Source organism: Deinococcus marmoris (assembly GCF_001949125.1).
In the GTDB taxonomy this organism is placed as follows: domain Bacteria; phylum Deinococcota; class Deinococci; order Deinococcales; family Deinococcaceae; genus Deinococcus; species Deinococcus marmoris_A.
In genome coordinates this window covers 1-55,504 of the sequence record NZ_MSTI01000164.1, presented here as the reverse complement: position 1 = coordinate 55,504, position 55,504 = coordinate 1, and the positions used below count along the sequence as shown (strand labels likewise).

At 65.9% G+C, this 55,504-nt stretch carries 58 protein-coding genes (1 of these 58 cut by a window edge); 23 read left to right on the top strand and 35 right to left on the bottom strand.

Annotated features, from left to right (window positions below; all coding sequences use genetic code 11):
* Positions 1-463: the 5' portion of a DUF418 domain-containing protein gene (locus tag BOO71_RS23980; protein WP_075836773.1), read on the bottom strand. The gene continues 719 nt to the left of window position 1, outside the view; 463 of the gene's 1,182 nt are visible here — the first part of the coding sequence; its start codon is at positions 461-463; its stop codon lies off the left edge, out of view.
* A 267-nt stretch (positions 464-730) separates the two neighbouring features.
* Here BOO71_RS23980 and BOO71_RS23975 point away from each other — a divergent pair, with 267 nt between their 5' ends.
* Complete coding sequence (locus BOO71_RS23975) at positions 731-1,759, top strand: glycosyltransferase family 2 protein (RefSeq protein WP_075836772.1); 1,029 nt, start codon at positions 731-733, stop codon at positions 1,757-1,759.
* A gap of 36 nt (positions 1,760-1,795) precedes the next feature.
* Here the strand turns inward: BOO71_RS23975 and BOO71_RS23970 are convergent, their stop codons facing one another.
* The 12 genes from BOO71_RS23970 to BOO71_RS23915 all read right to left on the bottom strand — a co-directional run bounded on the left by BOO71_RS23970 (position 1,796) and on the right by BOO71_RS23915 (position 14,955).
* Positions 1,796-2,860, bottom strand: coding sequence for a DmpA family aminopeptidase (locus tag BOO71_RS23970; RefSeq protein WP_075836771.1), 1,065 nt, complete (start codon positions 2,858-2,860; stop codon positions 1,796-1,798).
* Between the two features lie 56 nt (positions 2,861-2,916).
* Positions 2,917-4,074: a M28 family peptidase gene (locus tag BOO71_RS23965; protein ID WP_075836770.1), complete on the bottom strand. Its 1,158-nt coding sequence runs from the start codon at positions 4,072-4,074 to the stop codon at positions 2,917-2,919.
* A gap of 263 nt (positions 4,075-4,337) precedes the next feature.
* Positions 4,338-4,652 (bottom strand): hypothetical protein, encoded by a 315-nt coding sequence (locus tag BOO71_RS23960; RefSeq protein ID WP_075836769.1) that lies wholly within the window; start codon positions 4,650-4,652, stop codon positions 4,338-4,340.
* 90 nt (positions 4,653-4,742) lie between these two features.
* Entirely contained in the window at positions 4,743-5,888 is a 1,146-nt protein-coding gene (locus tag BOO71_RS23955; RefSeq protein ID WP_075836768.1) for a cytochrome P450, read from the bottom strand.
* Positions 5,889-6,016: 128 nt separating this feature from the next.
* A complete protein-coding gene (locus BOO71_RS23950; protein WP_075836767.1) occupies positions 6,017-7,249 on the bottom strand; it encodes a hypothetical protein in 1,233 nt (410 codons plus the stop codon).
* A 314-nt stretch (positions 7,250-7,563) separates the two neighbouring features.
* On the bottom strand, positions 7,564-9,000 hold the full coding sequence (locus tag BOO71_RS23945) for a phytoene desaturase family protein (protein WP_075836766.1): 1,437 nt from the start codon (positions 8,998-9,000) through the stop codon (positions 7,564-7,566).
* A 67-nt stretch (positions 9,001-9,067) separates the two neighbouring features.
* Positions 9,068-9,784, bottom strand: coding sequence for a hypothetical protein (locus BOO71_RS23940; protein WP_083653792.1), 717 nt, complete (start codon positions 9,782-9,784; stop codon positions 9,068-9,070).
* A gap of 56 nt (positions 9,785-9,840) precedes the next feature.
* Positions 9,841-10,953, bottom strand: a complete 1,113-nt coding sequence (locus BOO71_RS23935) for a glycosyltransferase (RefSeq protein ID WP_075836765.1) — start codon at positions 10,951-10,953, stop codon at positions 9,841-9,843.
* Positions 10,950-11,606, bottom strand: a complete 657-nt coding sequence (locus tag BOO71_RS23930) for a lysophospholipid acyltransferase family protein (protein ID WP_075836764.1) — start codon at positions 11,604-11,606, stop codon at positions 10,950-10,952. Before BOO71_RS23930 ends, BOO71_RS23935 begins: the two co-directional genes overlap by 4 nt.
* A complete protein-coding gene (locus BOO71_RS23925) occupies positions 11,599-12,540 on the bottom strand; it encodes a carotenoid biosynthesis protein (protein ID WP_075836763.1) in 942 nt (313 codons plus the stop codon). The genes BOO71_RS23930 and BOO71_RS23925 overlap by 8 nt, the downstream gene beginning before the upstream one ends.
* Positions 12,541-12,712: 172 nt before the next feature.
* Entirely contained in the window at positions 12,713-14,248 is a 1,536-nt protein-coding gene (locus tag BOO71_RS23920) for a phytoene desaturase family protein (RefSeq protein ID WP_075836762.1), read from the bottom strand.
* A gap of 71 nt (positions 14,249-14,319) precedes the next feature.
* Positions 14,320-14,955: a hypothetical protein gene (locus BOO71_RS23915; protein ID WP_075836761.1), complete on the bottom strand. Its 636-nt coding sequence runs from the start codon at positions 14,953-14,955 to the stop codon at positions 14,320-14,322.
* A gap of 127 nt (positions 14,956-15,082) precedes the next feature.
* Here BOO71_RS23915 and BOO71_RS23910 point away from each other — a divergent pair, with 127 nt between their 5' ends.
* Together BOO71_RS23910 and BOO71_RS23905 are read left to right on the top strand one after the other, a co-directional pair.
* Complete coding sequence (locus BOO71_RS23910; RefSeq protein ID WP_175607525.1) at positions 15,083-15,544, top strand: GNAT family N-acetyltransferase; 462 nt, start codon at positions 15,083-15,085, stop codon at positions 15,542-15,544.
* 24 nt (positions 15,545-15,568) lie between these two features.
* A complete protein-coding gene (locus BOO71_RS23905) occupies positions 15,569-15,796 on the top strand; it encodes a hypothetical protein (protein ID WP_075836759.1) in 228 nt (75 codons plus the stop codon).
* A 1-nt stretch (position 15,797) separates the two neighbouring features.
* Here the strand turns inward: BOO71_RS23905 and BOO71_RS23900 are convergent, their stop codons facing one another.
* Both BOO71_RS23900 and BOO71_RS23895 read right to left on the bottom strand, forming a co-directional pair.
* Positions 15,798-16,385, bottom strand: coding sequence for a GNAT family N-acetyltransferase (locus BOO71_RS23900; RefSeq protein WP_368482895.1), 588 nt, complete (start codon positions 16,383-16,385; stop codon positions 15,798-15,800).
* Positions 16,386-16,387: 2 nt separating this feature from the next.
* Positions 16,388-16,876, bottom strand: a complete 489-nt coding sequence (locus tag BOO71_RS23895) for a ketosteroid isomerase-related protein (RefSeq protein ID WP_083653790.1) — start codon at positions 16,874-16,876, stop codon at positions 16,388-16,390.
* A 247-nt stretch (positions 16,877-17,123) separates the two neighbouring features.
* On the opposite strand from BOO71_RS23895, the gene BOO71_RS23890 reads away from it, so the two are divergent.
* From BOO71_RS23890 to BOO71_RS23875, 4 genes are all read left to right on the top strand, one after another.
* On the top strand, positions 17,124-18,527 hold the full coding sequence (locus BOO71_RS23890; RefSeq protein WP_075836757.1) for a hypothetical protein: 1,404 nt from the start codon (positions 17,124-17,126) through the stop codon (positions 18,525-18,527).
* A 188-nt stretch (positions 18,528-18,715) separates the two neighbouring features.
* Positions 18,716-19,795: an A/G-specific adenine glycosylase gene (gene mutY / locus BOO71_RS23885; protein ID WP_139323169.1), complete on the top strand. Its 1,080-nt coding sequence runs from the start codon at positions 18,716-18,718 to the stop codon at positions 19,793-19,795.
* 43 nt (positions 19,796-19,838) lie between these two features.
* The gene (locus tag BOO71_RS23880) at positions 19,839-20,669 is read left to right on the top strand and encodes an isoprenyl transferase (protein ID WP_075836756.1); all 831 of its coding nucleotides are present in this window, start codon (positions 19,839-19,841) and stop codon (positions 20,667-20,669) included.
* A 63-nt stretch (positions 20,670-20,732) separates the two neighbouring features.
* A complete protein-coding gene (locus BOO71_RS23875) occupies positions 20,733-21,281 on the top strand; it encodes a hypothetical protein (protein ID WP_075836755.1) in 549 nt (182 codons plus the stop codon).
* Positions 21,282-21,294: 13 nt separating this feature from the next.
* Here BOO71_RS23875 and phoU read toward each other — a convergent pair whose 3' ends face one another.
* The 3 genes from phoU to BOO71_RS23860 form a co-directional block, all read right to left on the bottom strand.
* Positions 21,295-21,939, bottom strand: coding sequence for a phosphate signaling complex protein PhoU (gene phoU, locus BOO71_RS23870; protein WP_075836754.1), 645 nt, complete (start codon positions 21,937-21,939; stop codon positions 21,295-21,297).
* A gap of 121 nt (positions 21,940-22,060) precedes the next feature.
* Entirely contained in the window at positions 22,061-23,014 is a 954-nt protein-coding gene (locus tag BOO71_RS23865) for a sensor histidine kinase (protein WP_075836753.1), read from the bottom strand.
* Complete coding sequence (locus BOO71_RS23860; RefSeq protein ID WP_075836752.1) at positions 23,011-23,700, bottom strand: winged helix-turn-helix domain-containing protein; 690 nt, start codon at positions 23,698-23,700, stop codon at positions 23,011-23,013. Before BOO71_RS23860 ends, BOO71_RS23865 begins: the two co-directional genes overlap by 4 nt.
* Before the next feature lie 220 nt (positions 23,701-23,920).
* Here BOO71_RS23860 and metK point away from each other — a divergent pair, with 220 nt between their 5' ends.
* The 3 genes from metK to BOO71_RS27395 all read left to right on the top strand — a co-directional run bounded on the left by metK (position 23,921) and on the right by BOO71_RS27395 (position 26,349).
* Complete coding sequence (gene metK, locus BOO71_RS23855; protein WP_075836751.1) at positions 23,921-25,144, top strand: methionine adenosyltransferase; 1,224 nt, start codon at positions 23,921-23,923, stop codon at positions 25,142-25,144.
* A 232-nt stretch (positions 25,145-25,376) separates the two neighbouring features.
* Entirely contained in the window at positions 25,377-25,847 is a 471-nt protein-coding gene (locus BOO71_RS23850; protein ID WP_139323168.1) for an Ig-like domain-containing protein, read from the top strand.
* Between the two features lie 67 nt (positions 25,848-25,914).
* On the top strand, positions 25,915-26,349 hold the full coding sequence (locus tag BOO71_RS27395; RefSeq protein WP_075836749.1) for a DUF7452 domain-containing protein: 435 nt from the start codon (positions 25,915-25,917) through the stop codon (positions 26,347-26,349).
* Positions 26,350-26,426: 77 nt separating this feature from the next.
* Here BOO71_RS27395 and BOO71_RS23840 read toward each other — a convergent pair whose 3' ends face one another.
* From BOO71_RS23840 to BOO71_RS23830, 3 genes are all read right to left on the bottom strand, one after another.
* Positions 26,427-27,365: a pseudouridine-5'-phosphate glycosidase gene (locus tag BOO71_RS23840; protein ID WP_075836748.1), complete on the bottom strand. Its 939-nt coding sequence runs from the start codon at positions 27,363-27,365 to the stop codon at positions 26,427-26,429.
* Positions 27,366-27,407: 42 nt separating this feature from the next.
* Entirely contained in the window at positions 27,408-28,904 is a 1,497-nt protein-coding gene (locus tag BOO71_RS23835; protein WP_075836747.1) for a peroxidase family protein, read from the bottom strand.
* A 107-nt stretch (positions 28,905-29,011) separates the two neighbouring features.
* The gene (locus BOO71_RS23830) at positions 29,012-29,956 is read right to left on the bottom strand and encodes a carbohydrate kinase family protein (protein ID WP_083653786.1); all 945 of its coding nucleotides are present in this window, start codon (positions 29,954-29,956) and stop codon (positions 29,012-29,014) included.
* 103 nt (positions 29,957-30,059) lie between these two features.
* Between BOO71_RS23830 and minD the strand changes: the two genes are divergently transcribed.
* The 4 genes from minD (at position 30,060) to BOO71_RS23810 (ending at position 33,820) form a co-directional block, all read left to right on the top strand.
* Complete coding sequence (gene minD, locus BOO71_RS23825; protein WP_075836745.1) at positions 30,060-30,860, top strand: septum site-determining protein MinD; 801 nt, start codon at positions 30,060-30,062, stop codon at positions 30,858-30,860.
* A gap of 1 nt (position 30,861) precedes the next feature.
* Positions 30,862-31,113 carry a cell division topological specificity factor MinE gene (gene minE, locus BOO71_RS23820; protein WP_075836744.1) on the top strand — a complete coding sequence of 84 codons (252 nt, stop codon included), beginning with the start codon at positions 30,862-30,864 and terminating at the stop codon, positions 31,111-31,113.
* A 291-nt stretch (positions 31,114-31,404) separates the two neighbouring features.
* Positions 31,405-32,484: an FtsW/RodA/SpoVE family cell cycle protein gene (locus tag BOO71_RS23815; RefSeq protein ID WP_075836743.1), complete on the top strand. Its 1,080-nt coding sequence runs from the start codon at positions 31,405-31,407 to the stop codon at positions 32,482-32,484.
* Positions 32,485-32,581: 97 nt separating this feature from the next.
* Positions 32,582-33,820: an MFS transporter gene (locus BOO71_RS23810; protein WP_075836742.1), complete on the top strand. Its 1,239-nt coding sequence runs from the start codon at positions 32,582-32,584 to the stop codon at positions 33,818-33,820.
* A 92-nt stretch (positions 33,821-33,912) separates the two neighbouring features.
* Here the strand turns inward: BOO71_RS23810 and tal are convergent, their stop codons facing one another.
* The 3 genes from tal to BOO71_RS23795 form a co-directional block, all read right to left on the bottom strand.
* Positions 33,913-34,878: a transaldolase gene (gene tal, locus BOO71_RS23805; RefSeq protein ID WP_075836741.1), complete on the bottom strand. Its 966-nt coding sequence runs from the start codon at positions 34,876-34,878 to the stop codon at positions 33,913-33,915.
* A gap of 28 nt (positions 34,879-34,906) precedes the next feature.
* A complete protein-coding gene (locus BOO71_RS23800; RefSeq protein WP_075836740.1) occupies positions 34,907-35,461 on the bottom strand; it encodes a DAK2 domain-containing protein in 555 nt (184 codons plus the stop codon).
* 151 nt (positions 35,462-35,612) lie between these two features.
* Positions 35,613-37,391, bottom strand: a complete 1,779-nt coding sequence (locus BOO71_RS23795; RefSeq protein WP_075836739.1) for an SLC13 family permease — start codon at positions 37,389-37,391, stop codon at positions 35,613-35,615.
* A 475-nt stretch (positions 37,392-37,866) separates the two neighbouring features.
* Here BOO71_RS23795 and BOO71_RS23790 point away from each other — a divergent pair, with 475 nt between their 5' ends.
* Positions 37,867-38,604, top strand: a complete 738-nt coding sequence (locus BOO71_RS23790) for a YebC/PmpR family DNA-binding transcriptional regulator (RefSeq protein WP_075836738.1) — start codon at positions 37,867-37,869, stop codon at positions 38,602-38,604.
* Positions 38,605-38,755: 151 nt separating this feature from the next.
* Positions 38,756-39,256 (top strand): trypco2 family protein, encoded by a 501-nt coding sequence (locus BOO71_RS23785; protein WP_075836737.1) that lies wholly within the window; start codon positions 38,756-38,758, stop codon positions 39,254-39,256.
* Between the two features lie 4 nt (positions 39,257-39,260).
* Here BOO71_RS23785 and BOO71_RS23780 read toward each other — a convergent pair whose 3' ends face one another.
* Positions 39,261-40,760 carry an amidohydrolase gene (locus BOO71_RS23780; protein ID WP_075836736.1) on the bottom strand — a complete coding sequence of 500 codons (1,500 nt, stop codon included), beginning with the start codon at positions 40,758-40,760 and terminating at the stop codon, positions 39,261-39,263.
* 281 nt (positions 40,761-41,041) lie between these two features.
* Between BOO71_RS23780 and BOO71_RS23775 the strand changes: the two genes are divergently transcribed.
* Positions 41,042-42,076, top strand: coding sequence for a response regulator (locus tag BOO71_RS23775; RefSeq protein ID WP_075836735.1), 1,035 nt, complete (start codon positions 41,042-41,044; stop codon positions 42,074-42,076).
* Between the two features lie 381 nt (positions 42,077-42,457).
* Positions 42,458-43,813, top strand: a complete 1,356-nt coding sequence (locus BOO71_RS23770) for an HD-GYP domain-containing protein (RefSeq protein ID WP_368482894.1) — start codon at positions 42,458-42,460, stop codon at positions 43,811-43,813.
* A gap of 53 nt (positions 43,814-43,866) precedes the next feature.
* On the opposite strand, the gene BOO71_RS23765 is transcribed toward BOO71_RS23770, so the two are convergent.
* The 4 genes from BOO71_RS23765 to BOO71_RS23750 are packed head-to-tail and all read right to left on the bottom strand — an operon-like array spanning position 43,867 to position 47,531.
* On the bottom strand, positions 43,867-44,781 hold the full coding sequence (locus tag BOO71_RS23765; RefSeq protein WP_075836734.1) for a carbohydrate kinase family protein: 915 nt from the start codon (positions 44,779-44,781) through the stop codon (positions 43,867-43,869).
* 48 nt (positions 44,782-44,829) lie between these two features.
* Complete coding sequence (locus tag BOO71_RS23760; protein ID WP_075836733.1) at positions 44,830-45,507, bottom strand: arginase; 678 nt, start codon at positions 45,505-45,507, stop codon at positions 44,830-44,832.
* Between the two features lie 57 nt (positions 45,508-45,564).
* Positions 45,565-46,533, bottom strand: coding sequence for a GNAT family N-acetyltransferase (locus tag BOO71_RS23755; RefSeq protein WP_075836732.1), 969 nt, complete (start codon positions 46,531-46,533; stop codon positions 45,565-45,567).
* Entirely contained in the window at positions 46,530-47,531 is a 1,002-nt protein-coding gene (locus BOO71_RS23750) for a GNAT family N-acetyltransferase (protein ID WP_075836780.1), read from the bottom strand. The genes BOO71_RS23755 and BOO71_RS23750 overlap by 4 nt, the downstream gene beginning before the upstream one ends.
* Positions 47,532-47,593: 62 nt before the next feature.
* Here BOO71_RS23750 and BOO71_RS23745 point away from each other — a divergent pair, with 62 nt between their 5' ends.
* The 4 genes from BOO71_RS23745 (at position 47,594) to gcvP (ending at position 53,004) form a co-directional block, all read left to right on the top strand.
* A complete protein-coding gene (locus BOO71_RS23745) occupies positions 47,594-48,262 on the top strand; it encodes a PIG-L deacetylase family protein (RefSeq protein ID WP_175607524.1) in 669 nt (222 codons plus the stop codon).
* 131 nt (positions 48,263-48,393) lie between these two features.
* Complete coding sequence (gene gcvT / locus BOO71_RS23740) at positions 48,394-49,479, top strand: glycine cleavage system aminomethyltransferase GcvT (protein ID WP_075836730.1); 1,086 nt, start codon at positions 48,394-48,396, stop codon at positions 49,477-49,479.
* A gap of 58 nt (positions 49,480-49,537) precedes the next feature.
* Complete coding sequence (gene gcvH, locus BOO71_RS23735; RefSeq protein ID WP_075836729.1) at positions 49,538-49,900, top strand: glycine cleavage system protein GcvH; 363 nt, start codon at positions 49,538-49,540, stop codon at positions 49,898-49,900.
* A 236-nt stretch (positions 49,901-50,136) separates the two neighbouring features.
* A complete protein-coding gene (gene gcvP, locus BOO71_RS23730) occupies positions 50,137-53,004 on the top strand; it encodes an aminomethyl-transferring glycine dehydrogenase (protein WP_075836728.1) in 2,868 nt (955 codons plus the stop codon).
* Positions 53,005-53,007: 3 nt separating this feature from the next.
* Here gcvP and BOO71_RS27390 read toward each other — a convergent pair whose 3' ends face one another.
* The 4 genes from BOO71_RS27390 to BOO71_RS23715 all read right to left on the bottom strand — a co-directional run bounded on the left by BOO71_RS27390 (position 53,008) and on the right by BOO71_RS23715 (position 54,502).
* Positions 53,008-53,541 carry a hypothetical protein gene (locus tag BOO71_RS27390; protein ID WP_139323167.1) on the bottom strand — a complete coding sequence of 178 codons (534 nt, stop codon included), beginning with the start codon at positions 53,539-53,541 and terminating at the stop codon, positions 53,008-53,010.
* 153 nt (positions 53,542-53,694) lie between these two features.
* Positions 53,695-54,108, bottom strand: a complete 414-nt coding sequence (locus tag BOO71_RS23725; protein WP_175607523.1) for a DUF6036 family nucleotidyltransferase — start codon at positions 54,106-54,108, stop codon at positions 53,695-53,697.
* Complete coding sequence (locus BOO71_RS23720; protein ID WP_075836726.1) at positions 54,092-54,295, bottom strand: hypothetical protein; 204 nt, start codon at positions 54,293-54,295, stop codon at positions 54,092-54,094. The genes BOO71_RS23725 and BOO71_RS23720 overlap by 17 nt, the downstream gene beginning before the upstream one ends.
* 12 nt (positions 54,296-54,307) lie before the next feature.
* Complete coding sequence (locus tag BOO71_RS23715) at positions 54,308-54,502, bottom strand: hypothetical protein (protein WP_075836725.1); 195 nt, start codon at positions 54,500-54,502, stop codon at positions 54,308-54,310.
* Between the two features lie 66 nt (positions 54,503-54,568).
* On the opposite strand from BOO71_RS23715, the gene BOO71_RS23710 reads away from it, so the two are divergent.
* Complete coding sequence (locus BOO71_RS23710) at positions 54,569-54,757, top strand: DUF433 domain-containing protein (protein ID WP_075836724.1); 189 nt, start codon at positions 54,569-54,571, stop codon at positions 54,755-54,757.
* 3 nt (positions 54,758-54,760) lie between these two features.
* Here the strand turns inward: BOO71_RS23710 and vapC are convergent, their stop codons facing one another.
* Together vapC and BOO71_RS23700 are read right to left on the bottom strand one after the other, a co-directional pair.
* Positions 54,761-55,171: a type II toxin-antitoxin system tRNA(fMet)-specific endonuclease VapC gene (gene vapC / locus BOO71_RS23705; protein WP_075836723.1), complete on the bottom strand. Its 411-nt coding sequence runs from the start codon at positions 55,169-55,171 to the stop codon at positions 54,761-54,763.
* A gap of 3 nt (positions 55,172-55,174) precedes the next feature.
* On the bottom strand, positions 55,175-55,426 hold the full coding sequence (locus BOO71_RS23700) for an antitoxin (protein ID WP_075836722.1): 252 nt from the start codon (positions 55,424-55,426) through the stop codon (positions 55,175-55,177).
* Between the last annotated feature and the right edge of the window lie 78 nt (positions 55,427-55,504).

Here is a 55,504-nt window from a genome sequence, read left to right as displayed (position 1 = left end):
GCAACCCGCGCACCGTCAGCCGGGCCGTCGCCAGCAACGCAAAGGCCAGCACCGCGTACAGCGAGATGATGTCGCCGTGCCACACCAGCACGAAATGCAGCGTGCCTACCGCCAGCAGCACCAGATGACGGCGCAGGAACACGCCCAGCCCCTGCTTTTGCAGCAGCCCCGCCGCACCCCAGCCGAACAGCATGGCAAAGATGCTGATAAACCGCCCATTGGCGAACACGTCGGTCAGCACCTGCACGGCGCGGTCAGGCCCAGTCTGGGTCCACTCCCGAAAGCCCGCGAAATCCTGGGCGTTGACCAGCAGGATACCCAGCAGCGCCAGCCCCCGCAGCACGTCCGGCAGCGGGGCGCGCGTTTTAACGGGGCCGCGTTCGATCTGGCCGAGTTCATTCTGGCCGCGTTCATTTTGAATGGGTGGCGCGGCGTCCGGCGGCAGCGGCAGCGGGGCGGTCATGGCAGGCAGGCTAGCGCGCCGGGTGGCGGGGACCATGATGGACCAGACATTCACGGGGCAGCGGGCAACCGGAAAAAGTGCCGCACATGGCCCCCGTCCGCACCCGAACATGAAAGATCGGGAAGTGCCATTGCTCCCGCCCCTGGCAGAGATATGCTCAACTTGAAATTGAATATTCAGGGTCCATGCCCCTCATGTGGGGTGCCCCGCGTGGGTTTTACCGACTTTTAGCATCGAATCGTCCCCTCCCATTTTTCAGAGGTCTTCATGCCCGACAGTTCACCGCCGACTCCGTCCCAGCCGCTGATCAGCGTCGTCATCCCGACGTTCAAGCGCCCTGATCTGCTGCTGGAACGGGGGCTGGCGAGCGCGCTGGCGCAGCACTATCCCCATCTGGAAGTGCTGGTGGTCATGGACGGCCCGGACCCCCTGACGGCGGCGGCGCTGGCCGGGGTGGACGACGCCCGCCTGCGCCCGCTGACGCTGCCCAGCAACCAGGGGCCGTCTGCGGCGCGCAATTACGGCGTGCAGCACGCGCGCGGCGAGTGGGTGGCCTTTCTGGACGACGACGACATCTGGCGGCCCGAGAAGTTGGCCCGGCAGATGGAACTGGCGCAGCGCTCGGCCCACCCGCTGCCCGTGGTCCTGAGCGGCTACATCACGCGCACGCCCTACGGGGACACGCTCTGCCCGCCGCGCCAGAAGACGGAGAACGAGACCCTGGGCGATTACATGCTGGTGCGCGGCTCGGTGACGGGCAAGCTGTGTACGCTGGTCTGCACGCTGCTGATGGTGCCCCAATCCCTGGCACTGAAGCTGCCCTTCCGCACCGAACTGCGAAACAGCGAGGACGTGGACTGGATGCTGCGCGCCGAGGAAATCGAGGGCGTGGGTTTCGAGCAACTGTCACCGCAGGATGCCGACGCCCTGGCTATCTACCACGTCGGCGAGGACCGGCCCACTGGCAGCGGGGACTCGATCTGGCACCCCATGCTGAACTGGGCGCAGGAACACCGCGAGGCCGGGCGGCTCTCGGACCGGGCCTTTGCCGGATTCCTGCTGGCGCAACTGGTGCCGCGCGCCGTTCAGCGCGGCGACTACCACGGCCTGCCGATCCTGGGCCGGGCGCTGCTCTCGACCCGCCCCGGCCCCGGCGAACTGGCCACCTTCGCCAAGCACTGGGCGCTGCCCGCAACGCTGCGGCGCAGGCTACGGGTCTGGCTGAACACCCGCCGCGCGCCCGTGCGCCTGGGAAGCGATGATCAGAAATCCTCCACGCAGTCTGGACAGAAATAATTCCAGCGGAAGACGCTGGAGCAAAGGCTTTCGCTCCTAGCCCCTGTCTCCCAGCCGCCCGTATTTCCGCATGGCTTCCAGCGTGCGCGTGTGCGGCAGCGCGTGGACCGTGCGCCCACGTAGCCCGGTCATCGTCTCGGCAGCGAACAGGGCATTGATGATGGCTTCCTCGGTGGCCTCCACGGTTGCCTTGAACAGGGGATCGAGGCTGGCGTTGGGCAGTGCGCGCCAGTGTTCCAGCCCCCCATGAACCTCGGGCGTGGCGGTGGAAAAGGCCAGGAAGATGTCGCCGGAACCATTGTGCGCCACGCTGCCGGTGCGGGCCAGCCCCAGAGCGGCGCGCCGGGCCAGCCGCCGGAGCTGATGCGGCAACAGCGGCGCGTCGGTGGCGACGATGATGATGATCGAACCGTCGCGCCCGCCCGTGTCCTCGCGTTCGGGAAGCAGATCGGGGATTTCCCGGCCCACGGGCACGCCCAGGAGGGTCAGGTCCTCACGCGCGCCGAAGTTGGCCTGCACCAGCACGCCCACCGTGCAGGGCAACTCCCCGTCCAGCACCCGCGAGGCTGTGCCGATCCCGCCCTTGAAACCGGAAACGATCATGCCGGTGCCGCCGCCCACGTTGCCCTGCGTCACTGCGCCGCCCGCCGCTGTATCCAGCGCCGTGAAGGCGTGCTGCTGCGTGACATGAAAGCCGTTAATGTCGTTCAGAAAGCCGTCGTAAGTCTCGGCCACCACGGGCAGACTCCACGCCTCGGCCCAGCCCCGCGCCTGGCCCCAGGCCACCACCGCGTCGCGCACCACGCCCACCGAATGGGTGTTGGTGAGCATCACCGGACCCGTCAGCCCGCCGGATTCGTCGATCCAGGCGGTGCCGGTCATCTCGCCGTTGCCGTTCAGCGAGAACCACGCGGCGGGAACCGTGTGCGCGCCGCTTTTGCCGCAGGGAAAGACGGCAGTGACTCCAGTCCGCACTGCCCCCTCTCCCTCACCCGAGATCAGCGTGACGTGGCCGACTTCCAGCCCCGGCAGGTCGGTGATGGCGTTCAGGGGGCCAGTTTTGCCAGGAAAGGGCAGGCCGAGATCGCGGGGATTGGGCATGGGGGAAGTGTAGAGGAACACCTCTGGCTTCAGAGAGGCGTGCGTGGAGGGTTTCGCTACTTCAGCGGAGCCATCTTCAGCACCTCGTTTGCGATTTTGAAGGCCGCCTCCGCCGTCTGCTCTACCAGGGCCGGGTCCAGCAGCGTGTCGCCGGGCTGGTGGTAATTGGCGTCCAGGCCCCGGTGGAAGAACAATGTCGGCACGCCCGCCTGCCGGAACGGCACCTGATCGCTGCTGCCAGGGGTGCCCACACTGGCCTCCACGCCCGCGCGCCGTGCCGCTTCCACCAGCGGGGCCTCACCGCTGACGCTCAGGGGCATGACATTCACCCCCACCATGTCCAGATTGAGCATGGCCTTCAGACCCGTCACGACTTCCGGGTTGTCCTTCACGAAGGCGCGCGAACCCAATAGGCCGTCTTCCTCACCATCGAAGAGCATGAAAAAACTGTGGGCCGACAGCGGCGTGTTGGCGGCCCGCCGCGCCACATCCAGCACCGCCAGACTGCCCGAGAGGTTGTCGTTGGCCCCCGGCGCACCCACCACCGAGTCCAGATGCGCGCCGAACAGCACGTCCGGCCTATCCACGCCCGCTTTGAAGGCGATCAGGTTGACGGCTTCCACATTGCCCTGGCGGATGCGGACGCGCAGGGTCACGGGCTGGCCGTCTTTCAGGGCCTCGCCCACTGCGGGAGACACGCCCAGCACGGGCACGACCACCCGTTCGCCCAGCGTTCCCCGGAAATCCCCGGCGCTGTTGTTGACGATCACCACACCCACCGCGCCCGCTGCCAGAGCTGCACGGGCCTTGTCGATAAAAGGAACCTGCCCACGGGACACCACCGCCACCCGTCCGCGCACATCCACGCGGGCAAAGTCGGCGGCGGTGCCCACGCCCGGCACGCGAACGGCAGGGGCCGTGACCTCGCCCCCGGCGGAGTCCTGCAAGGCGTTGCCCCTCAGAACCCCCTCGCCCACCCGCACATCGGAACCCAGATCGTCGAAGCGCGGGTAGCTGAAGGTTTCGCGGCGCGTCTGGTAGCCCAGCGCCTGAAACTGCGCTTCCAGATAGCGGCGGGCCTGCTCGTTGGCGGCGCTGCCCGTCACGCGGGGGCCAAACTTGAGGACGGCCTGGGCGTGATCCTGGATGCTCGCGCCCAGGCTGAGGCTGGACAGGGGCAATGCCATCAGCGCGGGCCACAGCAGGAGTTTCATGGGCGGAGTAGACCACGACTGGGGCGGCGTTACGGTGGCCTCTGCCGCCTTTTTCGGAGGCTGGGAACGGGCACGAAAAACCCCGCCGACTGGCGCGGGGCGGATTCATGGCTACGGCTGGCGATTTATACGGACTCCGATTGAATCGTTTGCAGAACGATGGAAATCCGAGCGGACGCGAGAATGAGGAGAACGGGTTCCAGGCGTGGAGTGGAGGGATCGGCGCTGTTCCGATTCCTGCCGCGTTACAGACGGAATCCGTATTAGCTGCAACGCTTGACGGCGTAAAGCTGGTTGAGCTTGGCAATGCGGTCATCGGCAGCCTTCTGCACCTGATCGTTGGTGTACTCGTTCGCCACGACGCCGGGGATAAAGAAGATGGCCCACGCGACGTTCTGGGCGCTGAGACCCCGGTTGCTGGTGGCCTCGGCGCGGGCCGACTGGGCGCGGTTGATCTCGCTGCGGACCTCTGTGCAGGACAGGTCCACATCGGGCTTCTGCGCGTTGGGGTTGTAGCGTGGGGCGCAGGACGACAGGGCCAGGGCAGCGACGGCAGACAGCAACAGTGCTTTTTTCATGGGTCATTGTCAGCCGGAAATGAGCCGACAGGGCCAGACGGATATTTACGTAACGTTGATCACAGTACCTGAATGATCACAGTACCTGGATCATGACACTCGCCGCACCACCAGCGGTCCCTTCGGCCCCAGCGTGATCCCAGGCACCGGCGAGTCGTCGCCACGCACCGCACGCAGCGGAGGCAGCGCCGCCAGCACGTCCAGAATCAGCATCTGCGCCAGATGCATGCCCAGGCACAGGCGTTCGCCGCCACCGAAGGGCAGGTACGCCCAGGCAGGCGGCTTGGCTTCCCAGCGTTCGGGCCGGAACTGCTCGGGTGCGTCCCACAACTGCGGATCGCGGGCCGAGAGGTAAGGGGCATACAGCGCCAGCGTGCCACGCGGCAGCTTCACGCCGTTCCAGTCCAGCTCGCGGCTCAGGCGGCGGCTGCCCATCCAGCCGGGCGGGTGCAGGCGCAGGGTTTCCTTCAACACGGCCCCGTGGTGTTCAGGCGCGTGCCACTGCGAATAATTTGCCAGATGCCACAGGGCGTAGGCCAGCGCGTGCGTGGTGGTGTCGTGCGCGGCGGCCAGGCTGACCCGCGCTTCCTCCAGCCCGCCGGGGATGGGGGCAAGAACCGCGAGGAGATCGTCTCCACCCGAAGTTAAACGGTGTGTGGCGAGGCGGCGCAATTCGGCGTCCACGCGCAGGAACAGCAGCGGGCGGGGCAGGGCCGGAACCGGGAAGGGGCGGCGCAACGGGGCCAGGAAAGCGTGCAGTAAGTTGGTATCGAACTCGCCGCCAAAGTACGCCGCATTCAGCAGGCGCAAGACCGCGCCATCGGCCCACTCCAGCGCGTCAAATTCGCCATCTGGGATGAGAGGCAGGGCCGCCTGCGTGCGCCCGCGCAGTGTTTCCAGATGCTTCTTGCCAAATCCCGGATTGATGGTCTGCCGCCGCCTGCGGTGCATCGGCGCGTCGGTGAGGATCACGCCGCCGGCCAGATACGGCACCACTGCCGAGAAACCGCCCGCACTGCGGAAGGTGTCCAGATCGCTCAGGAGTCGTTTGTTCCATGCCGGGCTGAAACCGACGACAGACGGGATGCCCAGTCTTAAACGAAATAAATCTGTCCCCGCCGCCCGTGCCCGCCGTGCGCCGTCCTCGATCAGGGGCAGCGGCGACAGCGCCCAGTCCTGAAGGTGGCCGTTGCCGGGGCGGGTGGGGGGCTGGGGCAGGGCGGAGAGGTCAGGCATTCAACGGCTATCCTGCCAGCTTGCCAGGGCAGGCACAAGGCGAATTCAGACGAATCTGGAGGTGGACATCAACAGAACCGCCCCACCAGGGGAAACACCTGGCGGGGCGGCGGGAACAGATGGGGCGCTCAGGGAACCGAGTTCCAGACGTTGGCGGGCTGATCGTTGATGGCGGTCCAGAACTTCGTTCCCTTGAGGGTGTCGCACATCGGTCCCATCGCCCAGAAGCTCCAGCCGCCACCGCCATCGTGGAATTCGCCCATCTTCCAGCCTGCTCCGAACTGGCCCGCACAGATCGCATCGGCGGCGGCCTGCGAGGTCATCAGTGAACCGAGAATGGGCGTCGTGAGCTGCACCACGCTCTTGGACCAGCCGTGGTAAAAATCGGGGACCAGTCCGGGAGGCAGGGGCAGGTTGGCGTTGAAGATGCACAGCATCGGCAGGGTCTGCGTTTCGGGGGTGTCGCCCAGGTAGGGGTCAGATGTGGCGTGCTGTCCTACCCTCACGAGGCCGTTCTGGACCTCGTTCACCGTCCAGGTCAGGCCGCGCCGCTGGCCTTTCTTGACCCGCTGAAGGCAGAAGCTATCGTAGGCGGTCCAAGACGTCAGTTTGGGATGTCCAGTTACGGCGCTGGTGGGCTTGTCGTTGAAGGTGTTGACCTGCATGACGTTCGTGGCCGATGTCAGATTGAAGGTGTAGGTCTGCGTGGCCCAGCCCGCGTTGGTCATGGGTGCCGAGTCCAGCGTGACGGTGCCGGGAACGCCCCAGGGGTTGGCCGTGACGCCGCTGCGGAACGCGACGCGGTACTGGGTGGGCGTGGGGTTGGTTGCGCCGCTATGCTGCCGGGTTGCCAGCGTCAGTTTGTAGCTGCCGGGTGCCAGACTCACGTTCTGGGCGAAGGACTCGCCGCCGTCCTTGTAGCCCCAGGCGACCAGCCAGCCGTTGGTCCCGCCGTAACCGGGCGTGGGGCTGACCTGCGGCGTGTTGACCACCCGGTTCCAGCCGGGAACGCTGGACGGAGGAAAGTTTGTGCTGCCATTCATCGTGAAGGCGCTGATGTCGCCGTTCCCTAGCAGGTTGCCCTCGCAGCCGCGTGCCAGTTCAGCATCGGCAGCGCTGGGCGGGGCGAGCTTCTGGACCGAGTCGGGGGTGTCGGAGACAGGGCTTTCGGGCAGATCAGGCAGCGCATTCAGCACCTGCGTCTCCAGCGGCGCGGTCAGGGGGGCGGTGCGCTGTGCGGAGGCGGGCAGGGCGCGCTGTGCAGAGGCCGGGATACTCAGCGAGGCGCTGAGGGTCAGGGCGGCCAGGGAGAGGGAGGCGAAGGAACGCGGAACGAAAATCTGGACTTTGTTGTAAGACATGGCGCTCTCCTTAAGAACCGGGAAGGTTCTCAACATTCACTTGAGGATTCACGGTGGGCTTCGGCCTGATCTACGCTGACTGGCTGCTGGACTGACCTCCTTCGCTTGGTCTTTTGGTCTTGAATGCAGTGTGCGCGCGCCCCCCTGAACGCACCCCGAACGACCCATGAACGCCCATGAACGCGCCAGGCCACCAAAGCAAAAACCCCGCGCTGGGCGGGGTCTGGATAGGGATTCAATTTCAAAAACTGTTAGGCGAAGTGGCGGCGGGCGCGTGTCCCTGAGCCGTCTCCCGTGGGCGCAGTTCTAACAGTTCAAGTCAGGTCCGGCCATGTCTCCCCCACTCCAGGCACGTCCAGGCCGCCCAGGGCGTCGTAGCGCAGGCCCAGCAGTTGCCCCGCCCCGTTCCAGCCGCTCAGCATACTCAGGGGAACGCCGCCGCCGGGATGCACCGTGCCGCCCACCTGCGCCAGATTGCGAATCTGGGGAACCGTCCAGCCGGGGCGCAGGCTGCCGGTCAGGCCGTGCGGGGCGCGTCCGTACAGTGCGCCGCCCTGTGAGACGCGGGCGTAATCGGCGGGACCGAGGGGCAGCCAGTCCTCCACATTTAATGGAAAACGTTCCTGCAAAAGCCTGAGCAACAGCAGCCCGTAGGCGCGTGGATCGTCTTCCAGCTCCGGTTTGGGGGGCGCGTTGACCAGCAGAAAGGCGCGCACGCCGTCCAGATGCAGGTACAGCGTGGGATCGCGCGGCAGGCGTCCGGCGCGGATGTCCTGCCACTCGCGGGCGTACTGCGCGGGCCAGAAGATGTGGTGGGCGCGGCCCATGTCCTCTTTGAGGTGCAGTTGCAGGGCAAAGCCGCTGACGCCGCGCGGGGTGGGTTTTTCCTGCACGCCCAGCCAGCCCAGCGTCAGGGCGCGGTCCGCCGCACTCACCCAGGCGTCGGCGGCGAAGGCCCCACGGTCCGTGTGCGCGCCCAGCACGCGCCCGCCGTGAACGATGAGTTGCCGCACCCGTGTGCCGTATTCAAAGCGGACGCCCAGTTGCGCGGCCTTCTCGTGCAGCCGTTCGGCCAGCGCCAGCAGCCCGCCCTGCATGTGCCACACGCCGTAACCCAGTTCCACCCAGGCGATGTTGTGCAGCACGGCGGGGGCGCGGTACGGGTCCGCCCCCAGGTAAGTGGCGAAGCGCAGCCAGAACGGCGACATGAACGGCCCCGAACGGGTGTAGCGGGCCAGCGTCGTTCCCGGCGCGGCCCGCAGCCCCCGCGTCAGGGCGTAGCGGGCCAGCCGCGCCTGCGTGGGCGGCGGCGCGAACAGAAAGGTGGGCGCGGCGTCCAGATACATCTGGCGGGCAGAGGCCAGCAGCGTGGCGTAGCGCTTGCCCTCCGTCTTTGAAAGCTGCGCCAGCGTCGGCTCCAGGCTGCCCGCCACATGCAGGGCCTCGGGGGCGAAGATGCGGCCCTCACCGGGTTTAGAGGCGTGCGCGTGGTAGGTGGTGGTGGGGCGGGCAGCCTCCAGTCCGGGGGCGGGCAGTTCCAGGCGTTCGTGCAGCGCACGGAAAATCTGCGGCATGGTGACCACCGTGGGGCCGCTGGAGAAATCCTCGTAGCCCAGCGCCGCCTTGCCTCCGGGGCGTTCCAGCGCGTCCAGCACGGTCACCTGCGCCCCGGCCTGGGCCAGCCGCAGCGCCGCCGCCAATCCCGCGAAGCCCGCACCGATCACCGCGACGTGCCTGGGAGCGTTCTTCAAACCCGCGTTTTCCTGTTGGTGCTGCCATTCATCCCCAGAGGATAATGCGGACTGCGGGGCAGAGCAGTCACTTTTGCACGCTGATGGAATAGGCGAGCAGTTCCTCGCGGCTCAGGGTCTTTCCGCCCTTCAGCACGCTGAGGCTGCCGCCCGGCCCGGCGGACTGGCCCACTTCCAGCACATATTGATACCCCGCGTTGTTCCAGACGTAGCGCTCGTGGCCCCGGTTCGTGCGGGTGTGCGTGCCGCCCGTGAGCTGAATGCCAGGGGTGCCGTCACGGTTGCGGCTGGCGTAGGTGACTTTCCCGCCGCTCTCCCAGACGATCACGGTATGTCTGGCGGTGGCGGCCAGCACGGTGGCCTGCGGCATGTAGCGGCACTGGAAACGGCCCGCCGGGACGACGTATTCGTTGATGTGGGTCATGCGGTAAGCAGGATCGGTGGTGTTCTCTATGTTGCTGCTGTGAATGAAGTATCTGGGAGTCTGGCTCGGCGTCTGCCCGGCGGGGGTCAGCGGCGTGTAAATCTGGCCCGCACCGGGATCGGGACTGCCCAGTTGCCAGTTCTGGACGTTGATCTTTCCGCCCACCCACTGCGCCAGTTTCACCGCGTCGCCAGAAGTGGCCGGAGCCGTGACCGCCAGCACCCGCCCCGGCGTATCGCACCACGATTGAACAGGCTGCCAGCCGCCGACATTCGCGTAGGAAGATTCCGTCCACTGTGCCGGAGCCTGTGCCTGTGCGCTGCCTGCCAGGGCGAGGGCCAGTAAAAGCGTGCGTTTCATGCCTCCAGCCTCGGCCCGTTTGCTGAGGTGAAGCTGATGGGCAGGGCCATCAAAAGCTAATCCTTTCCCCCTTCACCCTGCGGGTATTCGCGGCCCTTCCAGACCACCCGCCGCCGCGCCGCCCGCAGGTACACCGGGAGCGCCAGCAGCGGCGTAACCGGGCCGAGCAGCCCTTCCAGCAAATCGGCGGGGCTGCGGCGGCCCGCGATCAGGGCCACGGCGGTTCGCTCCAGCAGGCCAAGCACGCGCAATGCCCTTGCCCCCGGCACTGGCCGCCGCAACACAGGCAGCAACCACGGCAGCGTGTACACCGCCAGATGGGCCACCGCGCTCAGCAGCAGCAGCGGGCGCGAGTGCAGGTGAATGGGCAGCACATTCTTGGAAAAGCCGCGCACCGAATCTGGGTACGAGCGGTACATCCGCACGCCGATAGCGTTCTGCCCCAGCGCCGAGGCCACCCGGCCCCCACGGGCCTTCAACCGGCGGGCCAGTTGCATGTCTTCCAGCAATTCCCGGCGCACCAGCGCGTAGCCCCCGGCCCCCTCCAGCGCCACGCGGCGAAAGGCCATCACCTGCCCGTTGGCAATGGTGGCGGCGGCCTGCGGCTGCCTGATGGCCGGGTAGGGAAAGTAAGACAGCACGGCGGCGTCCACCAGCGGCGTCAGCAGGCGCTCGCCCAGGGTGCGGTTGGACTGACGCGGCTGCACGCTCAGCAAGTCGGCCCCGGATGCCTCCAGCTCGTGCAGCACGGCCCCCAGCGCGCCCGCATGCCACGTCACGTCCGCATCGGTGAAGATCAGGATGTCGCCCGACGCCAGGATGGAGAGTTGCTGACAGGCCCACGGCTTGCCGAACCAGCCGGGAGGCAGAGGTTGACCCCGCACCACCCGCGCGCCCAGCCCAGACGCGATTTCTGCCGTGCCATCGGTGCTACTGTCGTCCAGCACGATCACCTCGTCGGCCCCCTGCGCCAGCACGCCGGGGAGGGTATGCGGCAGGTTGGCCGCCTCGTCGCGGGCGGGAATCAGGATGGAGACGCGGGGGCCAGTTTGCGGCGTGGGGCGGGAGCGCAGGCGCGGAAAGGTCACGGCATTGATCAGCAGCACCGCCGCTTTACTTGCCAGCCACGCGAAGGCGAAGGTGTGGTAGGCACGGGCAAGGGGCTTCAACGGTCCCCCGTGATCAGCGTCAGCAGGCGGGCAGGCCAGTCCACCGTCTCCGTTCCACTCACCCGCCCCCGCATGACGCGCAGGTATCCGGCCAGAGGTTGCTCCGGGTCACCAGAGGCAAGTTCGGCGTCCAGCAGGCTCAATTCGTGCGCCAGTGCGGCTGAGAGATCGGTTGTCGCCTTCCCGATCCGCAGATACGCCTCCGGCCACTGTCCGCCGCGCATGACCACGCGCAGGGCCACGGGAATCAGGGGGACGCCCGCTGTCCGCGCAATCCACGCCGCGCCGGGGTGCAACTCGGCCAGGGGTCCAGCAGGTTGCACGGCTCCTTCCGGGAAAACCGCCACCCATGCGCCTTCCCGCGCACTTCGCGCCGCCTCCCGGACCCGGCCCGCTTCCAGTGCGCCCATGCGCCGCAGGAAGGGGAAACGCCCCAGTTGCCGCGCGGTCATCAGCACCCGGAAATCCGCGCCCGCCCACCACGCCAGTTCGCGCAGCACGTAGCCGTCCCACCAGGAATTGTGGTTGGGGGCCAGAACCGCGCCGCCTGCTGGCAGGGAACCGCGCACCCACACGCCCGCCAATCCGGTTCTCAGGCTTTGCTGGATGCTGTGCTTGAGAACTGGCGTGGCCCACGGGGCGAGGTCAACCACGCCGTCTCACCAACCGCGCCAGGGCAAGGCCCAGCAGCATCGCCCCCAGGGTGACGGCGGCCTCCAGATAGCGGCCCACCAGGACCAGCCCACCAGGCAGGAAGAAGGCTTCAATCGGGTAAGCCACAGCGAAATTGAATGAGGTTGGGGGAACTCTGTTACCCACGAGGAGGGAGGGCAAAAAGACCCCCGGCCCGATTTTCAGCAGCACCCATGAAATGCCACTCGCCACCGCCCACCAGCCCAGAAAGTTCTGAAGGGGTGCGCCTGCCCACAGCGGATTCGGGTCACTCCAGAGCCAGTAGTGCTGGGCGGTCATCAGAGGCTCCAGACCCACATCCCACAGCGCCAGCAGCAGCCCGGCCAGCCACGCCCGCCCGCCGGAGAGCAAAAGGCCCGACAGCGTCAGGGCGAACCAGCCCAGCGGCACCATCAGCGGCACGCCGAGGATTAAAGGCTCGGGGGCAGTGGCATAGGAGTAGATGCCGAAGGGAAAGCCAGTGTGGGTGCCGATCACTTCCGCGCCCAGGCCCAGGCCACAGGCCAGCGCCGCCATCAGCCAGGAGCGGCCCCAGCCCACGCGCTCGGCGGCGTAGAGGAGTGCGCCCACAAACAGCGCCGCCGTACTCGCCAGCCCCAGCACGCCGAAGCCCTCCGGCCACAGCGGCACAGGAACATGCAGCAGGGCGTACAGGGCAATCAGCCACATCCACGGGCGCGTCTCGGAAATGAGTTGTCGTGTCCGGTCTTGAAGTGTTCTGGAGAATCCGCCGCCCAGCGCGTCGCCTGCCAGCGCCAGAAGGCCGGAGAGCGGCACGCCAATGGCAATGAGTGCCCAGCCTGCACTCAGATCCGTCAGGACCAGCAGCGCACCCGCAAAAGCAATGCCCAGCGCGGCGAAGGCAAGGCCAGTGCGGAGAATGGTGGGGGTCATGGGTGGGTGGGTGATAGTTGATGGTTGATGGTTGATGGAAAGGGCCTGGGCATCTTGCTGGCGGCTGGGGCCTGCCCGGTGGCCCCCCCTCCCAGCCTCCCCCACAAGGGGGGAGGAGCTAAAAACCCTGGACCCTCAGACCCTTTGACCCTTTGACCACGCGCCACGCGCATTACTTCCAGCCCCGCCGCGTCAGGTCCTTGACCAGCACCTGCGCGGCGTTGCGGCCACTGGCCCCCATGATTCCGCCGCCGGGGTGGGTGCTGGCTCCAGTCAGGTACATGCCCTTGACGCCCGGCCATTTGTACTGGCTGGCGCGCATCCACGGGCGGAAGGAGAACATCTGGTCAAAGCTCATTTCCAGGTGCATCACGTTGCCCCGGTGCAGGCCCAGGTTGGTTTCCAGCCACTGCGGCGTCTGCACCAGCTCGCCCACAATCGTGTCGCGCGTGCCGGGCGCGTAATGCTCAAAGGCGTTCAGGATGTTCTCGCGCGCCTCGGCGGTGCGGGTTTCCCAGCTTCCAGAAGACAGCTCATACGGGTAATACTGCGCCCACAGCCACAGCGCCTCGCCGCCGGGAGGGGCCAGCGAGTCGTCCACGGCGGAAAAGCTCATGGCGATCAGGGGCGGGTCTTTCGTCGGTTCTCCGGCCAGATATTGCCCGTAACCCGTCATCAGTTGCTGCTCGTTCTTGATCAGCAGGCCCAGGCCCACGCGGCTGTCGGGTTCGGTGTGGTGGCGGTATTTAACCTGTTCACTCAGCGCCAGTCGCAGCACCATGCCAAAGCCGTTGCCCACGCGCACATTTTTTGCAGACTCAGGCACAAATTCGTCGGGCATCGCCCCGGCAGTGGTCAGAATATGCGTCCCGGACACGACAGCGCGAGCAGTGTAGGTGTCGCCGTTCTCCAGCCGGATGCCCTGCGCCTTGCCATCTTTGACCAGAATGTCCTTGACCGGCGCGTTGACGAAGACCTCGCCGCCATCGGCCTCAATCGCGCGCTTGAGGGCCTGGGTCAGCCCGCCGCTGCCGCCCTTGGGCCGGGCCACGCCGCCCTCGTGGTACAGCGGATGCCACAGCAAAAACGGCGCGCTCAGGGGATCCGTCGGCGGCGGCCCGCTCTGGGCGGCCATCCAGGTCAGCGGCGCACGCACGCGCTCGTCGGTGAAGTATTCCTTCGCCACCTCGCCGTAGGGCTTGAGGATGCGCGGCAATTGCTCCATCCAGTCGCGGCCCTTGCCACTGCTGACCATCATCTTGCCCATGTCCAGCGGGCCGGGCGCGGAGTTGAACAGATCGGCCACGCTGCGGGCAAACGGCGTCCAGTCGTCCAGAAAACGGGTGTACGCCTCGCCCTGGCCGGGGAACAGGGCCTCCAGTTCGCGGGCGGTGCGCGCCGCGTCGCGGTGGATAAACCACGGGGTTTCGCCGTCGTAGGCGTGGAACATCGGGTCCACTTCCAGGTAATGCAGGCCGTGGCGGGTCAGCTCCAGCTCGCGCACCACCGGGGTCATGCGGATCAGGATGTGGGCGCTGCCGCCGTAGTCAAAGCGGTAACCGGGCACCAGTTCCTCGGTACTCACCGCCCCGCCGACGATGTGCCGCCGCTCGAACACGCCCACCTTGAGTCCAGCCTTGGCCGCGTAGGCCGCCGTTACCAGCGCGTTGTGGCCCGCGCCCATCACGATCACGTCAAAATCCGGCATCCGGTCAAGTGTGGCATGAAGAGCGTGGGACGGACGGGAAGCGATGCGCCAGATGGGGGGCGGATTCAGGCTCAGGGCAGACTGATCTGCCGTCCGCTGTCAAAGGTCAGGTTCAGCGCGGGTTCCCCGCCGTCCCGAAGCTCCACTGTGCAGGCGGCGAGGGTGGCCCGGCTGCTTTCGGGGAGTTCGTGCAGATCACACGGCCCGCTGCGAAGGGTTTCATCGACGTCCTGAACCATCACCCTCGCGTAAACGTTGCGCGCAGTGGCCTGCTCTCCCACCTGCATGGCGCGCTCCCGTGCGCCCAGCAGGTTGGGAATCAGGACGGCGGCCAGGATACCGGTCAGGATGAACCCGACGAAGAAATGGCCGGCTATCAGCACCGCCTTCAACACAGGCTCCAGGGGCGGCCAGACGCCGCGCTCCTCGTGCCAGTCATAGATGCGGGCGAAGTGGACGTGCATGACGATGAAGCCGATCAGGGGCAGCAGCAGGAGCAACGGCGAACTGCTGATCAGCGAAAGAATGGCGACCACGACGTTCAGCGCCGCCAGGATGCCGAACCAGCCCAGATGCCAGCCCCAGCGCCCGATCAGGGAGAATCCAGCGCCAGGCAAGAAAAAATTCAGGAAGAAGCCAAGGGCCTGGCTGGGGGCTTTGGCCGGAGAGGCGGGGCGTCGCAGGACGGCGTCTTCGGGGAAGGTCACGCGCTCAGCTTAAAAAGCCCTCTCTTTCGGCAGTCTTGCAAAAGGGCCATGAAAACGGTGGGGCAGCGGGGCAGAAATGCGTCAATTGGCTGATGCACGCCTGTACACACCACCCTCAAACTGGGACATGCCGCCTTTCACCGTTCGCCGTCTCGGCCCTGGCGATGAAAACGCCTTGGCCCTCCTCGCCCACGATGAAACCGACTTCACGGGCGAGGACCCCAGCCCGCCGCTGGCTCCGGCAGATGCCCGCGCTTACCTGTCCGATTCCGCCGTGTGGCACTGGCACGCCGAGACAGACGGTCAGCCGATTGGCTTTCTGATGGCCTATGTCCACCGTCAGCGGCACAATGAGGCCCGGCACGTCATGTTCGACGAAATTGGCGTGCGCGCGGGCTGGCGGCGCAGGGGAGTGGGCCGCGCATTGGTAGACGCTTTACACGCGCAGATGCGCGCCGAGGGAATACAGGAGGTCTGGGTGCTGTCCGACAACCCCGAAGCGGGGGCGTTTTACGAGGCTTGCGGGTATGCGGTGGACGAGGTACAGGGCGTGATGCTCTCGCACTCAGTCGCTGACAGAGAAGCGTAAGAGTCCGCCCCTTACACTGACCCCATGTTTGGCAACCGCCGTGTGCCCCCCCACATCGTCCTGATCTTCAGCGTATTGCTGGGGGCGTTGTGCGCGGTGGGAGCCTTTTTCGCCATGCGTTCGGGAAGCTGGCTGTGGGCCGGGCTGGCGCTGGTACTGGCGGTGTGGTTCGTCGTGGACGCCGTGCGCTCCTACGGCTGGAACGAGAATAAGAAGCGGCTGGCCGCAGAGAAACAGGCCGCCGCCCGCTGATTCAATCTTTATCGCGCCTGAGCCAGAAGCGCATCGGCTTGGGCGTTTCTGCTGTATCGCCCACGTCCTGCCAGCCCATCGCCGTCTGGAGATCAGGGCGCTCGATATAGCCCCGCGCGGCCCAGAAGGCATTCAGTGGGCGGTAGTCGGCAGGGCGGGCCGGGTGGTCTTCTGGCCTTTGCACGGCGCAGAAGGCAGTTATACCCAGCCCCAGTCGCCTCGCATGGGCCTCGCGCCCGTCGAAAAACGCGTGACCCAGGCCGCGCCCCCGGTACTCGGGCAGCAGCACGCTCTCGCCCAGATACAGAACGTCGGACACGTCAAATTCAGGGGGTTCAAACGGTGCCCGGACCTCCGGTGTCTCGTGGATCAGCGGCACGGCGGTACTCGCGCCGACGACCTCCCCGCCGTCGCGGGCCAGGATGATCACGGCGTCACGGGCGTCCAGATAGGTTTGCAGGTACGCCTCCTCGTATTCGGGAGTGCCGCCGTACAGGTACGGAAACGCGCGGAAAACCTGCGTCCGCAGCCGTGCCAGATCGCCTAAGAAGGGGCGCAGTTCCGGGCCGCTCAGCGCCGTGACGTTCATGCTCAGCCGCCCACCTGCCGGGTCCAGTCCTGAAGGTTGTAGTAGTTGGTCACGCGGGTGATCAGGCCGCCGTGAACCTCGAAGAACGCGCCCACTGGCAGCGCATACTCCTGGCCCTTCGCGGGGGGCAGGCCCTCGTCGGTCTTCAGGTACTCGCCGTGGATCACGAATTCGGCGGCGGCGCGCAGGCCGTCGGCACTGGCCATCACGGTCAGGTTACGGGCTTCCTCGCGGTAATGGACGTCCATGTGGGCCAGAAAGGCGCGGAAGGCGTCCCGGCCCAGCTCGCTGCCGCCCTGATTGATGTCGTGCTGCACGTCGTCACTCAGCACTTCCAGCATGCCCGCCGGATCACTGGCATTGAATGCGGCGTAATAGCGGGAGATCAGATCATGCGTCCTGGCCTGCGGGTTGGAAACTGTCGGACTGGGAACCGTCGTGCTGGGGGCTGGATCGGGGGCAGAGGCGGGGGTGGAGCCAGACAGATTCATGCCTGCCAGAATAAAGGTGAAGGGTGAAAAGAGGACCCACGAGCTGTGCTGGGTGGGCCGCCAGGGGCTTGCGCCTCGCCTCATCTTTCCCATCTCTGGCCACCCTGGGGGGACGTCGGGGGCAGGGGGGTGGTAAACGCCCCGTAGACCGCCGGATTCTGCTACTTTAGAGACAATTCAGACCGCACCATCACGCGCCGTTGGCCTGCCAGGTCAGGTGCGTGCGTTTCAAATGGAGGTTTCCCGCATGAAATCAATGCGTTACATCGTGACCCGGCCCTGTCTGCAAGAAGGCAGTCTCAGCATCCTGAAATACCTGCAACCCACTTTCAACCAGAGCGGTCCCGCCGTCTTCGTGGACGACAAGGGCGACGAACACAACGTGCAGGTGGATACCGAGCGCGCCCGTATCTGGGGTCTGGGCGGGCTGTATCACGCGCAACATCTGGGCGTCAACGACGTGTTGACCATTACCAATCTGGCCCCGGCACGCTATCAGGTGGAGGCCATCGTCAAGCCCTACGCGCCGCCGGCCTCGCCCCGCCGCGAACCCAACAAGGCCCCGGAAACGCGCCGCGCGGTGGTGTCCTCCACCCCCCACGTGCGCGAGGTGCGGATGCAGGAAGTGCCGCAGGTCCAGCCTACAGAAGCCCGTCCAGCCGTGCCTGCCGAGGCACCCGCCCCCGAAACCGGCGCGGGCGATGTCCGGGTGACCGAGGTGCGGGCCAATGCGGTGGAAGCGGCAGCCCAGACACAGGTGGGCCGCGTTCAGCCCAGACCACCCGCCGAACGGACCCAGGCCGAGTGGGGCAGCGTTCCCGTTCTTAGCCAGCCCGTTTCCAGTCAGCCTGCATCCAGTGCGCCTGCCGGGTCAGCCGCCACCGCCCAGGCCGTGGCCGCAGGACCGTCCGCCCCGACACCGCGCGCCGCCCCCGAAGTTCGGCGCGGCGCGGAGGCCGGGCAGCCAGCAGCACAACTGGCCGAACTGGCCCACCTGACCGGCTACCGCCTGGACGATCTGGGCGGCGGCGTGCTGAGGTTGAAGGCTGAGCTGGGCGCGCACGGTTACGCGGTGCTGGTGGCGCTGGACGAGCAGGCCCGGACCTCGCCCGCCTGGAATGAGGAACCCGGCTACCGCGTCATGCTGTGCAGCGAGGGCGAGGACCCGCAGGGTGTGTCCCGCCTGACCCACGAGGCGCTGGAAGCCCTGATCGAACACGCGCGGCTGTCCCCGCTGTCCCCGGTGGACCTGCGCGGGTACTGGAAGGCCGGGCATGTGGACATGGAATCTGCGGCCAGCATCGCGGAACTGGTCAGCGCCTATCTGGCGCAGCGCGGCGTCTTCAGCTTCGTGCTGCTGACACTGGCCCAGCAGCCCGCGCACAGCGTGATCAGCGTGCCGCGCCTGGCCGAGAAACTGGGCAGCGGCGTCAATTACGCCGAACTGGGCAGCATCCTCGAAACCCTGACCCGCGCGCCCTTCCTGGCCCTGACCCCGCTGCCCGGCGGCCAGTTCCTGCTGCGTGTGGGCGTGGCGGACCTCCTGACCGATCTGGCCGAGTACGCCGATGGCGTGCGCCGCCGCGTCCGCACCCCAGCGGGCAGCAGGCCGGAAACCGCCCAGCGCGAGGGCCTGGGTCTGCGGGCCTAGAGCAGTTCTCCGAATGGAGTCGCCGGAATAAATGACTTCCGGCGACTCCATTCTCCGTCCTGCCCAGTAAAAGTCACTCGCTCCGCTCGGTCATAAAAAGACCATTTTTATGACAACTGCTCTAGAGGAGTTCTCCGCTCCCGACAAAACGCACTGTTTTTCCAGCACCGCGCCTCTACACTGGCGCGGTGATTGCTGTTCCAGACCCCGTTTCCACAGCCATCCCCGAGATTCGCACGGCGCTGCTGGCGTGGTTTGACGCATCGGGCCGTGAGTTGCCGTGGCGGCTGGGCACAGAGGGCGCGCGTGACCCCTACCGCGTGTGGGTGGCTGAGATTCTGCTCCAGCAGACCCAGGTGGCGCGCGGCCTGCACTACTATGACCGCTTTCTGGAGGCGTTTCCCGACGTGCGGGCGCTGGCCGAAGCCCCCATAGAAGCCGTGTTGAAAGCCTGGGAAGGCTGCGGCTATTACGCCCGCGCCCGCAACCTGCACCGTGCGGCAAAAGCCATCGTTCAAAACGGCTTTCCGGGCGATTACGGGGGCTGGCTGGCGCTGCCAGGGGTGGGGCCGTACACCGCCGCCGCCGTGGCGAGTCTGGCCTTTGGTGGGGCCTGTGCAGTCAACGACGGCAATGTGCGCCGCGTGCTGGCGCGGCTCTACGGCGAGGCGAGACCGACAGACGCCTGGATTCAGGCGCGGGCCGACGCCCTGCTGTGCCCCGCCCGCCCCGGCGCGTGGAACGAGGCGGTCATGGACCTGGGCGCAACGGTCTGCACGCCCAAGGCCCCGCGCTGCGCCGAATGTCCGCTGTCGGCCCACTGTGCGGCGCTGGCAAGTGGCACGCCAACATCCTTTCCTGCCCCTAAAGTCCGGGCGGCGGTGCGGACGGTTCAGGCCGTGGCCGTGCTGATCGGAGATGAGCGGGAGGCCGTGCTGGAGCGGCGTGAAGGTGGCCTGCTGGGCGGGCTGATGGGCCTGCCAATGCTTGAGATCGGCCCGCAGCAGACGGAGGCGACAGTGTTGAAAGCGTTGGAAGTGCTGTGCGCCCGGCTGGGTGCGCGTCCAGGCGAGTTGTTGGGGCAGGTCCAGCACAGCATGACGCACCGCCAGATCACCCTGCATGTGTATGCGGCGGCCTCCGACTCACCTGGGCAGACGGTGGCGGCGGCGGCACTCTCCCGACTGGACCACAAGGCGCTGGGGCTGCTGCGAACGCGGCAGGAAAGCCTCTTTGCCACCGCTCTCACAGACGGTTCATCCGTTTGAGGGACGCCCCGATGTTTTCTGGCGCGCTAAACTACCCCAGTCTATGAAGTCCAACCCCGCTGCCGCCGCCGTCCGCACGCTTCAGAAAACGCGCAGTGCGGCGCGTGGGGCGCTGCTGTGGGGTTACGAGCAACGGCTGGCCCGTGAAGTGGCGGCGGGCGGCAAACTACCACGTCATCTGGGCCTGATTCTGGACGGCAACCGCCGCTACGCGCGCGCCGGGGGCATGGGGCTTGAGATGGGGCATTCCTTCGGCGCAGACAAGGCGCACGAGGTCTTGCAGTGGTGCCTGGAACTGGGCATTCCTGCCGTGACCATCTGGGTGCTGTCCACCGACAACAACAACCGCGATCCGCAGGAGATCGCGCACATCCTGAGCCTGCTGGAGCGCGAGGCGCTGAACCTGTCCACCGATCCGCGCATCCACGCCAACCGGGTCAAGGTCCGCGCCATCGGCCAGCACAGCAACTTTCCGGGACATGTGCTGGACGCGCTGCGTGAGCTGGAGGAAAAGACCGCCCACTACGACGGCATGCGCCTGAACATCGCCGTGGGCTACGGTGGGCGCGAGGAAATCGTGGACGCGGTCAAGACGCATTTGAACGCCCAGGCCGCCGCTGGAATGTCGCTGGAACAGGCAGCCGCCGAACTGGCCCCGGACCACATCAGCGCCCACCTGTACACCGCCGACACCCCAGACCCCGATTTCATCATTCGCACCAGCGGCGAGATCCGGCTGTCCGGCTTCATGCTGTGGCAGAGCGTGTATTCCGAGTACTACTTTTGCGACGTGTACTGGCCGGGCTTCCGGCGGGTGGACTTCCTGCGGGCGCTGCGCGACTTTCAGGGTAGGGATCGTAGATTCGGGAAATAACCCCCGCCGGGGGAAGTGTCATTTTTGTTCTCCCAGCGCAGGGAATCCTCTACAATTTTTTCTGTGAAATCCGCTCTGCTCAAATCTACCCTGCTGTCTCTCGCCGTCCTGACCACCGCCGTCTCGCTGGGGTCCTGTGCGCCTGCCACCAGCGATTTTGGCGTCAAGATTCCAGCCCCCAGCACTTCTGTGACGGGCAGTCTGGCCACTGGCGACTCCAGCGCCAAGAAACCCGAGTCCAGGTCCCCCCGCTATCCCATCAAAGCAGAGTCTGTCTGGACCATCAGCGGCCTGGATCAGAACAACAATGCCCTGAGAAGCAAGATCACCCTGACGGCTGCGCCACCCAGATACCGTAGCGGTGGAGACTGGTACTACGACGGCGACAACGGCTACATCAACCTGTACGAGGTGCAGCAGGGGACGCGTTTTCAGGTCTGGGATATTTCCAATCCAGAGCGGCTGGTGGTCTGTTTCATCCGCCAGTCCTACAACAACGCCCAGACCAGTTACGAGGGCGTGGGGCTGTCCGGCTCACAGGAGGAGATCGACGGCCTGTTCGCCAAGCTCAGCACGGTGTACGGCGGCAGTTGCCGCGTGACCCAGAGCTGAGGCGACCTGATCCCTACGCCTCCCGCACGCCCGTGACCCAGTAGCGCACGCGTTCGGCGACGTTTTCCATGTGGTCGCCGACACGTTCCAGGCTGCGCCCCACCCGCATCAGCATCAGCGCCTTGCTGATGTTGCGCGGGTCTTCGAGCATGTAGGTCACCAGTTCGCGCTGAATCTGCTCGTACAGGTCATCGACCTCGTCGTCCATGACGATGGTGGCCTCGGCGCGGGCCACGTCGCGGTCCGCGATGGCCGTGCGCAGGTTCTGGCTCATCTCGCCCAGGCGGGCCAGCATCCGCGCCAGATTGACGTATTTCTTGAGGGCCGGGGCCTGTGCCAGTTCCGCGCCGTCCTCGGCCACATGGACCACGTAATCGCCCATGCGCTCGATATCCGACAGGCTCTTGAGGATCAGCGCCACCAGCCGCAGGTCACGGGCCACCGGCTGGTGCAGCGCGATGATCCGCAAGCATTCGGCCTCGATCCGGGCCTCCTGAGCGTCTACCTCCAGATCCAGGGCGCGCACTTCAGAGAGCCGCTCGGTCTGTTCGCGTAGCAGCACGTCGGCGGCCACCGGCAGCATCTGTTCGACGGTGCCCAGCATGTTCAGAGCGCCGTTCAGGACGCTTCTCAGATCGTTTTCAAGCACTTCACGCATGGGAACTCCTGGGGGCGGTCAGCCTGGGGCAACGTAGCACCCGGCACGTCAGGGGAGGGTCAGGGGGAGGTCTGCCGGACGGTTCCGACAGACGGGCGGACAATCTCTGACGAGCACCTTGCTAGCCCCTTCCCCCGACCCCCGGCAGCGTGAAGCAGAAGGCATTGCGCCCGCCTGCGCGCGTTGCCCACGCCTGACCGCCCCAACCCTGAACGACGCTGCGGACGATGTACAGGCCCATGCCGCTGCCCTGGCCGCTGGCGTGGACGCCGCGCGTGTGGGCCTGAAACAGACTGTCGGTATCTGGGATGGGCGGGCCGTGATCCAGCACGCAGACCTCGGCCCAGGTGCCGCGCCCGGCAGTCTGGACCTCGATGTCCTGGCCCGGTGGGCCGTATTTCAGGGCATTCTCGATCAGGTTGAGCAGCACCTGAAGCAATTTATCGGGATCGGCGCGCACCAGATGGTCCGGGCCGAAGCTCAGGCGGGAGCCGCGCGCGGTCAACTCATTTTCCAGCAGGCGTTCGGCGCGGGCAAAAGCCTCGGCCAGTGGCAGGGTGCGGGCGCGGGTGGGCCGAAAACCCACGGCCAGGTCTTCTACCAGCCGGGCCAGCCGCCCCGTTTCCTGCAAGCCCTGGCGCACGAAATTCTGCGACAGCTCGCGCGGCATGTCGTATTCCAGCGCCTCCAGCACGCCGCGCAGGGCCGTGACCGGGGTGCGGAACTCGTGCGAGAGGACGGCGGTGGCCTCGCGCAGTTCGGCCTCGCGGCGGTGGTGTTCGGTAATGTCCTCGACCACCAGGGCCGAGACCTCGCCGTCGCGGGTGGCCGTGCAGCGCAGGGTGCGCCCGCCCACCTCCAGCTCCAGTTCACCGCCGCGCTCGATCAGGGCCTCTAAGGTATGCCGCCGCACCACCTCCAGCACCGGACGGCCCGCCGCCCGCGCCTGCGTGACGCCCCACAACCGTGAGGCCGCCGCGTTGATGCGGACCACGTTGCCGCCGCCGCACAGCAGCACCGCCTGGGGCAGCGCGTCGATCCAGAAGTCCGGGACCGTGCCAGAGGCTGCCGTCATTTTTCCCCGGACCACGGGCGCATGCGGTAGCCCTTGCCGCGCACCGTTTCCAGAAAGGCGGGCTGGCCCACCGTCTCGCCCAGGTGGGCGCGCAGTTGCGTGACGTGCTGGTCCACCGTGCGCTCGCCGCCCAGGAAATCCGCGCCCCACACCCGGTCCAGTAGCTCGGTGCGCGAGTAGACCCGTCCGGTGTGCTGGGTCAGAAAGGCCAGCAGATCAAATTCACGGCGGGTCAGGTTCAGTTTCTGCCCGGCCACGCTGGCCTCTGCGCCGCCCATATCGATTGCCAGCGGGCCGTTGGTCAGCGTCTGGGGCGTGTCCGGCTGGGTGCGCCGCAGCAGGGCGCGCACGCGGGCCACCAGTTCGGCAGCGGAAAAGGGCTTGGTCAGGTAGTCGTCCGCCCCCGTTTCCAGGCCCTCCACGCGCTCGGCCTCGGCGGCGCGGGCGGTCAGCATCAGCACCGGCAGGCGGCGCAGTTCGGCGTCGTCACGCAGGCGGCGCAGAAAGCCCAGACCGCTCTCGCCGGGCAGCATCCAGTCCAGCACCAGGGCGTCGGCGTCGGCCAGGGCGTCCAGCGCTCCTGCCGTGGAGGCCAACGCCGTGACCCGCAGCCCGGCACGCTCCAGGTGAAAGCGCAGCACATCCCGTACGGTTTCCTCGTCCTCAATGACAACGACGTGGCTCATTGCCTTCCATTCTGACCGCTCAGGTCAGGGGGATGTCAGGCGTGGGCAGTAGGGCGGCGGATGAATGGGGCCATCCCTTCCTTTTTTGCCCCCGCCCCTGTGCGTTACCCTGCACTTGCCGCGCTCCGGGCATGGAGCGGCAGGCCGTGACCGGGAACACAGCGCCATCCCTCTCCAGGCCGTTCTGTGAGACGCCGCCCGGCACGCAAGGAGCTTAGACATGCAAAAGTTCTATACCTCAGAATCAGTTTCGGAAGGTCACCCGGATAAACTCGCGGACTTCATCTCAGACAGCATTCTCGATGAATTTCTGCGCCAGGAGCCGGGCAGCCGGGTGGCAGTGGAAACGCTGCTGACCACCGGCATGGCCGTGGTGGCAGGCGAGGTCCGCGCCGAGACCGCCCATGTGGACATCCAGAAAACCGTGCGCGAGGCCGTCAAGACGGTGGGCTACACCCGCGCCGACTACGGTTTCGACGCCGAGTACAGCGCCGTGCTGGTCGCCATCCACGAGCAGTCGCCGGAAATCGGGGCGGGGGTGGATACCTCCGAGGAATGGCGTGAAATGACGCCGCAGCAGCAGGCAGACCCGAAGAATGCCCACAGCCGCATCGGTGCGGGCGATCAGGGCCTGATGTTCGGCTACGCCACCGATGAGACGCCGGAGCTGATGCCGCTGCCGATCAGTCTGGCGCACGCGCTGACGCGCCGCATCGCCGAACTCCGCAAGGACGGCATGCTGCCCTACCTGCGGCCCGACGCCAAGGCGCAGGTGACCGTGGTGCGCGACGGCGAACCGCACGAGGGCGGCGCGGTCAGCGTGGACACCGTGGTCATCAGCACCCAGCACGACGAGGACGCCACGCAGGAACGCATCAGGGCAGACATGCTGGAACACGTCATTCGGGCGGTAATTCCCGCCGAACTCCTGACGGCCCAGACCAAATACTTCATCAATCCCAGTGGACGTTTCGTGATCGGCGGGCCGCACGGCGATACCGGCCTGACCGGACGCAAGATCATCGTGGACACCTACGGCGGAGCCGTGCCACACGGCGGCGGGGCCTTTTCGGGCAAAGACCCCACCAAGGTGGACCGCTCGGCGGCGTATTACGCCCGCTACATTGCCAAGAATCTGGTGGCCGCCGGACTGGCCCGCCGCGCGCTGGTAGAGGTGGCCTACGCCATTGGCCGCGCCCATCCGGTCAGCCTGCGCGTGGACACCTACAGCACCGGCAAGCTGAGCGACGAACGCCTGGCCGAACTGGTCAGCGCCCACTTTGACGCCCGTCCACAGGCCATCATTGCCCAACTGGATCTCCAGCGCCCGATTTACGCCCAGACCGCCGCCTACGGTCACTTTGGACGCCCTGAGTTCCCGTGGGAGCAGACGGATAAGGCCGAAATCCTGCGGGTATCGGGGGCCGTTCCGCAAGAGGCGTAAGCAGGGCGGGAGGAAAACTTCCCAAACACGACATCCACATCAAAGGGCACATGCCAGAGGGAGAAAGACAGCCTCCAGCATGTGCCCTTGACCTGATTTTGACCGCAGCCATATTGATCACGGGTTGATCATGGGGGCTGTCTCATGCTGTGTTCAGGAGCAGGGCAAAAGGAGCTGATACCGCGCACCGGCGGTCCCCAGCACAGCTTTTTCCCGGCTTCGGGGAGGATGCATGCAGACATTCAGGTCTACACCGAAGATCAGGGCACGTTCGCCGGGGCTGTGGCGGGTGGCCATGTACGCCGCCCCACTGCTGCTGAGCGTGCTGCTCAGCGCCTGTGGCGGCGGCGACGCGCCAACAGGCGATACCCAGGCCCCCACGGTCACCCTGAGCGCCACTCCGGCGGCGGCAGCCGAGGGCGGCACTGTGACCCTGAGCGCCGCCGCCAGCGACAACGTGGGCGTCAGCAAGGTCAGTTTCTTTGACGGCGTGGCCCCGCTGGGCGAGGACACCAGCGAACCCTACAGCCTGAGCGTGACCCTGGCCGCAGGCAGCAGCGGCAGCCACAGCTACACGGCCCGCGCCTACGACGCCGCTGGCAACTCCACGGTGTCTGCCGCGCAGGTGGTCACCGTGACGGTCAGCGCTTCCACGGCAGGCGTCTGGGACAGCAGCAATTGGGATGAGGCCGTCTTCCAGTGAATCCAGTCCAGTGAACCGCGCCGCCCACTCCACTAGCCACCCCACCACCCTACCCGGAGGACACCCCATGAAAAAGCTGCTGACCCTGACCGCCCTGACCGCCGCCCTGTCCGCCCCTGCCCTGGCTGCGCTCTACACCGTCCCCAACACCTTCACGGCTGGATCGGCGATCAAGGCCGCCGACATGAACACCAATTTCCAGTCCGCCCAGACCGAGTTGCGCCGCCTGGATACCAAGGTGGTAGCCTTCATCCACACCAGCACGGCAACCAACATCACGTCCAACTGGACCTGCATTGACAACCCGGCCAGCAACAGCACGCCCACCGCGCTGGTGTTCGTGACCCCCAACTACAGCCCGCCCTCGCCCACCCCCAGCGGCTACGTGCCGTACCCGATTGGTGTGTGGTACACGACCAGCAAGTGGTGCATCTTCTATCAGGACACCACCAAGATCATGCCCGCCGGACTGTCGTTCAACGTGATGGTCACCAAGCCCTGACGCCGGGACAGGGGGCACACACAGCGGGAGAGCCGGGGGGAACATGCCTCCCGGCTCTCCCGCTGTGGCCCCTCCACCTACAGGCGCGCGTACTCCACGGCCACCCGTGCCGCCACCGCCGCGTTGTGCCGCACGAGGGCGATATTCGTTTCCAGACTGCGTCCGCCGGTAATTTCCACGATGCGGCCCAGCAGATAGGGCGTGGTGTCCTTGCCGGTCAATCCCAGCGCGTTCATGTCCGACAGCGCCTGTTCGATCTGCCCGGCCATCTCCTCGGCAGGAATCTCGGCGTCGGCAGGCACAGGGTTGGCGAGCATCACGCCGCCGCCGAGGCCCAGCGTCCATTTGGCGTGTAGCACGCGGGCCGCCTCGGCCTCGTTCGCCACACTCAGGGGCGAGGCAAAACCGCTGCGGCGCGAATAGAAGGCGGGGAATTCGTCACTGCCCAGCGTGATGGCCGGGATGCCCTGGGTTTCCAGCACTTCCAGCGTCAGGCCGATGTCCAAGATGCTCTTGACGCCCGCGCTGACCACGCAGACCTCGGTGCGGGCCAGTTCCAGCAGGTCCGCGCTGATGTCCATCGTCTGGCCCGCGCCCCGGTGGACGCCCCCTGTACCGCCCGTGGCAAACACGCGGATGCCCGCCAGCGACGCGATCCGCATGGTGGAGGCCACCGTCGTCGCGCCGTTCTGCCCCAGCGCCACCGTCACGGGCAGGTCACGGGTGCTGATCTTCTGCACGGATTTGTCGGTGGCGAGCTTCTCCAGTTCGTCGGGCGTCAGACCCACTTTCAGGCGTCCGCCCAGCACGGCAATCGTGGCGGGGGTCGCGCCGTTGTCGCGCACGATCTGTTCGACACCGCGCGCCATCTCCACATTCTGCGGGTACGGCATCCCGTGGCTGATGATGGTGCTTTCCAGCGCCACCACGGGCTTCCCCGCCTTCAGGGCGGCGGCGACTTCGGGGGTCAGGTCCATCAGGGCGGCAACTTCAGGACGGATAGGGTGGAGATTCATGGGACTCAGGGTACGCGAGGGCGCAGGGTCTTGCTATCGACGCTAGAAATCCACCACCACACCCGCGAATTTCAGCAGGTCCGTGATCCCGAATTCGCCGTTCTGGCCGAACATGGGAGTCCACTCGGGGTCCAGGGCCAGATAAGAGGTGTGATCGCCCTCCAGCACGCCCACAAAGACCTCAGTGACGATGCGCGCGCCCACTGCGCCCAGGCGTTTGCCATCCTGCTGCACGTCCGCCTCGCGCAGGATGTAGTACCACAGCGGCGTGCGGGCTTCCAAGTGCAGGTCTTTCAGGTCCGCCAGGTCTGCCGGAAGCAGTTCGTCCAGCTTCATGGCGCGGGCCACCCGCTGCCCGGAGGGCACGCTGAAGGTGAGCTGGCGCAGCAGGTTGCGCTGGGCCAGCGAGGCCACCTCGCCCGCGCCGAAACCGGGCAGGGCAAACAGCACGCTGGACAGTTTGGTGTCGATCTTCTTGTTGGGCCGCATCCGCCCGTCGCCGAAATCGAAGAAGGTCTGCCAGTCCACGAAACGCCGGGGCGCGCGGTGTTCGCCGCGCAGGTCGTCCGGGTCGGGGCTGGGCGGCAGACTGGCATCCAGGATCAGCCCGAAGAACTGCCCCGCGTCGTCTGCACCGAAGTTGGCGCGGTAGCTGGGGCGCACCTGCGAATGCCCGAAGCGGTAGGCCGCCACGCTGAATTCCACGGGAATGTACGGCGCGTTGTGCCACTTGTAGAACTTGCGCCCGTTCTCCAGCACGTCCTGCACCACGCCTGGGCCGCAGGTTCCAGGGAGGAATTCGTGCAGGATCATCCACTGGTAATGCCAGCGCACCAGCCGCTGGGCCTCGGTGAAGACCTCGGCGGGGCGGGCGGACAGGCCCAGCTCGGCGCGCACATGGTCCACCGCCGCATTGTGGAAGCGCAGCAAGGCCAGATGAAGCTGCGAGACGATCAGATTCTCGTCGTTGCGTGGGTCGCCGGTCAGGGCCACGCCCTGGCTGTTGCGCGGCAGATCGTGGCGGGTCACGCCGCCGCGCGACACAGCCTCGCAATCAGGAATCGCCTCGGTCAGCAGCTTGATGCCCCGGTCAAAGGCATCGGCGGGCTGCTGATCGTACAGGTGCGGCGTCGCGCCCGGCCCACTGCTATACACGCTGTCCAGCTCCAGCGCAGGCGTGCGGAAGTTGGAAATGGCCTCCGGGTCTACCTGCCGCTCCAGGCTGGAGGTCGGGTCGAAGGTCAGGTCATGGTCCAGAAACTGCCCCAGAAAGGTCATGCCCGCCGACAGGTCCGGGTTGTTGGGGTTGTTCACGCTGCGCGCCGGATCGGTGATCAGGGCCACCGGATCGCTGAGATCGTCGCCCGCGTCCATCAGCCCGCCTTTCTGCCCCAGTTCCATCAGTGCGGCGCGGAGCGTCGGCGTGTCCAGCCCGATAGACGGCAGCGTCGGAAACAGCCGCCCGAACTTGCCCTGCTCGTAGGCCACACTGCGCGGCGGATTTTCCCCACCCATCGGATAATGCCCGTGTCTGGTCATACCTGACCCTCCTGGTTGATGCCCAGCACACCCCTGCGGGACCGTTCCCCACAGCCGTTAACTGAACCTTGGGTCACCCTAGAACCAGGGGCGTGATCAGACCATGATCAGAAACCCGCCCGCTGACGCACCGCCGCCCGCGTCAGGTCCGGCACCACCGTCTGCGCACTTTCCACCGTCAGAGCCGCCGCCGCATGGGCCTCGCGCGCCGCGTCCGGCAACGTTTCCCCGGCCAGCAGCGCCACCAGGAACGCGGCCAGCATGGCGTCCCCAGCTCCTGTCACGTCCTGCACATCGGCGGACAGGGCAGGCAATTCATCCGCTCTGCCTGCGGTGGACAGCAGACTTCCGCGCACGCCGCGCCGCACCCACACCACTTCCACGCCGCGCCCATGCAGGGTCAGCGCCGCCTCGCGAATGGCGGCGGCTTCGTCCGATACTTCGGTCCCCACCAGGGCCGAGAGTTCGGCCAGATTGGGCGTGACGGCCCAGGGCGCGTGTCCAGCTTCTAATGCGGGCAGCAACCGCACCGCCTTGGGCACGCTGACCGGCTCGAAAATGACCCGGTTCTCCTGCGAAAGCAGATGCTCCAGCGTTTCGGGGGACAGGTTGCCGTCCGCGACGATGTAGGCCGCGCCACGCAACATGCTTTCCCGCTCAATCAAAACCGACGGGATCAGAGCGTCCATGATTTCCATCGCCGCCACCGCGATCAGCAATTCGCCGCCGCTGTCCAGCACCGCCGTGTAGGTTCCCGTGACCCCCTCCGGCAAGCGCAATGTGGGCGACACGTCCACGCCCGCCTCCGCTGCCTGCCGCAGCAGTCCGTCTCCCAGCGCGTCCGTGCCCACCGCCGAGAGCAGGGCCACGCCCACGCCCAGGCGGGCCAGATTCTCGGCCACGTTGCGGGCCACGCCGCCGGGAGCCTGCGCGGCGCGGCCCGGATTGCTGGTGCCGGGCACGGCGGGGGCCAGCGTCTGCACCTTGAGGTCCATATTCGCGCCGCCGATAGCGATGACCTGGGCCATCTGGGAGAGAGGAGGGGAAACCATTGGCCGAGTATGCCAGCGGCTTTCAACTTGCGCCGCCGCTCAGCCCACCACCAACTTGCCCACCGCCCACGCCAAAGCGTCACACGCGCTACACTGCCGGGCAATGGATGCCAAGGTAATTGTGGTCACGTCGGGCAAGGGTGGCGTGGGAAAAACCACGACCACCGCGAACATCGGAGCGGCTCTCGCCAAGCTGGGAGAGAAGGTCGTGGTGATCGACGTGGACGTGGGCCTGCGAAATCTGGACGTGGTGATGGGTCTGGAATCGCGGGTGGTCTTTGACCTGATCGACGTGCTGGAGGGCAAGTGCCGCATGAGTCAGGCGCTGATCCGCGACAAGCGCGTCGAGAACCTGCACCTGCTGCCAGCCAGCCAGACCCGCGACAAGGACGCCCTGGACCCCGAAGTGTTCAAGGAAGTGGTGCGCGGCCTGATCGAGACCGAGGGCTTTGACCGCGTGCTGATCGACTCGCCTGCCGGGATCGAGTCGGGGTTCCGCACGGCTGCGGCCCCGGCCACGGGCGCGCTGGTGGTCGTCAACCCCGAGGTCTCCAGCGTGCGCGACGCGGACCGCATTATCGGCCTGCTGGAAGCGCAGCAGATCAATGAAATCCGGCTGGTCATCAACCGCCTGCGCCCCAAGATGGTCGCCAGCGGCAACATGCTGTCTGAGGCCGATATTCTGGACATCCTGGGGGTTAAGCCGATTGGCGTGGTGCCCGAGGACGAGGGCATCATCGTGTCCACCAACATCGGCGAACCCGCCGTGCTGGGCAAAACCCGCGCGGGCGAGGCGTTCATGGCCACCGCCCGCCGCCTGAAAGGTGAAGACGTGCCGTATCCCAAACCCGATGTGGAAGGTGGATTCCTGGCCGCCCTGCGCCGTCTCTTTGGGGGGGCCTGACATGTTTTCCTGGCTCAAGCGTGGGCGCACGAAAGAAACCCTGAAAGACCGCCTGGAACTGGTGCTGGCCTATGACCGCGCCCAGATTCCCCCCGGCAAGGTGGAAGCCCTGAGAAACGACCTGCTGGAAGTGGTGCGGCGGTACTTCCCCACCGGCCAGAGCAGCATCGAGATCGAGCAGCGCGGCGACATGGTGGTGCTGCTGGCCAACATTCCCATCGACGAGAACGCACAGGGCCGCACCAAGCCCTGAAGCGAGTCCTGTTCAACCTGCGCCGCCGGACATCATCAGTTCGGCGGCGCTTTATTTATCTGGCAGACCCCGGCCCCACACGCTGCCTATCGCTAGGCCAAGCGCCAGACCCGCGCCCAGCGCTGCATTCTTAGTCTTGAATTTCATGGTCCGAACATAGGAAAGGAATGTGGCCTGCCTGTGAGTCTGGCTTAGGAGTGGGTCTTGGTGGACTGGCCGTCTGGCGTCTCCCAGTTCCGCAGCGCCGGGAATTCCCACCTCTGGCCGTGGCCTGTGCCGTAGCCTGTAGGGGTGAGGGAAGCCTTTAAATACGATCTGCGTTTTCCGCTGATCATCGCGGCGCTGCTGGTGGTGGGCCTGATGACGGTCAGCACCGCCGCGCTGTCGCCACGCGCCGCACCGGGGATTTTTACCAAGCAACTGATCGGGGTGGGTCTGGCCGCCGTGCCGCTGGCGCTGCTGTGGTGGGCGGGCAGAGAGCGCATCTATGCCTTTGCACCGTGGGTCTACGGTTCGGCGCTGCTGCTTCAGGCCAGCACGTTTGTCATTGGCCGCGAGATCAACGGCCAGCGCAACTGGATCGAGATCGGCCCGGTTCAGTTTCAGCCCCTCGAAATCCTGAAGTTCGCCCTGATTCTGATGCTGGCGGTGGCCCTGCGCGCCGGGTACAAAGGGATGAGGACCTACCTGTGGGCCTTTGCCGTTTTCCTGCCTGCCGTGGGGCTGGTGGTCATTCAGGATTTCGGCGGGGCGCTGGTCCTGAGCGTGATCTTCGGGGTGATGCTGCTGGCCGCGCGCATTCCGTGGTGGCACGCGCTGGTGGCCGTGCTGCTGGTGGGCGCTGCCGTGCCCACCGTGCTGTACCCGCATCTGGAGCCGTACCAGCAAAAGCGGCTGACCATCTTTCTGGACCCGTACCAGGACCCGCGCGGGGCGGGGTATCAGGTGATTCAAAGCACGATTGCCGTGGGTTCGGGCGGCGTGCAGGGCAAGGGGTACAAGCAGGGCAGCCAGTCCCACAACGGCTTCTTGCCGGAAGCGCACACCGACTTTGCCTTCAGCACCTGGGCCGAGGAACAGGGGCTGGTGGGCGGGCTGGCGGTGCTGGCGCTGTACGGCCTGCTGTTCTGGGGACTGGCCGGGATGGCAGCGGGATCACCCCGCTTGCAGGACCAGATTCTGTTTGCGGGCGTGCTGGGGCAGGTGGGGTTTCAGGCGCTGGAGAACATCGGCGCGGCGCTGGGCGTGCTGCCGCTGACCGGGATCACGCTGCCGCTGATCAGCTACGGCCTGAGCAGTCTGGTCAGCACGCTGGCGACGCTGGGGCTGGCCTACGTGGTCTACCGGGACCGTTTCGAGGGATCGATCTGAGCAGGATGCGGGGTGTGGGTTGTAGGGTGTGGGTTGTAGGGTGTGGGTTGTAGGGTGTGGGTTGTAGGGTGTGGGAAAAGATGAAGAGCGAGAGCGCTTGACCGTCACCGCGCCCCCACCTCTGGCCCCAGCCCAGCCCCCACCGTTCCGCCTGTCCGGGGCGCAACTGGGCCTGATCGCCTCCAACTTTTTGATGTGGGGCGGATTCTTCGCCGTGATTCCCCTCATCACGGTGCATTTCGCGGGGTCCGTGGAATCGGGTGGGCTGGGCTGGGCGGCGGCCAGCGTGGGGCTGGTGCTGGGCCTGCGGCAACTGACGCAACAGGGCCTGACCGTACTGGGCGGGGCGTGGGCAGACCGGGTGGGTCCCAAGCCACTGATTCTGGCCGGATGCGTGCTGCGCTCGCTGGGCTTCGCGTGGATGGCCTTCAGTGGCACACTGCCGGTCCTGCTGGCCTCAGCACTGCTGGCAGGGATCGGGGGGGGGCTGTTCGACGCGCCCAAGAACGCGGCCATTACTGCCGTAACCCAGCCGGAACACCGCACGCAGATGTTCAGTCTGGCGAGCATCTCGGGCAATCTGGGCATGGTGACGGGGCCGCTGATCGGGGCGGCACTGCTGGGGCTGGGCTTTCAGGTGGCGGCCCTGGCCTCGGCATGTGTGTACCTGCTGGCCGCCGCCGTGATGGGCCTGACCCTGCCGCATGTGCGCCCGCCGAAACGTCCGCCGGGGAGTGGGATGGCTGGCCTGCGCGCCGCCGCCAACAACGCACCGTTTCGCCGCTTTACCCTGGTGCTGATCGGCTACTTTCTGCTGAGTACACAGATCAACGTGGCGATCACCCTCAAGGCGATTGCGCTGGCGGGACCGCAGGCCACCGGGCCGCTGTACGCGGTGTCGGCGGGGCTGGCGGTAGCGCTGCAATACCCGCTATTGCGGCTGGCCGAGCGCTATCTACGCGTCCGCACGGTGCTGACGCTGGCCGTGGGCGCGGTGGGCGTGGCGCTGGGGCTGATGGCGCTGGCCTCCACTTTCGGGGCACTGCTGCTGTGCGTGGGGCTGTACAGCCTGGGCACCATGCTGGTCTACCCCACCCAGCAGACCCTGACCGCCCGCTTTGCCCCCGCCGGGCAGGTGGGCAGTTACTTCGGCTTCAGCGCCATCAGCCTCGGGATAGGCGGGGCGCTGGGCAGCGTGCTGGGCGGCTGGCTGGTGGACACGGGCACCAGCATAGGCGTGCCTGCCCTGCCCTGGGTTCTCCTGGCCGCCACTGGACTCGTCACCGCCTGGGGTCTGCGCTGGGCACTGCGCGATCTGGCCCCGGCTGTGCGCTGAAACAGCCAGAATTTCGCCCTGCATGAAGAAACCGCCTGACCGCCTGAACATTCAGGGCGGCAAGACGGCTCGGTTCACACACGATCAGGTCTTCAGTTCTGCTTGACCTCGGCCAGCAGCTTGCCCAGCTTCTCGGTGTCGGCGGCGAAGCCCCTGATGCCTTCATAGAGCTTCTCGCCCGCCATCGCGTTGCTGGCGAGACTGTAGCGGAACTGCGCCTCGGTGAGCATGTCCTCGGTCTCGTGGCCCATCTTCTCGTCCAGCCGGACTTCCAGCTTGCCGGTGTCTTCGGACAGTTCGCCCAGCAGTTGCGGGCTGATGGTCAGGCGGTCACACCCGGCCAGGGCTTCCACCTGCGCGGCGCTGCGGAAGGACGCGCCCATGATGATCGTTTCGTAGCCGTGAGACTTGAAGTGGTGGTAGATCTCGCGCACCGACAGCACGCCGGGGTCTTCATCGACGGGGTAATCCTTGGTGCCGGTGGATTTCTTGTACCAGTCGGTAATCCGGCCCACGAAGGGCGAGATCAGGTACGCCCCGGCCTGGGCGCTGGCAATCGCCTGCTCGATGTTGAACAGCAGGGTCATGTTGCAGCGGATGCCCTCTTTTTGCAGGATGCGCGCCGCCTCGACGCCTTCCCAGGTGGAGGCCAGCTTGATCAGGATACGGTCCTTGCCCACGCCGCCCTCCTCGTACAGGGCGATCAGGTGGCGGGCGCGGGCCAGCAGGGCGTCCTGGTCGAAGGACAGGCGGGCGTCCACTTCCGTGGAGACGTTGCCGGGGACGATCTTGGTCAGCTCGGTGCCGACGCGGACGGTCAGTTTGTCGATCACGTCGTCCACGCTTTCGCCCGCCTTCAGCCAGCCGCGCGCCTCGTCCATCAGGCCCTGATAGCCCTCCATCTGCGAGGCTTTGAGGATCAGCGACGGGTTGGTGGTGCAGTCCTGCGGCTCGTACTTCTTGATGGCCTCAATGTCGCCGGTATCCGCGACAACGACGGTCACGGCCTTGAGCTGTTCGAGTTTGTCGGTTCCGACTGCGGTCTGGGTAGGATTCATGGTGGACCTCCGTGGAGAAAGGGGAATTTCAGTTCAGCGCACCCTGAAGGGAACGCGCCATCGTTTGCAGTATGAGCGCTGGAAGGGTGCGGCTGGCCGGGGCATCGTCTAGCTGACTGACTGTCTGACTGGCCGCGACCATCCGGTCCAGGCACACGGCGAAGGGTTGCCCATCCTGCGCCGCCTCGCGGTAGGCGTTGCGGGCCGCAATCAGGGTGTCGATCAGTTGCCGACGGGCCGGGCTGGTGTCGCCCACGGTCTGCACGGAATCCAGCCCGGCGGTCAGCGCCTCGCCGAAGTTCTCGCGGTCCACCGTGTCTGCGCCCTGAAGTGCCCCGGCCATCGCCAGAAAAACATTGCCGTACAGCGGCGCTTCCAGGTTGTCGGTGCTTCCGGTGAGCGTCAGGCCCAGGTCTTCCAGCGCGCCGCCCACTTCAGGCGGGCCAGGGCGGGCGGCCATGCGCCCACGGGCCAGAGAAAATGCCTGTCCCAGCGCCAGTCCAGGCTGTGCAGCGACCTCATCGATCAGCATCTGAACCATGCCGACGGCCTGCGCGGTGGGCACGCTCTGTTTGGATGTCATGCGGTTCCTCCATTGGCCGGAAGCTGGAAAAACATAGGGCGGTTCCGGCGCATCTCGCCCCCAGCTTAACGCCGGGGCGGCGGGCGCAACATTGTCAATCCTTTGTGAATCCGCCGTGTTCCCCAATCCACCACGCGCCGTTCCCGGCCCCTTACAGCCCCCACACCAGCGCGATCATCGGTGCGCCCACCGCCACCACGATAATTTCCATCGGCAGGCCCACCTTCCAGTAATCGCTGAATTTATAGCCCCCCGGCCCCATGACCAGCGTATTGCTCTGGTGCCCGATGGGGGTCAGGAAGGCGCTGCTGGCCGCCACCGCCACGGCGATCAGAAAGGCGTCCGGGTTGGCGTCCAGCCCCTGCGCGATCTTGATGGCAATCGGCGCGGTGATCAGCGCGGCGGCGGCGTTGTTGATGATGTCCGACAGGTTCATGGTCAGGATCATGACCACCACCAGCACGGCCATCGTCGGCCAGCCACTGGTGAGGCCCAGCAAGGTCTCGGCGATCAGATTCGCGCCCCCAGTGCTGGACAGCGCCGCGCCCACCGGGATCAGGGTGGCCAGCAGCACCAGGATAGGCCACTCGATGCTCTCGTACACGTCGCGCAGGTTGATCAGGCGCAGCAGCAGCATCAGGGTGGCGGCGGCGGTGAAGGACACGGCCACCGGCAGCAGGTTCAGAGTGGCGGCCAGAATGGCAACCAGGAAAATGCCGCCGGTCAGCAGCATCTTGCGGGTCTGCCCGGCGGGCACCATGTCCAGCGCCCGCTCGCGCAAGGGCAGGCAGCCCAGGGTGCTGAGTGCTTCGTCGATGGAGGTGCGCGGACCATGCACCAGCAGCACGTCCCCGGCCTTGAATTTAGCGTTGACCAGCCGCTCGCGCAGGCGCTGGCCCTGGCGCGAGACCGCGATCAGGTTGATGTTGAAGCGCTGGCGCAGGCGCAGGCTGACTGCGCTCTGGCCCACGATGGGCGACAGCGCCGTGACCACCACTTCGGCCAGCGTCACGTCGTCGGAGGCCAGTTGCTCGGGGGTGATGGTCTCGTTGCCCACCAGGGTCAGTTGGCCGTCCTCCACCAGCTCGGTCAGCTTGGCGGCGGTGGCCTCCACGATCAGCACGTCGTCTGCTTGAAGCACCGTGAACGGCGTGGGAAAGGGGCGCTGCGATTCGCCGCGCACCAGAGAGACCACCTGCACGCCCTCCACCTTCCCCAGGTCCATCACGCGCTGCCCGGCCAGCGGACTCCCGTTCGGCAGGCGCACCTCGGTCATGTAGTCGGCCATGCGGTACAGGTCCGCGCGGTTCTCGCCGGACACCCGCTGGGGCAGCAGCCGCCAGCCTAAAAAGGCCAGATACAGCACGCCCGCCGCCGCCACCGCCACGCCCACCGGGGTAAAGCTGAACATGTTGTACGCCTCGCCCAGCAGGTCGCGGCGCAGGTTGGAGATGATCAGGTTGGGCGGCGTACCGATCAGGGTGGTCATGCCGCCCAGCAGCGAGGCGAAGGCCAGCGGCATCAGCAGCGTGCTGGCCGATCTGCCCGCGCGGTTTGCCAGGGTGATCGCCACCGGCAGCATGATCGCCAGCGCGCCCACGTTGTTCATGATCGAGCTGAGAAAGGCCACCACGGCGCACATCGCCAGCACCTGCACGGTCATGTTGGTGCCCACCCGCCCCAGCCCGCGCACCAGCACATTGACCAGCCCGGTCTTTTGCAGCGCCTGACTGATCACCAGCACGGCGGCCACCGTGATCACGGCGGGTTCGGAAAAGCCCTTGAAGGCATCGTTGCCCTTGACCACGCCGGTCAGCGTGAGCGTGAGCAGCGCCAGCATGCCCACCACGTCGTAGCGCCATTTGCCCCACACGAACAGCACCAGCGCACCGAACAGGGTGGCAAATACAAGCAGTTGCGGGGTGGTCATGGGCGCAACCGGGGAGAACTTCGGAGGCTGGAAACGGGGTGGGCTAGCGTGGGCATAGGCTGCGCGCATTCTAGGGGTGGGGTTGGGGGACGGCACGTTTGGGTGGGGTTTAGAGAGGCGGTGGGGCTGGTTTTTGGGGTAGCTGTCTGCGGTTTAACCCCTCTGCTTCGCAGCTCTGCGAGTCCGCCCCTCCGGGGCACCTCCCCTTGGAAGGGAGGCAAGGGTCGAGAATTGACCGTGCAGCGGCGCTCCTTGGCTCCCTTTTGAGGGGAGCTGGCTGCGAAGCAGACTGAGGGGTTTCTTTGACGTCTGCACCTGCGGGTATGCTGTGATTTAGGCATAGTTTCACCGGGCTGAACACCCTTTTACCCAGGCTGTCCGTCTCTCTTTTGGTCAACGCAGCCTTTTGTTTTGAGAAGTTGAGGTTGTGGGCAGGGCGTGCCCGCGCCGGGCCTCTGGCGTTAGAATCTGCCATATGGCAGGTCACAGCAAATGGTCCCAGATCAAGCGCAAGAAAGGCGCGAACGACAAGAAGCGCAGCGCGATGTACAGCAAGCACATCCGCGCCATCGGGGCGGCAGTCCGCAGCGGCGGCGGCGGCGATCCGGCAGGCAATCTGTCTCTGAAAAATGCGATTGCAGCAGCCAAGACCGACACCGTGCCGATAGACAACATTGAAAACGCCGTTAAACGGGCGTTGGGCGCGGAAGCCGGGGCCGCCGAATTCAAGGAAGTGACCTACGAGGGCTACGGCCCCGGCGGCACGGCCATCTTCATCGAGGCGCTGACCGACAACGTCAACCGCACCGTGGCCGATATTCGCGCCGTGTTCAACAAGCGCGGCGGGTCCTTGGGCACCAGCGGCAGCGTGGCGTGGCAGTTCGAGAAAAAAGGCGTGCTGCTGCTGCGCGACACCGCCGAAGCCGTGCAGGAAATCGCCATCGAGAACGGCGCGGAGGACATTCAGGAATCTGAGGAAGGGCTGGAAATCAGCACCGGCCCCGCCGATCTGTACGCCGTGCAGGAGGCCCTGAGCGGCGCGGGCTACGAGATCGAGAACGCGGCCCTGACCATGATTCCCAACGTGCTGGTCACCGTGGAGGGCGACGACGTCCGCAAACTGCTGGTCATCATCGATGCGCTGGAAGAACTGGACGACGTGCAGAACGTCTATTCCAACGCCGACATGCCAGAGGATGAAGAAGAGGAATAACCGAGGCCCCGCCGGAGCGCAGGCGTAGACTGGTCCCAGATCGTTTCCAGGCTTACAGATCGCTGGCAAGCACAGGAACGAACGGCGCGGTGCCGCCCGCAGTTTCCGGCCCCCGCCCCCGTCTTCTTTGAGACTGCGCCGGGGGAGAAACATGCCCAACAGAGCCGTGTCGGTGCTGGAATTCGTGACGGCGGTGCAGGCCAGTGTGGCCCAGGACTTTGGGAAGGAAAGCGGCGATCCCAGCGCGCTGGTGGTGCAGCACATCGAGCTGGAGCTGAAGACGGTGCTGTCACAGCAAGCGGGCGGCGGCTTCGAGTGGAAGCTGATCACGGTAGAGGGCCAGGAAACCAGCGCCCAGACCCAGACCCTCTCGCTGTGCTGGGAGCGGAGGCCCGTGCAAAAAAGCTTTGCCCCGGAGTCGCTGCCCGTGGACCTGCCGTATCAGCTCATCGCGGGCATCAACGCCCTGCGAATCGGGGCCGGGGCGTGGGAACAGCTTTCGGGTCAACTGCCGTTCCGCTCGGTGGGCGGCCAACTGGTCTTTGCAGTGGCGGTCAAGGAAGACGGCAGCCTGTACATCGGCAAAATCGGCGGCGGCGCGGGCGAGGAGCGCATGCATACCGTCACGCTGAAACTGGCCCCGCTGGCCTGAATCGCTATAGCACCAGCGCCCGCGCGTTGCCGCCCAACTTGTCCCAGAGCGTGAAGGCCGCGCGTGCGCCGGGGCGAATGTGGCCCTCGTCTTCCCAGCCCGCCGCCATCGCGGGGCCGCGCGTGTGCGCCCACAGCACGTCCTCCACGGTCATGGCCTCGGCGGGGGCCAGCCGTCCCCCGCTGTCGTCCACGCGGGTGATCGCGGCGGCAAAACTGGCGCGTGGATCGGGGGCCGCCACCGGGGCGTCGCTGCCGAAGGCCAGAATCGCCCCGGCGTCCATCAGGGATTTGAAGGCGTAACTGCCGTCTGCCAGATGCGGCATCAGTTCGCGGATCATGGGCGCGTCGGCCTGAAGATGGATGGGCTGCACGCTGCACACGAAGCCTCTGTGGCGCGGAATGTCCTCCGGGCGCAGGTGCTGGGAATGCTCGATTCTCAGGCGGATGCCCTTTGCCTCGGCGGCGGCGCGCAAGTCGTCGTAGACGTTCAGCACCTCAGTGTTGGCCCGGTCCCCGATGGCGTGGGTCACGGGAGTCAGGCCCAGGGCGATGGCTTCCAGACCGCGCTCGCGGATCAGTTCAGGGGGGTCCAGCGCGATCCCGGTACCGGAACCGTCGGCGAAACCGGGCGCGTGCAGCCAGGCGGTGCGGCTACCCAGCGCGCCGTCCGCAAAGAATTTGACGCCGCCCCACTGGAACAGTCCGCTGCCGCCAGAGCCGATGCCCAGTTCGCGGGCCGCGTCCAGCCGGGTGTGTGGCAGGCAGGCCCAGATTCTCAGCGGCAGCTCGCCACGCGCCGCCAGTATCTGGATGGCGCGGGGGGCATCGGGCGATTCGTAGGCCATCGTGTGTGTGCTGACATACCCACGACTGGCCAGATCGTCGGCCCCGGCCTTCGCTGCCTTCAGATACTCGGCCTCGCTGGGCGCGGGCATCACGGCAGAGACCAGCCCGCTGGCCTGTTCCAGCAGGCAGCCCAGGGGGCGCACGATCTGGCCGCCCTCTGGATCGAGGGTTTCCGCCGTGATTCCGGCGGCGCGCAGGCCAGCGCTGTTCACCCAGGTCATATGCAGATCGCGCGAGAAAAGTTGCACCGGGTGATGGGGGCTGACCTCGTCCAGCAGGGCCGCCGTGGGGTAGCCGTTCAGTCCCAGTTCCGAGAGCAGAAAGCCGCCGCCGCGAATCCAGGTTCCGGCGGGGGTGTTCATCGCCACCTGCGCCACCCGGGCCTGCACCTCGGAGACGCTGCGTGCGCCGTGCAGGTTGATCTGCGACAGCGAGAACCCGTAGGCCACCAGATGCGTGTGGGCGTCGCACAGCCCCGGCGTCAGGAGCAGGTCACGGTGATCGAGGACTTCGGCGCGCAGGGTCAGCGCCCGCAGGTCCGCCGCCTCGCCCACCGCCAGCACGCGTCCGCCGCCCACCAACACGGCCTCGGCACGCGGCATGGCGCGGTCCTGGGTGATGACCTGGGCCTGGATGATGGTCATGGGTTGGGTCATGGTCCGCAGACTAGTACACGGAACCGGGAGACGGAAACGCGGGCCGTCCCGCGCCACCCGGACGACTGACAGCGCATCCCACAGCCGTTTGTCAGGCAGGACCGGACTGTCTGGGCAGCAGCACAGCCAGGGTCATCCGCAGATCAGGCCATGCACTCCGGGCATGAGGTCGCGTGTTTTTGTCCTCCCATTCGATTAAAACCGCCTCTACCGATCCCCACCGATGAAGCTTTGTCGCCCTTCGCCCATGCTTCCCTCACCCTTCTGTTAGAATCGCCCATATGCCCCGGATTCTCGTGGTGGATGACGACGCCGCCATCCTCAAACTCGTCAGCGTGATCCTCAGCCGCGCCGGGCATGAGGTGCGCACAAGCAACCATCCCGTGGAGGCGCTGGAACTCCTCAAGGTCTTTACCCCGGATCTGGTGATCAGCGACGTGGTGATGCCGTACATGACGGGTCTGGAATTCCTGGAAAAGATGCGTGAACACGAGCATCTCTCGGCCATTCCCTTCATGCTCCTGAGCAGCCACGCCGAGCGCGGCGACGTGCGCCGGGGCATGAACCTGGGCGCGGATGACTACCTGCCCAAGCCGTTTACCCCGCAGGACCTGACCGTGGCCATCGACGCCCGCTTGCGCCGCGCGGGCCTGAACGTGCAGGCCGAGGGCGGCATGCAGGCCAAGGCGCTGGGCACCGCGCAGGTGGTCTGGCAGGGCGGGGCGGTGTCGTGGGTCAGCCGCAAGGCGCTGGAACTGTTTTTCTTTTTATTGGAACACAAGGAAGTCACCAGTTGGGAAGCCGCCGAGGCGCTGTGGCCCGAGAAAGACGAGGCCCGCGCCAGTTCGCTGTTCCATACCACCCTGCACCGCCTGCGCCGCAGCCTGAGCAGCGAAACCGTGGTCAGTGCCAACCGCCGCTACGCGCTGGCCGGTGACCTGAATCCCGAATACGACGTGTACCGCTTTGAACTGCTGGCCACACAGGCCGAACACGGCAGCCTGGGCCTGGAAGAAATGCGCGAGCTGACCAGCCAGTACGGCACCTTTCTGCCCGGCGCAGACAGCCCCTGGGTGGACGACGTGCGCTCCCGGCTGGAGCAAAAGCAGATGAGCGTCCTCAGTCTGGCCGCCCGCGCCGCCACCGAGGCAGGCAAATCCAAGGACGCTGCCCAGTTCCACCAGCGTGCCCTGGCCATCGATCCCATGAGCGAGCTGGACTGGCAGGGCCTGGCCCGCGCCCTGGACACCATCGGCGATCCGCGCGCGCGCCTGGCCGCCCAGCGCGAGGCGTGGTGGGCCGTCGATCTGGACTGAGAGTGCCGATCTGAAATGACAGTGCCGATCTGGATCGAGAGGCCCGTGCCCTCAAGCAGCTACGAGGCCGTGAGGCTGTTCCAGATTCTGGGCTGAACGTTCATCTCCACGCATCGCGAGAAGATCCCAAAAAGAATATTTAGAATAGGTTAACGCCCTGGTCTGTTTCCTAAAAAACATGCAGTGGGCGCTGGCAACTTGCCCCGTTGGCGTGCCCCCACTGCAATCCCAGGCTGTCGGCGGTACTTTTTCGGGTGTCACTCCAGCTTCTGCACAGGTTTCCGTGCTTTTCTCCCCCCCCTGACTGGGGGGCGCTTTTCACGGCTGAGAAGCACCACAAAAACATTAAGTTTGTAAGAATGCCGGTGCTAGACTTCTGACGTGCCTTTTCCCAGCCTCTGGTCTTATTTGCTGCTGCTACTGGGAACCGGGACCGTGGGTTACGCGTCATACGGTCACTATCCGGGTCTGATGGCCGGTGCGGGCGTGCTGCTCATCATCGGGGCCTGGTCCCTGGGCATGACCTGGCGCTGGGCAGCGCTGCTGCTCTACGTGGTGGCCTTTGTGGCCTCGTTTGTATTGCCGGGCCACACCGCGACGGTGCAGGAGTTGCTGGGCGCACTGCTGGTCATCGGCGGCCTGGGCTACATCATCCTGCGCGAACAGGGCACCGAACGGGAACTGGAGTGGCAGCGCAACACCGTGGTGGCGCTGCGCAACGGCAGCGAGCGGCTGGCCGAGGCCCGCGACGAGCAGGCCATCATCCGCGCCGGGATCGGCATCCTGAGTACGCTGAAGGTTGCGCCCAATCTGGCCTTCGTGGCCTACCGCCAGGGCACGCCGTACATCCTGGCCGCCAAGGGGGCCTACGAGGCCCTGCTGGAGCGCCCGATCCACCCCAGCCACAACGACAGCCGCAGCGTCCAGGCAGACCACTGGGTGGCCGAGGAAGCGCTGGACCTGCTGAAAAAGCCGCAGCGCCGCCGTTACCATGTCGCCCCGGTCTACGGGCGGGCCTCCAACCACCTGGGCGTGCTGATCCTGACCCGCAACACCGACGTGGACTTCGATGAGGAAGAAACCTCGGTGGTGGCCTCCTTCGCCCGACTGCTGGGCGCGCAACTGGGGCAACTGAGCGCCATCCGCGAACTGCGTGACGCCAACGACCTGACCCTGCGCTCGCTGGGCGCGGCCCTGGAACGCCGCGACGACGACACCGGGGGACACACCACCCGCGTGGTCAGCATGAGCCTGCGTCTGGCCCGCCGCCTGGGCTGGGACGAGGAACAGGTGCGGGCGCTGCGCTGGGGCGCGTACCTGCACGACCTGGGCAAGCTGGCCATTCCCGATCAGATCCTGCACAAGCGCGGGCCGCTGGACCCCGGCGAACGGCAGGTCATCCAGACCCACACCACCATCGGCTACGAGATGCTTCAGGACCTGCACTTCCTGCCCGCCGAGACGCTGGATCTGGTGCGCTACCACCACGAGCGCTGGGACGGCACCGGCTATCCGGCCAGCCTGCGCGGCCAGAACATCCCCGAAACGGCCCGCGTCTTCTCGATTGTCGACGTGTACGACGCACTGACCAACGCCCGTCCCTACAAGCTCGCCTGGACCCGCGAACGCGCCATGGCCGAGATTCGTGCCCAGGCCGGGCGGCAGTTCGACCCGCAGTACGTGGACGCCTTCCTGCGCATGATGGCCGAGCAGGACGACGCCGTGATCGTGAGCTGAGCCTGCCCTCTCCACCATCTGACTGAGCTGGCCTGACCGAGCTGGCCGAAAAATCAGGACTGAGCGGAAGACTCCAGCGCGTCCACATCCGCCCGCGTGGGTGCGTAGGCCCCGGCATGGGCGCAGGCGGCGGCAGCGGCTTTCAGGCCCAGCGCCAGATGTTCGGTCCACAGCGCGTCCGGGCGTTCGGTGGCCGAGACCAGCAGGCCCGCACACAGCGCGTCGCCCGCGCCCACCGTGTCAGCCACCTGCACGGGAAAGGCAGGCAAGTCGGCCCGGCCCGCCGCGTGGTACAGGCTGGCCCCCGCCGAGCCGCGCGTGATGACAATGGGCGCGCGCGGATTCCAGCCACGCAGGGTTTGCAGCGCCCCGGCCTCCGAGGTGCCGGGGAAGAAGAAGCCCAGATCCTCGTCGCTGAACTTCAGCAGGTCCGAGTTGCGGGCCACGCGCTCCATCACCGCCGGGTAATCGGGGTGGCTGTGGGTGATGCGGGCGTTGGGGTCAAAGCTGATCTTCACGCCAGCCGCGCGGGCCTGCCTGACTAGGGCCAGCAGCGTGTCGGCCAGCGGCCAGCGGCTCAGGCTGATGCCGCCCACATGCAGCCATCTGACGGACTGAAGCCAGCCTTCGGGGAGTTTGGCGGGGTCAAAGTGCAGATCGGCGCTGTTCTCGCCCAGGAAGCGGTAGGCGGGCGGGTTGGCGCTGTACACCACGGCCATCAGCGTGGGGGCGGGCACCCGTTGCAGAAAGCGCAGGTCCAGCCCGGCCTGTTCCGAGGCGCTGAACAGATCGTCCCCGAAGTTGTCCTGGCCCACCGCCCCGGCAAAGGCGCTGGGCACACCCAGGGCAGCGCAGGCCCGCGCCACGTTCCAGCCCGCTCCGCCCGGATGCGCCGTCCAGGCCAGTCCCCCGGCAGTTACGAGGTCAGTCAGGGCTTCTCCGGCGCTTACGATCAGTGGGAGTGGCATAGGTGATTGCGAGGCTAGCGCGGTTGCGTGGGCCAGGGGTCTAAAGGTCTAAGGGTCTGAGGGTGGGCGGCGCAGGGGAGCGGTCAGCGGCGAGCAGTTCAGATGCCCGGCGAGAGCCAGAAATTCCGCGTCGTGGGCGGGATTGGTCCAGGCGGGCGATTGGACGAGGAGCAGCGAATCCACTTCACTCGGCGGGGGTAGCGGCAGAGCGCGGCTCAGCGTTACGCGGTCCAGCAGTTCCGGGGGCAGCAGAGGCAGCAGTTCGGCGCGGGTGCGGTCCAGATCGGAGCCTTCCGCGACAGGCAATTCGGCGTGCCACTGCGGATACAAACAGGTGTACTGGCGAATCAGGCCCGCGCGCAGGCCCAGGCCCGCCCAGTTGCCGGGGCGCACGCGCGTGGCATCCCCGCTGAAGCTGGCGAGGTCATGGTGGGAATCCACGTTCAGCACGTCTCTCCCTGGAAACTGTTCCAACCACGCCCAGGCGTCGGCATGACTCAGGGCGACAAAGGCGGGAACTCCAGCGTATTGCTCCAACGCCTGCCAGCCGGGATACAGGGGAAAATCCTCCGCCAGCGCGGCCCACTCTCCCCCACCCCGTTTCTGGGCACGCTCTCGCCATGCTTCCAGACGGTCCTGTTCACGGTCACGGGTTCCCCAGATGGGCGCGTCAAAGACAAACTCGCGCGTGCCGGAATAGGCGTCCCAGTCGATGCTAAGGAGCATGGGACCAGCAGCGGAGCGCGGTGCATGGAAAGGAATTTCTGACGACTATCAGCAGACTCAAACGCCCCCCCAGCGCATCTCCAGGTACGCGGGCCGGGGCCGGTAGCCCAGGCGTTCGTTCAGCGCCAGCATGGGAAGGTTGGTATCGGCGTTGCCGGTCCAGACCTCACGGACGCCCATGCTCTGGGCCAGCCGTAACGTCCCCAGCTTCAGCGCCAGCGCCAGCCCGCGCCGCCGCCACGCCCGCCGCGTTCCCATCAGGCCGGTGTCCAGCCGTGCCGGGTCCGTCCCCTTGCGTTCCAACTCCGACAGCGCCACCACCTCACCCGCGTCCGTGACGGCCAGCAGGATGCCTTCGGGAAAGAAGTGGGGGGCGTTCAGCAGATGGTCACGGAAGCTCTCCAGGCTATGCGGTGTGGGCGGCGAGGAGCGCGGCACGTCCTCGCGGACCTCAGCAAAGGCGGCGTGGAAGGCGGCAATCGCGGCGTCCATGCCCACCTCTACCGCCAGTTCGGCCAGCGAAACGGCGCGCAGACCGTCCGGGAGTCTGGCTTCCTCTGCCCAGGCCGAAGCGTCAAAGTCGGTCAGTTGCAGCACGTTGTCAAAGGAACGCAGCGCCCCGGAGAATCCACGCCGGGTCAGGAACGCCACCGCCCAGGGTTGATCCTCGTATGCACCGGACAGGAGTTCACGCGCCCCGCGCCCCCGCAGATGCCCTTCCAGCACCCCGGCCAGCGCCCCACCCACGCCGCGCCGCCCGTGCTGCGGGGGCACCAGCACCTCGGCCCAGTAGCGGTCCGGGTGATAGATACCGGGGAGTTGCAGCGCCAGTGCCACACCCAGCGCCACGCCGCCTTCCTCGGCCAGCCACTGCGCCACATGCAGCCCCAGCGGGTGGCCGCGCAACTCGCCTACCTCATGTGCCCACCTTTGCGGCGTGACCGGGTGGCGCGGAATGGCCCCGCTCATCAACTCAGCCAGAACTGGAACATCAGCGTCGGTGGCGGGGCGGACGGTGACGCTCACACGTCTTCCAGTTTCAGTTCGTAGCGGTAGCGGGTGGAGGTCCGTTTAAAGCCCAGCGCCGTGTTCATGCCGATCATGGCGACGTTGGGCGGATCGTTGAAAGTGCGGATCTCGCCGCCGCCCGCCGCGTTCAGGCCGCGCATGGCCGCCACCTTCAGCGCCTTCGCCATGCCCTTGCCCCGGTCCCCGCGCTTGACCCCGGTCATGCCGATGTAATAGAAGCCGGACGGATTGCGCCCCAGCGTGCTGTAGCCGATGTATGGACCGGTCAGCGGGTCATTCAGGCCAGGGCGAACGGCGACGAAGGAGAGGTCCGGGGCCAGCGTGGGGTCTTCCAACTCCTGCTTGACCCAGGCTTCCAGCGGGCGCTTGGTGAGGGTCATGCCCATCGGCACGTCCTGAAACAGTTCCCAGTCCAGTTCGTAGAGCCAGCGGTTGCGCTCTGGCTCGTTCGCCAGTTCAGTCAGAGAGCGGAATTCCACGCCGTCTGCGGCGACAGAGGCCAGCAGAGCGTCAAATCTGGCGAGGTCCACATCCGCCGTGTTCAGGCGCGATTCATAGCGTTCCCAGGCCGCTATATAGCCGCGTTTCTCCAGAAAGGCCCGGCCCGGCGCGTCGTTGGCCTCGTCGCTGGACATGGTTCGTATTTCACGCGCCCCCCGTTCCTTGACCTGTCGCAGCAATTCGTCGTGCAGGGCTGTGCCGATGCCCTGTCCACGAAAATCCGGGTGAACCCCCATCTGACCGCCGTAACGCCATTCCTCGAAGGCAGCGTCGTCGTGGCCGATACCGCCTGCGCCCACGACACGCCCGCCCTGCTCGGCCAGCACCTCGGTGTAAAACAATGCCGGATCACGCGCCTCGTCCCAGCTCTGGAGCAGTTCGGGCGTGAGCGGCCAGGACGGATTGCTGGCGTTCAGCACGTCTGCCACGGCAGCGTAATCCTGGGGTTTGCGGAACTCCCGCAGCGTGAAGTTCCGTGGCGTGAAAGGGGTCATGTTGGCATTGTGACCTGGCCCGATTCCGCCACGCATCCGCCAGCACGCTTATGCTGCGGGGCATGACAGACGCACGGATGAAGTTCCTGATCATCGTTCCCCACCCCGACGACGAGGTCTACGGCGCGTCCGGCACGCTGATGAACCTGCTGGAGGAGGGCCACCGCTGCGGTCTGGTCACCCTGACGCGCGGCGAGGCGGGCCGCACGCTGGGGCTGGCCGAGGGGCCGGAGGAACTGGCCCGCATGCGGGAAGTGGAGCTGGCCGCCTGCCTGGAAGTGATCGGCCTGACCACCACGCCCGGCAGTGTCCACGAGCAGCACACCTTTCCCGACAAGTACCTGAAAGACCAGCCGTTAGAGGCGCTGATCGAGGTGGCCCGCGAGGCCATGACCCGCCACAGGCCCGAAACCGTGCTGACCTTTCCGCCCAACGGCAGCAACGGCCACCCGGACCATGTGACCACCCACCGCGCCGTGAAAGCCGCCTGGGACGCCTTGCCGGAGAATGATCGCCCCGTACTGTGGTACTACGCCAGCGACACCCCGCCAGAGAACGAGGATCTGCTGGCCGAGTGGCTGCCGCCGAACATCCGCCATGACGTGGCGTCGCGGGTGGTCCGCAAATTGCAGGCCATCGCTTGCCACCGCACCCAGGCCCTGAGTACCGTGGACTTTATCCGCAAGGTGCCGGAGCGGATCGTGCTGGAAACGTTTTACGCCGTGGAGTGAGGGAGAGGGCAGGACTGCGCTGTCTGAAGGCCGAAATGCCTGAACGCCACAGGCAATGAATCACGCCCCACATCCCCCATAGTGTCCGGCACGCCCGGACGCCCGGCCCCCCACTCGGCTACCATTTCAGGGTGACCCAGACCCCCGATAGCCCGCCAGAACCGACGCTGAGGCGCACGCCGCTGCACGCCGCCCACCTGCGGGCCGGGGCGCGGATGGTGCCCTTCGGCGGCTGGGATATGCCCGTGCAGTACGCGGGCCTCAAGGCCGAACATGACGCCGTTCGCAACAGCGCAGGGATGTTCGACGTGTCGCACATGGGCGAATTTCGCGCGACTGGCCCCGGTGCGCTGGCCTTCTTGCAGGGCGTGACCACCAACGACGTGAGCAAACTGCGCCCCGGACGCGCCCATTACAACTGGCTGCCGGGCGAGGCGGGCGGCCTGATCGACGACATCTACATCTACATGGTGGCCCCCGACGAATACCTGCTGGTGGTCAACGCCGGGAACATCGACAAGGACTGGGCGCATCTTCAGAAGCATCTGGCGGGCCATGACCTGACGCTGTCCAACGAGTCGGACCAGTGGGCGCTGCTGGCCGTGCAGGGGCCGAAGACGCTGGAATTGCTCCAGCCGTTCAGCGACACCGATCTGGCCGCCAAGAAGAAGAACGCGTACTTCGCGGCCAAATTGTTCGGCTTTGACGTGATGCTGGCCCGCACTGGCTATACGGGCGAGGACGGCTTTGAGGTCTTCGTGGGTGCCTCCCAGGCCGAGACGCTGTGGGACAAGTTGCTGGAAGCAGGCATTGCCCCGGCTGGCCTGGGCGCACGCGACACGCTGCGGCTGGAGGCGGGGTTCCCGCTGTACGGCCACGAGTTTTCCGACACCATCCACCCGTTGAGCAGCAGCTACGGCTGGGTGGTCAAGGACAAGGAACACCTGGGCCGCGCCCACATCACCGCCGCGCCGCAGCAGAAGCTGATCGGGCTGAAACTGGAGCGCGTACCCGTGCGCGAGGGCTATCCGGTGTACGCGGACGGCGTGCAAGTCGGTACCGTCACCAGCGGCAGCAGCAGCCCCACGCTGGGCCACCCGATTGCAATGGCGCTGGTGGACGCCGCCCACGCCGAGAGCGAGAGCTTTGAAGTTGAGGTGCGCGGCAAGCGGCACCCCGCCACGCGCATGGCCCTGCCCTTTTACCGGGGCGCGTAACAAGACTGCACGTTCCCCCGCCTACAGTCCTTCCCCCCATTCCACAGGAGAATCAACCATGAATACCCCCTCTGAACTGAAGTACGCCGCCTCGCACGAGTGGCTTTCCCCCGACGGCACCGTGGGCATCTCCGACTTCGCGCAGGATCAACTGGGCGACGTGGTGTACGTGGAACTGCCCGAGGTGGGCCGCGAGGTCACGGCGGGTGACACCATTGCCGTGGTGGAATCGGTCAAGACCGCCAGCGACATCTACGCCCCCGCCAGCGGCACGATTACCGCCGTCAACGAAGAGCTGAGCGGCAGCCCCGAGAAGGTCAACGAGTCGCCCTATGAGAACGGCTGGCTGTTCAAGATGGACGTGACCGAGGTAGGGGCGGATTTGATGGACGCCGAGCAGTACGCGGAGACGGCTGAGTAAGAGCAGTTTCTAGGGGTTGATTGGGCGCTGCGGCCTGCACGGTGGCCCCCCCCCTCTGCTTCGCAGCTCTGCGAGTCCCAGCCTCCCCCACGAGGGGAGCTAAAAGGCTGAGTATCTGAATATCTTTTCTCCCTCCCTCTTTATGGGGGAGGGCCGGGGAGGGGGTTAACCGAAGCGTCCCGCCCGGCCAACGGTTTGCCCTTTCCCCCTCTCTTTTTCCCTTCAAGGAGTCTCCGATGACCCGTCCCCCATCCAAATCAACACTGGCCGAACTGCTGAACACCAACGATTTCACCCGCCGCCATATTGGCCCCACCGCCGCCGAGCAGGTCCAGATGCTGGAGAGCCTGGGTGTGGGCAGCCTAGATGAGCTGATCAAGACCACGCTGCCGGAGGCCATCCAGTTTCACGGCGAGCTGACGGCGGGGCCGGGCGTGACCGAGGCGCAGGCGCTGGCCGACTTGAAGGCCGTGGCGCAGAAGAACAAGGTGTTCCGCAGCTACATCGGGATGGGGTACGCGGGGACGCACACGCCGGGGGTCATCGGGCGCAACATGCTGGAGAATCCGGGGTGGTACACGGCCTACACGCCGTATCAGGCCGAGATCTCGCAGGGGCGGCTGGAAATGCTGCTCAACTTTCAGCAGATGGTGATGGACCTGACCGGAATGCCCGTCTCCAACGCCAGCCTGCTGGACGAGGCGACGGCGGCGGCGGAAGCGATGACGTTGGCGAAGCGCAGCGGCAAGAGCAAGGGCAACGTGTTCTTCGTGGCCGACGACGTTCACCCGCAGACGCTGGCCGTGATCCAGACGCGGGCGGAATACTTCGGGTTTGAGATCGTGACGGGCAAACTGTCCGGCGAGTTGCCCGAGGGCGTGTTCGGCGTGCTGGCACAGTCTCCCGGCACGCACGGTGAACTGCATGATCTGTCGCCCGTGGCCGAGAAGGTTCACGCGGCGGGGGCGGCACTGATCGTCGCCACCGATCTGCTGGCCTGCGCCCTGGTGACACCTCCCGGCGAGCAGGGCGCGGACATCGTGGTGGGCAGCGCCCAGCGTTTTGGCGTGCCGATGGGCTTCGGCGGGCCGCACGCGGCGTTCCTGGCGTGCCAGAAGGGCTTTGAGCGTTCCATGCCGGGCCGCGTGATCGGCGTGAGCAAGGACAGCAAGGGCAAGGTGGCCCTGCGGATGGCGATGCAGACGCGCGAACAGCACATCCGGCGCGAGAAGGCCACCTCCAACATCTGCACGGCGCAGGCGCTGCTGGCGAACATGGCCGCCGCGTATGCCGTGTACCACGGGCAGGAGGGCATTCGCACCATTGCCGAGCGCACGCACCGCATGGCCGGAATCGTGGCGAAGGCGCTGAATGATGCGGGCATGACCGTCAACGACAGCTTCTTTGACACGCTGAGCTTTGAGGGCGACGCGGCGGCCATCCGGGAGCGGGCGGAGGCGCGGGGCATCAACTTCCGGTATGGCGGCGGGCGCATCGGCCTCACGCTGGATGAGACGGTCACGGTGGCGGACCTCTCCGACATTATTGAGGCGATCACCGGCAACGCGGTGGACGTGCTGGCACTGGATTCGGGGGCGGTGAGCGGTATTCCCGCCAACCTGGGGCGAAGCTCCGAGTACCTGACGCACCCCACGTTCAACACGCACCACAGCGAACACGGGATGCTGCGGTATCTCAAGACGCTGGAGAACAAGGATTACAGCCTGACGCACGGCATGATTCCGCTGGGCAGTTGCACCATGAAGCTGAACGCCACCGCCGAGATGATCCCGGTGACGTGGCCCGAATTTGGGCAGTTGCACCCGTTTGCGCCCGCCGATCAGACCGAGGGCTACGCGCAGATGCTGACCGAGCTGGAAGGCTGGCTGGCCGACATCACCGGCTACGACGCCGTGAGCCTGCAACCCAACAGCGGCGCACAGGGCGAGTACGCGGGCCTGCTGACCATTCGCAAGTACCACGAGAGCAACAATGAGGGCCACCGCACCGTCTGCCTGATTCCGGCCAGCGCACACGGCACCAACCCCGCCAGCGCGGCCATGATGGGCATGAGCGTGGTGGTGGTCAAGACCGACGCCGAGGGCAACATTGACTTCGCGGATTTGCAGGCCAAGGCCGAGCAGCACAGCGAGAATCTGGGCGCGCTGATGATCACCTACCCCAGCACGCATGGCGTCTACGAGGCCAATGTGACCGAAGTCTGTGACCTGATCCACCAGCACGGCGGGCAGGTGTATCTGGACGGCGCAAACATGAACGCGCTGGTGGGCGTGGCCAAGCCGGGGCTGATCGGCAGCGACGTGAGCCACCTGAACCTGCACAAGACCTTCGCCATTCCGCACGGCGGCGGCGGGCCGGGCATGGGGCCGATTGGGGTCAAGGCGCATCTGGCTCCCTTTTTGCCCAACCACTCGGTTATTCCCACGGGTGACAGCCACACCGGGGCCGTGAGCGCCGCGCCGTATGGCAGCGCCAGCATTCTGCCGATCTCGTACCTGTACATCCGGCTGCTGGGCGCGAAGGGCCTGCGCGAAAGCACCGGCGTGGCGCTGCTGAACGCCAATTACATCGCGCAGCAACTGGACGGCGCGTACCCGATTCTGTACACCGGGCAGGCCGGGCGGATCGCGCACGAGTGCATCATTGATATCCGGCCCCTCAAGGCCAGCAGCGGCATTGGCGAGGAAGACATTGCCAAGCGGCTGATGGACTACGGCTTCCACGCCCCCACCATGAGTTTCCCGGTTCCCGGCACGCTGATGATTGAACCCACCGAATCCGAGCCGAAGGCGGAGCTGGACCGCTTTATCGCCGCCATGCTGGGCATCCGCCGCGAGATTCAGGAGGTTCAGGACGGGCTGATCAAGGCCGAGGACAGCCCGCTGAAGCACGCGCCACACACGCAGGAAGACCTGCTGGCCGAGGACTGGAACCGGGCCTACAGCCGCGAAGTGGGGGCCTTCCCCACCGCCGCGCAGAAGCAGTGGAAATACTGGCCCGCCGTGAACCGGGTGGACAACGTGTACGGCGACAGAAACTTCGTGTGTAGCTGCCCGCCAATGGAGGAGTGGGTGGGGGCTTGAGATTTAAATCTTCACAACTTGAAACAAGATTAAACTCGCTGCGGAGACAAAGAGAAGACTAATCATCGCTGAGTTCATTATTCGCAGTTCATGGAAGTCTCTTCTGCGCAGAAACCAGCATAAAAACTTTGTTAAATAGAAGGAAAATGGAAAAACAAGAGTGGAAATTATGGGCAGGAGAATGATAGAAACAATTGCATTTGTTTTTAAAAAAGCATTACTGTCAACAGTAGGATAATCCAAATACTCCCCTACCAGTCCGTAGATTCTCAATCCGCTTCCGAAAATCGCATTTACCGTCACGCCTTCTACTTGAACTTGTCTGACAAATGCCACAAGGAAGGGGATGCCGAGTAAGATCAGCCATATGAATATGTGACCCATAAAGATAAAGGCAGGTGAGGGGCGCTCAGAGCTTGCCGCGAATCGGGGAGGTTCTATCCAAGTGAATCTGGACGTGACCAGGGTGGAGATCGTACTTCCCGCCACCCCGAGAGCCAGATTTCCCAGAAAGCCAAAAAAGTCATCTGCACTCATTTACATAATGTATCATTTTTTTACGTCAATAACATGTTTTAAGGATAGATAGGATTCTGGGACTGTGCTTTGTAATACTCCACGTCCCCTGGCTTCAGCTCAGGCACGCGCGAACTTGGCTGGCGTGGACTTGGGGGGAGTTGAGGGGTGGGGCTAGGGGTTGGGGTCTTCCGTCGGCAATTCGCTCAGATCACCCAGGTCTTTCGGCCTGCCGCTGGCGACTTTGTTGGCCCTCAGATGGCGCAGGCTGATGACTGGCACGCTCAGCCCCTCCAGCTCAACGGTTTCGCGCTCGGCGTAGGCTTCGGCAAAGTCCACGCCGCTGATCCTGTTCAGCACTTCCAGGCGCATGGGCGGCACACCCATACGAACGATCTTGCCCGGCTGGAACAGCGCAGCCTCCACGCTGCCCACGCCAAACTCGTGGTAAGCCGCGACGAGTTTTTGAATATTGCTGGCCTCCAGATCAATAAAAAAATCCATGTCGCCCGTGGTTCGCACGAAGCCGTAAAGGTTGACGGCGTAGCCACCGATCAGCAGATACCGAACCTCAAAGGTGTTCAACAAGCTCAGGAATTCTCTGAAGTCGGGTGGTAGCTGGATCGTAGCCATAGTGAATTTGCCTCAGCAGTTCCAGTGCTTCCAGACGCTCGGCGGGCGGACGGGTCAGCCAGAAATGCCAGTCCTCCTGAACGTCGTCCAGGGTGGTGACTTCAATGGCCTGGCGGTTCATTCTGGCGGTCTGAACGCTCATGGAGACAGTGTATCAAGCTGGTTGAGGAGATTCGGGGGCGGGGTCTACTTTGGGGGCTTTGGCCGCCCGCTCTCGCAGACAGTCCTCGTGTCCATGCTCCTTGAGCCACCATTCAATTGCCACCATCACTGCCGCTTCCGGCGTGGCCTTTCCCGTCAGAAGCATCAACTGCCGCACGATCTCGTCTGGAATCTGCACGGTGGTCATGCGTCAGTTTAGCGGTTGCCCCTGTGCCAGCAAGGGAGGCGAGCCGTCCACGGCTAAACTACACCCATGCCCATTGCCATAGACCCGGAAATTAACGGCGGCAAGCCCACCGTGAGCGGCACCCGGATCAGCGTTCAAACTGTGCTGGGCCACCTGAGCGCCGGAGACAGCATTCAGGATGTGCTGGACGCCTACCCCCGGCTGGGGCGTGAGGATGTGCTGGCGTGCCTGGAGTACGCGGCAGTTTCGCCTTAACTGCTACTCCGGGAACCAGTCTTCCAGCTCCAGCCCTGGCACCCGCGCAAACTCGCCCGTATTGTTGGTGACCAGCGTGACGCCTGCGCTCAGGGCGTGCGCCGCGATTTGCAGGTCAAGGGGGCCAATGGTCTGGCCTGTGGCTTGAAGGCGGGCGCGAAGATCGCCGTATACCCAGGCTGCCGCCTCATCAAAGGGCAGAATCATCAGGTCAAGCAGAAATTCTTGTAGGGTTTCGCGCGTGCCTTTGCGGACGCTTTTGGCCGCGCCGTAAGCCAGCTCCGCCACCGTGACGCTGCTCACGGCAATATCCCCGATTTGATAGCGGCGGAACACCTGCGCGACATGCGGCTGCTTCCTGTTGATGATGTAAATACAGGTGTTGGTGTCCAGAAAATGCGTGGGGCTAGACATGGCCTAGAACTCGCCCCAGTCGCGTTCCTGCGTTTCCGGCTGCTCGCGCTCAAGCTGCACGTCGAACTTCTCCACGGCAGCCAGCAGGTTTTTCCACCCGTTGTTGCGTGGAAGCAGCAACACGCCGTCGCCCACGCGCTTGATGATGACCTCATCGCCCTCAAAACGGTATTCCTTGGGCAAGCGCACGGCCTGACTGCGCCCGGTCTGAAACAGCTTGGCGGTCCTAGTGGGGGCGGGCAGATGCTTGGTCATGGTGTCTCCTGGTAGGTATCAGGAGTATATACCGGGTAAAGTCGTCAGCCAGGGCCAGAGCCACCCTGCAAGCCCACC

Coding starts and splice junctions, on each gene's coding strand:
- BOO71_RS23975 (WP_075836772.1), top strand. CDS start 731: ATGCCCGACAGTTCACCGCCGACTCCGTCCCAGCCGCTGATCAGCGTC.
- BOO71_RS23970 (WP_075836771.1), bottom strand. CDS start 2,860: ATGCCCAATCCCCGCGATCTCGGCCTGCCCTTTCCTGGCAAAACTGGC.
- BOO71_RS23965 (WP_075836770.1), bottom strand. CDS start 4,074: ATGAAACTCCTGCTGTGGCCCGCGCTGATGGCATTGCCCCTGTCCAGC.
- BOO71_RS23960 (WP_075836769.1), bottom strand. CDS start 4,652: ATGAAAAAAGCACTGTTGCTGTCTGCCGTCGCTGCCCTGGCCCTGTCG.
- BOO71_RS23955 (WP_075836768.1), bottom strand. CDS start 5,888: ATGCCTGACCTCTCCGCCCTGCCCCAGCCCCCCACCCGCCCCGGCAAC.
- BOO71_RS23950 (WP_075836767.1), bottom strand. CDS start 7,249: ATGTCTTACAACAAAGTCCAGATTTTCGTTCCGCGTTCCTTCGCCTCC.
- BOO71_RS23940 (WP_083653792.1), bottom strand. CDS start 9,784: ATGAAACGCACGCTTTTACTGGCCCTCGCCCTGGCAGGCAGCGCACAG.
- BOO71_RS23925 (WP_075836763.1), bottom strand. CDS start 12,540: ATGACCCCCACCATTCTCCGCACTGGCCTTGCCTTCGCCGCGCTGGGC.
- BOO71_RS23920 (WP_075836762.1), bottom strand. CDS start 14,248: ATGCCGGATTTTGACGTGATCGTGATGGGCGCGGGCCACAACGCGCTG.
- BOO71_RS23910 (WP_175607525.1), top strand. CDS start 15,083: ATGCCGCCTTTCACCGTTCGCCGTCTCGGCCCTGGCGATGAAAACGCC.
- BOO71_RS23905 (WP_075836759.1), top strand. CDS start 15,569: ATGTTTGGCAACCGCCGTGTGCCCCCCCACATCGTCCTGATCTTCAGC.
- BOO71_RS23900 (WP_368482895.1), bottom strand. CDS start 16,385: ATGAACGTCACGGCGCTGAGCGGCCCGGAACTGCGCCCCTTCTTAGGC.
- BOO71_RS23895 (WP_083653790.1), bottom strand. CDS start 16,876: ATGAATCTGTCTGGCTCCACCCCCGCCTCTGCCCCCGATCCAGCCCCC.
- BOO71_RS23890 (WP_075836757.1), top strand. CDS start 17,124: ATGAAATCAATGCGTTACATCGTGACCCGGCCCTGTCTGCAAGAAGGC.
- BOO71_RS23880 (WP_075836756.1), top strand. CDS start 19,839: ATGAAGTCCAACCCCGCTGCCGCCGCCGTCCGCACGCTTCAGAAAACG.
- phoU (WP_075836754.1), bottom strand. CDS start 21,939: ATGCGTGAAGTGCTTGAAAACGATCTGAGAAGCGTCCTGAACGGCGCT.
- BOO71_RS23865 (WP_075836753.1), bottom strand. CDS start 23,014: ATGACGGCAGCCTCTGGCACGGTCCCGGACTTCTGGATCGACGCGCTG.
- BOO71_RS23860 (WP_075836752.1), bottom strand. CDS start 23,700: ATGAGCCACGTCGTTGTCATTGAGGACGAGGAAACCGTACGGGATGTG.
- metK (WP_075836751.1), top strand. CDS start 23,921: ATGCAAAAGTTCTATACCTCAGAATCAGTTTCGGAAGGTCACCCGGAT.
- BOO71_RS23850 (WP_139323168.1), top strand. CDS start 25,377: ATGCAGACATTCAGGTCTACACCGAAGATCAGGGCACGTTCGCCGGGG.
- BOO71_RS27395 (WP_075836749.1), top strand. CDS start 25,915: ATGAAAAAGCTGCTGACCCTGACCGCCCTGACCGCCGCCCTGTCCGCC.
- BOO71_RS23840 (WP_075836748.1), bottom strand. CDS start 27,365: ATGAATCTCCACCCTATCCGTCCTGAAGTTGCCGCCCTGATGGACCTG.
- BOO71_RS23835 (WP_075836747.1), bottom strand. CDS start 28,904: ATGACCAGACACGGGCATTATCCGATGGGTGGGGAAAATCCGCCGCGC.
- BOO71_RS23830 (WP_083653786.1), bottom strand. CDS start 29,956: ATGGTTTCCCCTCCTCTCTCCCAGATGGCCCAGGTCATCGCTATCGGC.
- minD (WP_075836745.1), top strand. CDS start 30,060: ATGGATGCCAAGGTAATTGTGGTCACGTCGGGCAAGGGTGGCGTGGGA.
- minE (WP_075836744.1), top strand. CDS start 30,862: ATGTTTTCCTGGCTCAAGCGTGGGCGCACGAAAGAAACCCTGAAAGAC.
- tal (WP_075836741.1), bottom strand. CDS start 34,878: ATGAATCCTACCCAGACCGCAGTCGGAACCGACAAACTCGAACAGCTC.
- BOO71_RS23800 (WP_075836740.1), bottom strand. CDS start 35,461: ATGACATCCAAACAGAGCGTGCCCACCGCGCAGGCCGTCGGCATGGTT.
- BOO71_RS23795 (WP_075836739.1), bottom strand. CDS start 37,391: ATGACCACCCCGCAACTGCTTGTATTTGCCACCCTGTTCGGTGCGCTG.
- BOO71_RS23790 (WP_075836738.1), top strand. CDS start 37,867: ATGGCAGGTCACAGCAAATGGTCCCAGATCAAGCGCAAGAAAGGCGCG.
- BOO71_RS23785 (WP_075836737.1), top strand. CDS start 38,756: ATGCCCAACAGAGCCGTGTCGGTGCTGGAATTCGTGACGGCGGTGCAG.
- BOO71_RS23780 (WP_075836736.1), bottom strand. CDS start 40,760: ATGACCCAACCCATGACCATCATCCAGGCCCAGGTCATCACCCAGGAC.
- BOO71_RS23775 (WP_075836735.1), top strand. CDS start 41,042: ATGCCCCGGATTCTCGTGGTGGATGACGACGCCGCCATCCTCAAACTC.
- BOO71_RS23765 (WP_075836734.1), bottom strand. CDS start 44,781: ATGCCACTCCCACTGATCGTAAGCGCCGGAGAAGCCCTGACTGACCTC.
- BOO71_RS23760 (WP_075836733.1), bottom strand. CDS start 45,507: ATGCTCCTTAGCATCGACTGGGACGCCTATTCCGGCACGCGCGAGTTT.
- BOO71_RS23750 (WP_075836780.1), bottom strand. CDS start 47,531: ATGACCCCTTTCACGCCACGGAACTTCACGCTGCGGGAGTTCCGCAAA.
- BOO71_RS23745 (WP_175607524.1), top strand. CDS start 47,594: ATGACAGACGCACGGATGAAGTTCCTGATCATCGTTCCCCACCCCGAC.
- gcvH (WP_075836729.1), top strand. CDS start 49,538: ATGAATACCCCCTCTGAACTGAAGTACGCCGCCTCGCACGAGTGGCTT.
- gcvP (WP_075836728.1), top strand. CDS start 50,137: ATGACCCGTCCCCCATCCAAATCAACACTGGCCGAACTGCTGAACACC.
- BOO71_RS27390 (WP_139323167.1), bottom strand. CDS start 53,541: ATGAGTGCAGATGACTTTTTTGGCTTTCTGGGAAATCTGGCTCTCGGG.
- BOO71_RS23720 (WP_075836726.1), bottom strand. CDS start 54,295: ATGAGCGTTCAGACCGCCAGAATGAACCGCCAGGCCATTGAAGTCACC.
- BOO71_RS23715 (WP_075836725.1), bottom strand. CDS start 54,502: ATGACCACCGTGCAGATTCCAGACGAGATCGTGCGGCAGTTGATGCTT.
- BOO71_RS23710 (WP_075836724.1), top strand. CDS start 54,569: ATGCCCATTGCCATAGACCCGGAAATTAACGGCGGCAAGCCCACCGTG.
- vapC (WP_075836723.1), bottom strand. CDS start 55,171: ATGTCTAGCCCCACGCATTTTCTGGACACCAACACCTGTATTTACATC.
- BOO71_RS23700 (WP_075836722.1), bottom strand. CDS start 55,426: ATGACCAAGCATCTGCCCGCCCCCACTAGGACCGCCAAGCTGTTTCAG.